Raw genomic sequence first — 57,671 nt, forward strand, 5'->3', positions numbered from 1 at the left:
TCTTACCGTTGTCGAACTCCTTTAAAATTTTTGCAATCTGTGTAGGTGTGAATTTACTGCGTCTCATACTGTTTAAAATTAAGAATTATTATACTTCTAAACAGTTCGGTTTTAGGGGAAGCTTACACAAGAACCTGTTTAAACGGGAATTGTTGGAAGATATAGGGATTTACAATTATCATAAGTTCAAAATAAAAAATACTAAAAATCAATGGTCAAACCGGACCGATTAGCATTACTCTTTTGATAGAAAAAACTTGAAAAAATGATAATTTTTATAGAAAGAAATTAAATTATCTTTTGCTGAGATTACCCGATCTTGGTAAGATCGATATAACCTTATCAAAATAGAAAAACACTTCAATAGCACTCGGAGATTACTTTGAAGAATTTATAAAGTAAATCGTCTTTCAGGCAAGAACAGCATAGGAAACCGCCCCGATTTTACTCAGGACGTGAACGCACAACCCGTATTACCTGGCTAATAGGGTGCACTTCAAAAATCATAAACTGATGCCTATTCCAATGTTTAGGTTGGAGGTATATTCCCGGGTATTCAACGGGGTTTTACTGTCAAAATAGTAATTGTACGCCGTAAAAACTTTAAACCACTCCGCCAGGGGAATGTCCAGCCGAAACTGCTCCAGAATCCGGTAGTCGCCCAGTTCCCGATACAGGGGTTGATAATAGACCGTGTTTGCTACAGAAAATTTAGATGATTTGGTAGCATACGACACCGTGAGGTAGGTGCTGTTCCGGTGATTGTAATTGGTCGTGCCTGCGCGTTCGCTAAACTCAACCTCGTACAGATAACTGTTGCCCGCATAGCCGGTAAAACGATCCCTGTCCATCCATTTAACCCGAAGACCTGCCCCAATCAGGTTGCGCTGTTCGACCACCAGCAGCTGGTTATATTGCCCCTGTATAAAGCTTTCCAATCGTAACCATTGCATTCCCTCAAACTTATAATTAAATCTTCCGTGAAGAAACCAGGCGTTCTGCAGATTTTCCGCTCCAGAATCGATTAGCCGGTAATTTCCGATCAGGAAATAGAGCTTCCGGAGATCTTTAGACTTTAACTGGGTAGTCAGGGCGATATCTATTTGGGTGACCTGTTTGCCATCGTTATTGGTATGGTTTAACGAGAAATCCCCATTAAGTGCAAACCGCAACGAGTCGGTCTGCATACGTTTGGATTCGATATTCACCAATTGGGCAAAGCCTACACCTGAAACCAGGCAAAGGCAGCATAAGAATAGAATTCTAATCATAAATTTTGCTGAACCCCAAAAATAAAAATATCTTTTCCAATACGCCCGAAGGCCTTCCTTATTTTCCTGCCGGGCATCCGGCTTTATAAAGCAATCAGGTTCAGTTTATTGACGCGTCCGTTTTACAACAAAGGACTCCCGTAAACTACCCTAATACAGGCCTCAGCGCATTTAAATCTCGATTACCGAGTAAAAAATAAAACTGCCTTTACATTTTCATTACATTCATTGGCATTGTAATTGATACCTTTGAAAAAGGCTCAACAGGTTGTATTTTTTTGATCCTATTGAGTCCAAAACCGGTAAGCGTAGCTTTACTGTTCTTAACGATTCTGGTCACAAACCAACCTACACTAAACGCTTTTCTATATTTTCTAAAACGCACCTCCTTAGCTTATGAATAATTTCATTTTTCGATCAGTACTTCTTGCAATTACAGTTTTGTTGTTTTCCTGCCAGGAAGATGATAATCTTTCTCAAACCGACTATTCTATTGAGTCTGATGCGTATTTCCAAATAAGCAGCAAGTATCCCAATGGCTGGATCAAAGAGGCCAAGCGTGTAGACAATCTGGAAAATCCCTATGAGCAATTTGAATATTATGAGAACGGGTATCTCAAAGCTGCTAAAATCTATTCGAGCTTTCCACAGCAGCATTTGTATATGGAAGTGAGCCGCAGTGAAGACAATAAGCCCCTTTGGTCTAAATATTACACCCCTGAAGGTGATCTATGGTTTGAGACAACCTATAAGGATGGACTGGCATCAGAGAAAAAGGTGTACACCGGGAAGGGTGTATCAGTTTATCAGTACGAAGATGGCGACCTTACATCTGTAGAATTTACAAGAGCCGATGCTAACGCAACAAGTTCAACGGTATACGATAAAGCCGAAGGAACCCGAACCGTTATTATTAAAAAAGACGGAGCAACCCTTTTAGAAGAAGTGTATCCGTACACCGAAAATATTGGTGCCTCGATACTAACCAACAATCAGGTCCCACTGGCTAACCCCTTTACTAATCCTGAAGGCAATTATAGTAAGCTTATTGAATCGTTCGCTCAAGATGCTATTTGGCAAATCAATGCAGATCCTATAGAAGGCGTACCAGCCTATCGTAACTTTTACGAATTTTATGCTCCTAACACCACTTTTGCCACAAAATTTGCGGTCAACTCAGAACTTTACCAATCGATAATAGAACAGTATCCCGTTACCGAAGATCAGGTTCTTACTTTAAGTTACCAATATATAGAGGGTCGCAACAGCTTCCTCCCGCCCTATCAGGAGCGCTTGTCCCTAACTGAAGAAATGGAACAGGACCCTTCCCTTTTTGAACTGAAATACGGGAATGAATATGTTGAAAAAGTGTCTTACGGTAAAATACTTTATATGGTAGGGGCCTTACGTAATATGCCCACCGATTATAACGCAGCTAGCGAAATTAAAAATGCAGCTCGTAAGCAAATGAACTTTATCCTTTATGGAACGAATGAGTTAACGGCCAAAGAACAGGAGGTTCTCGATAAGGTGTGGTTTGAAGTGAAGTTTTTCTCCACGCTCAAGGCGCATCGCAATGGGATTGTTTTAACTAACAACGACGACTATAATGCGTTTGCTCAGGAGTTTCAAGATTCTGAATCTTCAATCATTCAACTGGAGTATGCGGCGTTTGAACAGCTGATTACCGGCAGTTAAACGAACTCGGGCTCTTAAAGCCTGCAACCTTACATGCACATCAAATTTAACGATACCCTCTTGCAGGTCATTTCTAAGATTAGAACTAAGAATACAATTCTTTAGTCCTCCCTCGGTTCAGAATAGCTGTAGGTAGCTCCGAAGGACAGCAGCGATAGCGACGCGGAGCTGACAAAGTGGTTTTCGCCCGGATGGCGAAAAATTCCTGAGCGAGGTTGTCTTTTCTTTTGGCGAGCCTGCACTGAGCGATAGCCGAAGGGTTTCTTTGGACAAGCAAACCGACGATAGGAGGTTCACGAGCTCCAAAACCTATAAGCGACAGCGAGCTAAAGAAAATGAACAGAACATTTTATAGAGACTATACTTATCAAACCTGAAAGATTAAGGAAATGGTATTTGTTTCCAGAATGATAAAATCGGCATATAGAAAAGATCTCGTAAAATTTGAAATGAGTGCTTCGTAAAATTTTCTGCTGTTTGACCCGCAGGGGAGTTCAGAAAATTTAGAAGCCGAATGATAAATTTAGAGATCGTTTCTTAAGCCTAGACTTTTTTGGTTCTTTTACCTGCCCTGAGCGCAGTCGAAGGGTGGGCGATGCAAAAAAGAACAAAACATAATATAAAAAATACTTATTTCAACCTAAGAGGTCACTTTATAAAACTGAGCATTCATCATTAGAATTCCATCAATTGACCATTTTTGATTGCTAAGACTTTGCTTACTATTCCAGCAAAAATCAGAACACTACATTTAATTTAAAGAAAACTAGTTCTTTCATCTTACCCATCAGGTAAGAACAGGATGCCTTATCCTGCTAAAATCAGGAACTTGATTCGCATACCAGTAGATCCTTGCAATGAAATCAATCGTATCTGTTTTATCCTTTGTTTTTTTAAGTCTAACCGCCTGTAAAAACACCAACTCAGACGGCGATCAGGCCATCGCAGAACCGGCCGCCTTTCAACCCGAATGGATTGACAAAGTAGGTGCCGATACCATCACCTTTAAACCGGATGTATTTTACGTTAACGACTACGATGCCATCGCAGACGGTAGTGCGTTAGCCACCACCGCCATTCAAAAAGCCATTGACGCGGCTGCCGAAAATGGCGGCGGGACGGTAACGTTTAAACCGGGTAAATACCTCAGCGGTTCAATCTTTGTCAAAGAAAACGTACGCCTTAACATTCCCGAAGGGGTGACCCTCCTGGGCAGCGAAGACATCGCAGATTATCCCGAAATCGACACCCGCATAGCCGGGATCGAGATGCAATGGCCCGCAGCACTCATCAATGTACTCGATCAAAAAAATGTAACCATAAACGGCGACGGACTCGTTGACGGTCAGGGAAAGGTTTATTGGGATTACTACTGGAACCTTAGAAAAGAGTACGAACCCAAAGGCCTGCGTTGGATTGTAGATTATGATGCCAAACGCCCGCGTACCCTGCTCATTCAAAATTCGGAAAACACCCTGCTTAAAGACCTCAACATTCAGCGTGCCGGTTTCTGGACGGTGCAGGTGCTGTACTCCAGCCATGTCACCGTTGACGGACTCACCATACAAAATAACATTGGCGGCCACGGCCCCAGTACAGACGGTATTGATATCGATTCGTCAACCTACATTTTGGTTCAAAATTGCGATATCGACTGCAACGACGACAACTTTTGCCTTAAAGCCGGCCGGGACTGGGACGGCCTGCGTGTAAACCGCCCCACCGAGTATGTGGTTATACGCGATTGCATCGCCCGCGCAGGATCTGGTCTGTGTACGCTGGGCAGCGAGACCAGCGGCGGCATCAGGCACGTCTTTGTTTCCAACATCAAAGGTCTGGGTACCAAAAACGGACTCAACATCAAATCGGCTACCAACCGCGGCGGCACCGTTGAAGACATACGTATGCAAAACATCAAAATGGACAGCGTACGTACCTTTATGGAGGTTTCGATGAACTGGAATCCCTCCTACAGCTATTCCAAACTGCCCGAAGGCTACGATTACGACAGCATCCCGCAACGCTGGAAAACCTTATTGATGGAGGTAGATCCTCCTGAAAAAGGCATTCCTACCTTTAAAAACATTTCGCTTTATGATATTGATGTGAAAGGAGCTCAACGCGCCATTAATGTGAGTGGGATGGAACAGTCCCTGGTGGAAAACATCACCCTAAAAGACGTACACATTCAGGCAGCGGAAGCCGGGCAAATCACACACAGCACAAACTGGACTGTTGAAAACGTGAGTCTGGATATCGTTGACGGTTCTACGCTGAAGATCGAAAATTCACCGGGAATTCGCTTTTCAGATTCGCTGTACACCTCCCTAAAACCAAAGAAACTTTGAAACACAGCTACCTGCTTATCCTTCTGATTTCGGTATTAGGCCTGCAAAGCTGCACAGCCCAGCGCCTGATGGAAAACCTGGACCGCGGCTTAGTGGCGATCCCGCTAAAGGAAGGTTCGGTTGCGGTGAGCTGGCGTATTCTGGGTACCGATCCGGAAAACATAGTCTTCAACCTCTACCGGAAAACCGGAGATGCCGCTCCCCTGCTTGTAAAAGAAGGTTCGGCTACAGATCCTTCCTTCTTTACCGATACCACAGCAGATTTGTCTAAAGAAAACACCTGGTATGTCACTTCGGTTAGCGACGGAAACGAACAGCCAGAGCCCGGCTCCTATACCCTAAAAGCAGCAGCAACCGATAAAAACTATATTTCACTTAAACTGCAACCTATTGAAGGCTATACGGCTAACGATGCCTCGGTAGGCGATCTGGATGGCGACGGGGAATATGAGCTTGTTTTGCATATGACCGGCGTGGGGCACGACAATTCGCACCGCGGCCTCACCGATCCTCCCATTTTTCAGGCTTACAAGCTGGATGGCACCTTACTCTGGCAACTGAGTCTGGGTAAAAACATTCGCGAAGGCGCGCATTACACGCAGTTTTTGGTATATGATTTTGACAGTGACGGCAAAGCCGAATTCGTCTGCAAAACCGCAGACGGCACTACCGATGCACAGGGAAACGTTATTGGTGATCGGGATGCCGACTGGCGCGACACCGATGAGCGTTCGCGCACCTACGGTAAGATTTTAGAAGGCCCCGAATACCTCACCGTGTTTGACGGAGAAACCGGGAAAGCCCTCGCCACAACAGACTATATTCCTCCCCGTGGAGATATCGGTGCCTGGGGCGGTGCGGGCGGGAACGGACATAATGATCGTACCGGTAACCGGGCAGATCGTTTTACGGCCTGCGTGGCCTATCTCGACGGTGTAAATCCCAGCATTGTGATGGGTCGCGGCTATTACGGGCGTATCGTTTTGGCTGCTTTCGATTTTAAAAACACGGAATTAAAATCCCGCTGGGTTTTTGATTCGGAGAACGGGAAAAATCCGTATTCGGGAATGGGAAATCACAACCTTTCGGTTGCCGATGTAGATGAGGATGGCAAAGACGAAATTATTTTTGGCGCGATGACCGTAGACGATGATGGCAGCGGCCTCTATACCACCGGTTTCCGGCACGGGGATGCCATTCACGTAAGCGATCTGGATCCTGAGGTTCCGGGTTTAGAGCGTTTTGGCGTACACGAGATCGAAGAAGGCACCAAAGGCCCCGGCGTGGTGCTCTTTTCGGCAGAAGACGGCAAGGTTTTGTTTGAGGCCGAACCCAATCAGGATATCGGGCGCGGGGTGGCAGCACCCATAGATTCTACCCGCTACGGTGCCCAGATGTGGTGGTCGGGCTCCCGGGATTTATACGAAATTAAAGGAACTAAAATAGGTCCGGCTCCGCGTGCAGCCAACTTTTTAATCTGGTGGGACGGCGACAGCACCCGCGAACTGCTAAACCGCAATTACATCGAGAAATACGGCAAAGGCCGAATTTTCAGAGCAGAAGGCGCTCATTCCGTCAACGGTACCAAAGCAACTCCGTCTCTGTCTGCTGATATTCTGGGAGACTGGCGCGAGGAGCTCATTTTACCCAGCGATGACGGTACCGAACTGCGTATCTACAGCACCACGATCCCAACCGATTTAAGGATGTACACGCTGATGCACGATCCGCACTACCGCCTGAGTATTGCCTGGCAAAATGTAGGCTACAACCAGCCGCCACATTTGGGATTCTATTTCGGTTACGGAATGAAAACCATTCCCAGACCGAATATCAAACTGATTCCTGTGCAGTTAGAAACCAACGAATAAAAACAGTCTTATGAAAATGCGCATCCTCAGTCTACTCTTGCTCGCTGTATCGGTTTCAGCTTTCGCCCAAACCCGCGATACGCTTGATCTGGAAGGTACCTGGGATTTTCAGATAGACCGCGAAGATCAGGGAGAAATTGAAGCCTGGTTTTCAAAAAAACTAAAGGATAACATCATCCTGCCCGGCTCGATGCTGACCAACAATAAAGGCAACGACATCACGATCAAAACGCAATGGACGGGCAGTATCTACGACAGTTCGTTTTACTTCAACCCCCGGTTTAAAAAATATCAGCAACCCGGAGATGTAAAATTTCCGTTTTGGCTTACGCCGAAAAAAGAATACGTGGGTGCCGCCTGGTATCAAAAAGAAATCAACATTCCCAAAAACTGGAAAGACCGGCACGTTTTTCTGTTTTTAGAACGCGCGCATACCGAAACCGTCGTCTGGCTTGATGATCAAAAACTGGGGATGCAAAACTCGATGGTGGCTCCGCATCAATACGAACTGCCTCCCGAACTTAAACCCGGCAAACACACGTTAACCATTCGCGTAGACAACCGCATCAAGGCGATCAATGTAGGCCCCGATTCCCACAGCCTTACCGATCATACTCAGGGAAACTGGAATGGTATTATCGGAAAGCTCAAACTCATCGCAACTCCTTCCATTTATATGGGCAACATTCAGGCGTATCCAAATCGCGAGCGGGCTGAAGTCACCTTCAAGATTCCTGTAAACCAACTGGAAGTCCGTAATTCTAAGGTATCGCTAAGCCTTCAGCTTTCAACCTTCAACACGGCTGAAAAACAAAAATTAGCACCGCTAACCCAATCCTTCCGTCTAAACAAGCAAACCGATACCCTGCAAATTACCGCAAACCTAGGTAATAGCGTTCAGCTTTGGGATGAATTCGACCCGGCTTTATACCTGGCTGATTTCCGCCTAAAGTCCAAAAAAGGAACAGATCAACAGCAGGTTGAATTTGGTGTTCGGGACTTCAAAACGGAAGGAAGATTCTTTACGATCAATGACCGACCTGTTTTTCTTAGGGGGACTCTCGATAATGCGATTTTTCCGCTTACCGGCTATCCACCTATGGATGTACCCGCCTGGGAACGTATCTTCAGCATCATTAAAAACCACGGACTCAACCACGTGCGCTACCATTCCTGGTGTCCGCCTGAAGCGGCTTTTAAAGCCGCAGATCTTGTGGGCTTGTACCTGCAGCCCGAAGGTCCCAGCTGGGCCAATCACGGTACTGCGCTGGGTGTGGGCCGCAACATCGATCGCTATATTTATGAGGAGACCAACCGTATGATGCAGCAGTATGGCAATTATGCCTCGTATATGATGATGGCTTACGGCAACGAGCCCCGAGGCAAACAGGTGGAATACCTCACGGCCTTTAACGATTACTGGAAACAAAAGACACGCGCCGCCTGTATACCGGGGCTTCTGTGGGTGGCAGTTGGCCCGTGATTCCCAACAACGAATTTATGGTACGTGGCGGTGCCCGCGATCTAGACTGGAAAAACCGCGCGCCACAGTCGGCGGCTGATTTTAGCGACAACATCAAAAACTTTAGTGTGCCTTTCGTTTCCCACGAGACCGGGCAGTATTGTGTTTTTCCCAATTTTGACGAAATCAAGAAATACACCGGCGCCTACAAGGCCAAAAACTTTGAACTTTTTCAGGAAGATCTGGCCGATCATCATATGCTTGATCAGGCGGATGCCTTTTTTAAGGCTTCGGGAAAATTGCAGGTGCTGGCCTACAAATACAGTATCGAAAAAGCGATGCGTACGCCCGGCTATTCGGGCTATCAATTGCTTTCGCTGAATGATTATTCCGGTCAGGGAACCGCGCTGGTAGGGATTTTAGATGCTTTTTGGGACCCAAAACCGTATGTAAGCGCGGAGCAATGGCGTGAATTCAGCAGCGAGACCGTACCGCTAGCCGAGTTTCCGAAGTTTGTATTTACCAATGCCGAAACACTTACCGCAGATATCCTAATTGCACACTACGGTGTCGAACAATTAAAAAATTCCATCAGCTGGCAGATTACTGACTTTGATGGCGCAGTCCTCGCAACAGAAACTTTCGATGCGGGTGCGATAGATTATGGACTTTCCGCTTTGGGTTCTGTAAAGTTTCCGCTTCGCGAAATAACCGAGGCTCAAAAATTGACCTTGAGGGTTGCTGTTCAGGATAGCCTTTTTAAAAATCATTGGGATTTTTGGGTATTTCCGGAGTCACTCCCGGAGGTAAAAGGCAGCGTATATGAGTGCACGGTTTTAGACGAAAAAGCGTTACAAGTACTCGATGAGGGCGGCAGCGTTTTATTGAATGCAGCCGGTAAAATCGTCAAAGGCGCCGAAGTGGCACAGACCTTCCTCCCGGTTTTTTGGAACACTTCCTGGTTTCAGATGCGGCCGCCGCATACGCTGGGTTTCGTGGTAGATCCCGAGCATCCGCTTTTTAAGGACTTCCCTACCGATTCGCACAGCGACCTGCAGTGGTGGAGCATCGTTAACAAGGAACAGGTGATGCATCTGGAGGACTTTCCACCCGATTTCAAACCGCTGATTCAGCCTATAGACACCTGGTTTATGAACCGCAGACTGGCGATGGCTTTTGAAGCCAAAGTAGGCAACGGCAAGCTGATCATGCTCAGCGTTGATCTCAACAATGCGGATAAGGACGCCGCCGCGCACCAACTGTATTACAGCCTGAAAACCTATATGAATTCGCCGGAGTTCGATCCACAAACCCAACTGGACGCAGCTTTAATACAGGATTTGATAACAACCCCTTCGCGTCAACAGTTTGACAAATACACCAAAGACAGCCCAGATGAATTAAAACCGGAGCATAATGGGAATTAGATTTTAATTACTAAATACCTCCTGAATCTGCTTCAACTCTGCAGGAGAAACTCGTATCGCAGTACCATGTCTAATCCCATCAGGAAAAGAAACCTGATCCGAAATATCGGTCCAGTTCTTAAGGTCTGCAGATTGAACCGCACCGTATTGATGGTCGGTATATTTATCAAAGTAAACGATCCAATTCTCATCCTTTTGAATGATGGTAGGACCTTCAGCCCAATACTTTCCGGTGATGGGTGCGCTGGCTTGAGAATAGGGTCCGGTAAGGTTTTGCGCGGTGGCAACTTTTAAATTTTTACGGGCAGGCTCACGGGTTTCATCCTTAAGAATCATCACATACTGCTCCCCATCCCATTGTATGGTCGCGTCAATCGAATTAAAACCGGGATCGTACAATACCCGGGCTTTAGTAAACGCTTTAAAATCCTTGGTAAGCGTATAATATATGCGATGATTGTACCCGGCATCGAGCTCCGATTGGGTTTCGGGATACAACCCGGGAATGGTTGTCGCCCAGTAGATCATGTATTCGTCCTTTTGCGCATCATAGGTAATCTCGGGTGCCCAGCAGTTGCGGGCGGTTTCTTCATGTTCCATCACCGGAATCAATTGCTGTTCAGACCAGTTAATCAAATCAGCCGAAGAGGCATAGCCAATACCGCGCTCGGTCCATCCGGTCGTCCACACCATATGATACCTGCCATCTCCGCCTTTAATCACAGCGGGATCACGCATCAGCTTTTGCTCGCCTACTTCGGGAGTCAAAACCGGTTCGTCATTGTTCAGCGCCTTCCAGTTTAACGCATCGGTGCTGTAAGCCAGGTGCAGGCCGTCTTCGCCATTGCCTTTAAAATAAGTGAAAATATAGGCGGGCTCCTGGGCTTTACAGGACGTGAATGCAGTTGCAATTAATACGATAAGTACGGGCAGTTTTTTGAGCATAATAAAAATTTTGGCTATGTATTGTATAATCATTCGAAAGGACTGTCCCCTCGAGCGCAGTCGAGAGGTTATTAGTTCGTGTTATTAGGTTGGCGACTCGTCCCGACAACATTCGGGGGCGCTCGAACTGACTATTAAATGCACGAAATGAATACTATGCTTTTTATTCAGCAATCAATCCATGCTTCTTCATCCACAGACTTAAAGCTTCCGGCCAGGCATTGGCAGTAGCCGAAGTGCCCATCCCAAAACCATGACCGCCATCTTCATACAGGTGCAATTCTACCGGCACACCCGCATCTTTTAAAGCCGAATAATACCGAATGCTGTTTTCAACCGGTACTGCACCGTCATCGGTAGCGTGTACTAAAAACGTCATGGGTGTTTCCGGCGTAACCTGATACTCTCCGCTAAACTTATAAACCGCTTCCTGTGTTGGTTTTTTGCCCAACAAATTATCTCGCGAACCCTGGTGCGTGATGCCCTCCTGCATACTGATGACCGGATAAATTAAAATGGAAAAATTTGGCTTTGCCGAAACCCCTTCTGTGTTTTCATAAACCACATCCTCATAATGGGTAGATGCCGTTGCGGCTAAATGCCCTCCGGCTGAAAAACCCATAATGCCCACTTTAGCCGTATCAATACCCAACTGTACAGCGTTTTCCCGAACGTATCGAATGGCCCGCTGCGCATCCTGAAGCGGACCAATACTTTTGTCTTTCATAACACGATCGTGAGGTAAGCGGTATTTCAATACTATTCCGGTTACGCCCTGCCCGGCAAACCAGGCTGCCAGTTTATAGCCTTCCTTGTTGATGGCTAAGTGTCCATAGCCGCCACCCGGACAAATGACTACGGCCGTGCCATTGGCCTTACCGGCTTCCGGCTTAAAAATGCTCAAAGTGGGTACGCTTACTTTATTATAACCGCGTATCGCTTCTCCTTCCAATTGCTGCTCTTCCCGGTAATCTGCATCTGCAATTCGACCGGGTATTTCATCCCAAAGCGCAACTTCCTGCTGTTGTGCGATAAGGGCATTGCTTACAAATAAGCTCATTAAGATTAGGTGTTTTAATTTCATTCTGTAATTTAAATAAAGGCTGGAAAATACGCGGCTTTTAAAAGGCTTATTCGTTGTTCTCGCGCGATTCTATCGCGTGCTTATCAAAAAGCTACTAATCAATACGATACATTTCAGCACCAGCTAAAAGAAAACAACCCAGACCATAATCTTCAAAATCGGGAATCTTCTCGTAAGAAAGCGGCTGACCGTCCTTAGGCTCTTTTCCGGTAGATTGCAACCAGCCCAGGAATCCGTTTTCATGCAGGCTGTCTGAAATCATCGCATTCCAGGCCCTGGTCACGACGGGCAGATATTCCTCACGGTCTAAAAGTCCGTTATTGATGCCGTAGGCGATCCCATAAACAAATAAGGCTGTACCTGAAGTTTCCTTGCCTCCAAAATGGGTAGGATCGTGCAAACTCACATTCCAAAACCCGTCTTTGCGCTGCACTTTGGCAAGGGCTTCGGCCATAGCCTGTAAATCTTCAACATACTGCTCCCGATGCGGTGCATCTTCAGGAATGATGGAAAGCGTTTTGGCCAAAGCGGCAATCACCCAACCGTTCCCACGGCTCCAATACGAATCTTCCCCGTTTGGCTCGGTGTACGGCGGATCAAAATCTGCATCCCGCCACCAGAGTCCGTCTTCCGGATTAAAAAGTCCGTTACCTCCTATTCGGTTTCGGCTTTCCATATACATCTGGTACATTTTTTCGAAATAGCGTTCGTCATCTTCCAGCACACCCATTTTGGCAAAAACCGGCATCCCCATTTGTATGGCGTCAATCCAGTCCCAATCGTCGTTTTGGGGCGTAACCAAAAACTTCTGCATACAGGCACGCGTGTTTTTTAATTTTTCAGGATCGGGCTGCAGCATGTACAAATCGATATAGGTTTGCGCGGCATCGTAGTCATCGGCATTGCGGGTCTCGTTCCCACTGCGGAAGCCCCATTGGTGAAAATTGGCCCAGTCTAAAGCATACCGGTAATATTCGGCTTTGGGATAGATCTCGTGCAGCGCCATCAGCCCTTCGTAGTAAACACCCCGCGTCCAGATGTTGCTGGGGCGTTCTTTATTGGTAATAATGGTCTTGCCCACATCAGGCCATTTCTGCATAAAATAGGCATTGGCCAGTTCCATTTTTTCAAGAATCGCATCGCGTTCTACCGGTTTCTGCGCAGCACAATTAATGCTGAAAAGAGCACCGAAAACGAGGAGTATGTATTTTTTCATCAGTTTGATTTTGAACGTTTATTTGGTTTCCAGGTTAAGCGGAATTAGGGTTACGGGGCCTAAAAGTCCGGAAGGGGTGGGCTCCCAGACCGAAGCATCAAAGGCTTTGTAATCTTTATTCACCATATTGATTTCATAGAAATTCTTCCACTCCTCACCGCGGCGTTCCTTGGCCCGGATGCGGTTTGCCCCCAGATTGGTAACAGCTATTTTAAGAGTGTTGCCTTTAGGTTTTAAATCAGGAAGCCTCAACCGAAACGGTACAGACCAGGCCGTGCCTATATATTCATCATTCAGCCAGACTGCCGCACTTTCGCGCACATCGCCCAGATTGAGCATCCAGGCATCTGCAGGAGTTTCGGGTGTGTCAAAGTTCAAGGTATAGGTAGCAGTACCCGAAAAATTTTCAGCATCTGTTCCGAGTTGAGTCCAGGAAACAAGTGCATCAAGCTGTGCGGCTTCGGGAAGCACGGGGCCACCTGCATCAAAGTTTAGCTTCCATCCTGTATCAAGAACAACTCCGTTACCTGCCGGGATTGCATACTCCCAATCAGCTTCAACGCGCTTCCGGGTTTTGAGGATCAGGGCATCCCCTGAAGCGATCTGCAGACGCACCCGGGTTTTTCCATTTTCAAGACGGGTCTCGGCGTTACCCTGCTTTCGCGTAAGCGGATCGAGGATCACCACATCGGTTGTGGTTTCATTAAGCGGAATAAAATCGTCTATCGCAGCGGCCGTATGATTAACCAGATAGTAGGTTTTAGAATTTCCGTTTGAACGGCGAATGAATTTCAGTCCGCTTTCCACCAAAGTCTCGGGATATACCTCAGCGGCCTGAAGCGCCGGTTCCAGATCGGTCACAACAAGTTTGCTTTGGGTAATCAGTTTGTGGAGCGCTTCGGTTTGCTGCTCGTATTCAAAAAATCCCGGAACGCTTTCCGGCAGACCGGTAAAAATAATAGCGGCACCCTCTTTTTTTAATTCGATCAGCTTTTGCAGGGTTTTTAAAGGCATAAACTGCATTTCGGGAATGACCAAAGCCTTATAGCTTCCACCGGGTAATTCGATTTTACCGTTTACCACTTTGGCTTTTGCCAAAAACGCATCCGACAGAAAATCGACTCCGTAGCCCTTTTTCATTAAGGTAGTTGTGGTTTCGTAAAACGGCGTGTCGAGCAACCACTCGTTAAGCGAATGTATTTTAAACTGAAAAAACAACTGCCCGTCTTTAAAACTGTTATACTGATCGTAAACAGGCCAGTAAAGCAAAGTCTCGTTAGCTGCTTTCCCTTCCTGCAAAACGCTTTGCACATTGGTGAGATAAGAAAACAGGGCCGGAGCGTGATTCCAGATCGTATTTTTAGGGCTAAAGTTAACCGAAGCGTAAAACTTCCAGCCCGGCCAGCCGGCGCTTTCCGGCGAATAGGTAGAGCCGTGTAAAAAGATGTGGTTAACGCCGTTAAGCAGCAATTCTTCGGCTTCGGGCTTGGTTTGGGATAAAGCCGTTTTAAAATGCTCCCGGAGCCAGGTAAAGGTTTCGGAAGAAATCAAAGGTTTACCTGCGATATGTCCTGCCGAAGACGAAAATTTAAGCATCACGGGATCTGCATCTCCGGTACGAATATTTTCAGCCTCGCGTCTAAATCCGGTGATATCATAAGGCATAGAGCCAAAAGTCTCACACTCGGGTATAGCTGCCGAAGCATACAAATCAATCAGATTACCCGGCGAACCATGGGCCTGTAGTTTGGTTTTAAAACCGTGACGGTTTGCCCAATCTGTCCAGGGCTCGTCGAAACGATTCAACAAAAGGTCAGACAAGGTCTCGCGGTAATCGCTTTTAACCCGGTTTCCTAAATCGTTATCGGTATCACTCAATAATAGATTTATATGGGGTTTGAGATCATAGCCGCGATACTTCTGAAAATACTCGAAGAATTTCGGAGTGAAATCGGTGCCATAAACTTCATAACTGTCATTAAAAATCGCCCGGAGATGGCCTTTTAGTTTAGCGAATGCTGTCTCATACGGCTGCACGTAATCTTCAAAAGCTTCCTGTGAATAATGATCAAGGGTAAAACCTGCTCCACCCGGCGCCGAGCGTTTTACCTGCTGCCCGGTTTTTCCGGTAAAGAGGGCATAGAGTGTATAATCCCTATCCTGCGGCGTCCAGTTCAGTTTTCCATCACGTACCTCAGCCGTTAAATCTTTAAAGTTTTCGTCGGAATCATAGGCCAACAAGGCGGTTAGTGTGGCGGGCTGCTTTTCGTTCGCATCAGGCTGTAGTTCAGCATTAAAAGCCTCTCCTTTTTTGAGTTCGTAACGCTGCACAATCAGTTTGGTAGCCGCATACTCCTGTTCTACCTGCGGGCCGCCATAGGGCCAGCCGGTTCCCAGAACCATGTCAACCCCCAGTCCCAGACTGTCTGCAGTAATCAACGTATAATCAAGCATCTCCAGCCACTGGGGCGAAAGATGCGCTAAGAACCGATCTTCTGCTCCTTTAGCCCCATAAATAGGGGTGATTTCCACACCTCCCAGTCCGGCTTTTTGAAAAGCGATGAGGTGTTCTTTGATATTGGGTTTGTCAACAGCACTGCCCATCCACCACCAGCGCGTCCAGGGCTTTGTAGTTTGTTCAACATTGGGCCAAAGATCCGGGGAGCTGGTCACCGGCTCTACCTGTTCCTGAGGTTTGCATGAAAACACACTGCAACAAAAGACTAAAAAAAACAGGTATTTGAACGGAAAAGGCATGGAGTTAATTACGTATAGTTATACCAAAGACGGTTACGAAGTTCGGTTAAAAATAGGCTGAACCTGCAAAAAAGCTATCCTGTGCCGTCCTGTGAAGAGCTCAGTAAACCAAAAAAAAGAAGCAGGACAGTACAGCACGGTAAGTACAGGATACCCTCACAATAGATTTTGTATAATTTTCAAAAATAAATGGCGTTTCCCTACGCGCTCTCAATCCAAAAACCAATTATGATACAACTAAACAAAAAATGGCTTATCATTCTGGGCTGCTTTCTCGTGAGCACCGGGATTTGGGCACAACAAAAGACCATTACCGGTACGGTTACAGACCCTCAGGGTATGCCACTTCCGGGAGTAAATGTATTGGTTCAGGGTACTCAACGCGGTACTCAAACCGATTTTGACGGACAGTACACTATAGCAGCCGACGAGGGTGATGTACTTCTTTTTTCATTTCTGGGAATGAAATCGATTTCGCAAACTATTGGAGAAGCTTCAAGCTACCCGATCACTATGCAGGAGGACAGTGCCGAACTGGATGCGGTTGTAGTGGTGGGTTATGGTACCCAGAAAAAATCGGATCTTACCGGTGCCGTAGCTACTGTAAGCTCAGATGAGTTACTCACTCAGCCTGTGAGTAATGTATTTCAGGCATTACAGGGTAAAGCAGCAGGGGTTGACATAACCAGTAGTGAAAGACCGGGTACAGTAGGCTCCGTACGCATTCGCGGTAATAGATCGCTTACAGCAAGTAATGCTCCGCTTTATGTGGTTGATGGAGTTCCACTTCTTTCCGCCTCGTCTATAGAAACCATAAACCCAAGGGATATTGAATCTATTAACGTGCTTAAAGACGCCTCAGCAACAGCTGTTTACGGTTCTCGAGGTGCTAACGGGGTTATAATTGTTACTACCAAAAAGGGTAAAGTAGGAAGATTCTCATTGAATTATTCTGGTACAGTTACCACATCAAACATAGTAGATAGGGCTCCGGCTATGAGCGCTGCAGACTTTATTGAATTTAGAAGATGGGCGGCTTTTAATTTGGATCCAGATACTTACGCCAATCCCAATTCCCCTACCTTAGAAAATGACACCAATATTTTTGACAGCCCTCTGGATGGTCAGACTTCAAGAGATAATGTGTTACAGGGATGGGAGAATGGATCTTTCGATGCATCACGAGTTCGTAATACAGACTGGACAGATTTTGTTACCCAAACCGGGATTTTAACAGAGCACACATTGAGTGCTAGTGGAGGTACAGAAAAAGTAAGCGCCTACGGTTCTATAGGATACCTAAACAATGAAGGAACCCAAAAGGGCCAGTTTTATGAGCGCTATACTGCAAATTTAAGTGCTACCCTAAAGCCCACAGACTGGTTTAGATTGGATGCAAATTTCAATCTTTCCTGGAGCGAACAGGATTTTGGCTTTTCTACATTGGGCGCGCGCAGCGGCTCATCTCCAAACGCGATTTATGGGGCAGCTAAAAGTATTTACAATATTGCGGTACCCTATGATGAAAACGGAGATATTATTATAAATCCGGGAGGTGAAAACACGATTTTCACCATTATCGATGAATGGAACAGAAGCACCCAACTATCTCAAACGGCACGTGGACTGGGAAGTCTTAGCGCCACATTCGATATTGGTGAGATTTATGAACCGCTAAAAGGGCTCGAGTACTTAATACGCTTTGGACCCGACTTCAGACATTTCCGGGAAGGAGTGTATATTGACGGGAGTTCTTCTCTAAGAATCAATTCAGATGGTTCTCTGGGAACTAATTTTGCCCGCTTAAATAACCGTCGTGACTTATCGTGGACGCTTGATAACCAAATCAATTATGCCACGTCTATTGGTGAAAAGCACAATATTGATCTAACCCTGTTACAAACTGCTTCTTCCTGGAACATCGAAAGTTCGGGAATATCTGCAAACAATATCCCCAAACCTTCTATGCTGTGGAATAATTTTGGAGCTATTGATATAAACAATCCCGAAAATAATGTAAGTATTGGTTCTAATCTTAATGAGCGACAGCTGAGCTCCTATATGGTACGATTAAACTATGGTTTCAACAGTAAATACCTGCTTACTGTTTCAGGACGATGGGATGGTGCCTCTCAATTAGGAGAAGGAAATAAATGGGATTTCTTTTCTTCTGCCGCACTGGCCTGGAGACTTGATCAGGAAGATTTCCTGGCTAATGTAAGCTGGGTAAACAGTCTGAAATTAAGATTGGGTTACGGTACAACTGGTAACTCAGCAGTAGATCCTTACGCTACAAAAGGGGATATCATATCCATATTCCTGCCCTTTAACGGTTTAGCCAATCAAATAGGATATACCACAAACGAACCCTACTATTCACGGTCTCAATTATCACTGGCAAACCCCAATCTGGGCTGGGAGAAAACCACACAATACAATCTGGGTATTGACTTTGGTATTTTAAAAAACAGAATTTCCGGAAGTTTCAACGTTTATAAATCCTACACCTCAGATTTACTAATGTCTGTGAATATTCCAACGCTAACGGGCTTCCCTTCTACTATTGCCAACATAGGGAGAACAAACAACCGGGGTTTTGAAGCTTCTCTTAATTTAATACCCGTAGAAACAGAGCAAGGATTTCAATGGTCTTCAGATCTAAATGCTGCCTGGCAGCGTGATGAAATTGACGAACTGGCTTACGGCGAAAATGACATGGTAGACAACAATTGGTTCATAGGAGAATCTATCGGAGTAATTTACGGCTACGGTAATCGCGGTATTTGGCAGAACACTCCTGAAGATCTTGCCGAAATAGCGCTTTGGAATGAGAACGGCTATGATTTTTCTCCCGGTAATGTGCGCCCCGAAGATCAAAATGGAGATTATGTGATGAATGCAGATGATCGGGTGATTTTAGGCAATACGGTACCGAGATGGACATTAGGTTGGAACAACTCATTCTCCTGGAAAGGATTTGAGTTAAGTACCCTCATTATTTCACGCCTCAATTATAAGGCAAATATTGGTGGGGAAGCGATGACAGCAAGATCCAATCAACGGGAAATAGATTACTGGACACCTGATAATACAGACGCAGAGTTTCAAAAACCCATACTGGGGCAGGCGACATCAGGTTCTCAGGATGAATTTTCGGGTTTGCTGGGAATACGGGACGCAGGTTTCATAAAAATCCGAAACATTTCTCTCGGTTACAATTTTTCGCAGGAACAAAGTGAACAACTCGGATTTAAAAATCTCAGAGTATATGTGCAGGCAGTCAATCCGGGAAGTATTTATCAGGGAGCCGCCTGGTATGATTTTGACACCAACGCTACAATCTTTGACAGAAGTTTTGCAGTAGGATTAGACATTGGGCTTTAATCGAAATTAAAATTTAAAAAATAGAAATGATGAAAATAAATAGCTATTTAATAAAATCTAAGATTCTCGTTTGCACGATTTTAGCACTGGGCCTGGTTTCCTGCAAAGATGATTTTCTTGACGAGGAATTAACAAATCAATACTCCACAGAATATTTTGAAACAGCTCAGGGCCTCGAGGACCTAACAGTTTCTTTATATGGAAATATCCGCTGGCATTTTGGATTTGAATGGGCTTATGCTATGACGCTTTACGGTACCGATGAGTTTACCAATGCAAATGATTTAACCAATGAAATGTGGAATACCTATGACAACCGTTTGGGTCCCGTAGGTGCTACGCGTGAAACGGGTGCGGCAAACGGAAATGCTACTTCTCCTGCAGCCCTGTGGGACCAAATGTATTACGGTATTGCTTCGGCAAACACCATCATTGCAAATGCCGATGTTATTACTGATGAGACCACACGGAACAGATGTTTAGCACACGCCCATTTCTTAAGAGGATATAACTATTACAGACTGGCAGCTCAATACGGAGGAGTGGTATTACAACTCGAACCGGTATCGGGTGTCGTTCGTAATTTTGAGCGTGCAACAGATGAAGAAACCTGGGAACAGGTTATTACAGATTTTAGAGAAGCCTACAATTACTTTGAAGGTGAAATTTACACCTACGGAAAGGGAGCTACCTGGACCAAAGCTACAGCAGCCCATTTCCTGGCTAAGGCGCTGCTCTTCAGAGCATCAGAACGCAATGAGGCTTGGAATGCTTCCTATATCCAGGAAGACCTGCAGGAGGCTATCGATGTTGCCTCATACGCTATTCAGGCACGAGGTGCTTTGACAGATAACTACAGGGATCTTTACGCAAACTGGACAGGTATTGACAGTGAGGCAGAGCAGTTAGATGAAATTTTAATGGCTGCACCACACAACGGAGATGCTTCTACAGTAGGCCGTTTTGGTAACCGCACCTACTCCTATTTCACACCTCAATTTTCAAATTTTTCCGGAGGTTGGGTAAGACGCGGAGTATGGATTGGCAGTATGGACTTCCAACGCCTGCGTCCTACAGAATATACCTACGCCGTTTTTGATCACGTAAATGACTCCCGCATGTGGAAAACCTTTAAAACGGTTTATGGTGTAAACAATGTGATTAATACTAATGTTGATGTAGAAGTGGGAGACCCCGGTATTGTAATGATCTTGAATACCAAAGACGATGATACTTATAATGGATTTACTTTCGGTGCAAATATTCAAAATCCAGACTGGAGGGATGTTAATGGCAGGTTACCCGAATGGCAACTGGGAATGCGTCAGACCGCAACATCAGGTTCTTTAACATCAAACCCCGGTCAATTTGTACCAAACTCACTAGTGCTTTATCAGAACGGCGAATATGTTTCCCCCAACTTTAAGAGCACACCGGTTTCAAACTTTTTTGCCGGTATTAATAAAACCGACGATGGTTCCCGTTTCGCAGAAAGAGGAGATGCGCACCGTGATGTAACCATGGCCCGACTTGCGGAAACCTATCTGGTACGTGCCGAATGCTACGTGCGTTTACAACAATATGGCAATGCCATGAATGACCTAAACACGGTAAGGGCTCGGGCAGCCTGGAAAAATGGGGAAAACCGTTCGTATTATGTAGACGGGTCAGTTGCTTTTGAAAATAACAGTCTCAATACGGGAACTGCAGCAACAAACTATATCAATTCTAACTTAAACATGAATACCTACTATTTGTCTAATCCAGACCTTGAGGTTACCACTGCTGCATCTGATCTGAGTCTAAGCTCCTTTCCCGAAAATCTTCCGGATGAAGACGAGGCTGTACTCACTGCTCTTGGAGTTTCGGGAACGTATGAGCGTGCCTTACATTTTATCTTGAATGAACGCACACGCGAATTATTGGGAGAATGGCAGCGGTGGGAGACGCTTTCACGCACAGGAACACTTATTCAAAGAGCTCGTGCCTTTAACCCGCAGGCAACCAATATAACGGCTAACAAGCACGAATTGCGACCTATACCACAATCCTTTATAGATGGTTTATTAAATGAAGACGGTTCTAATCTCTCTGCTGAAGCAAGAGCCGAATGGCAAAACCCCGGTTACTAAATTCAAATGATTTAGAAATCCATATCTTTTAATAAGAATCCGGTCAGATCTTTTACAGGGTCTGATCGGTTCTGTTTTAATCAAAACCCATAACAATGCGCATTTTACTCGGCTTATTTATCGTCTTTACCGCTTTTAAAACAAACGCCCAAACCGGTCTCGGCAATTTTCAGGAAATTGAAAATCAAAACGAAAGCTACATTCAGATCAAAACAGATAATGCCCATTTGCGTATCGAAATCTGTTCAGATGCCCTGCTCCGCATCAGAAACTCCTGGGATGGAATCTTTGAGGCAGACGAACCCTATATGGTGGTCAACTACGATTGGCCGGCAACCTCCTATACCCTGACTGACTCAGAGGAGCAGCTCATCTTGCAGACCGAAAAACTGAAAGTAGCAATTACAAAACAACCGGTTCAGATCAGTATTTTTGATTCGGAAGGCAGGCTGTTGAATGCCGATGCTTCCGCCGGAAATTATAGAGACAATCAACACGTAGGGGTGCAGAAACAACTTTTCCCCGATGAGCATTTCTTCGGCCTGGGAGAGCGTATGGACTTTTTAGACCGAAGGGGAAAGAAAACCACATTAACGGTTGGCCGCGGTGAAGGTTTACCGCACATCATTGGTGCCTATAATGTTTTGGAAGCCAACTACAGTCCCGTTCCATTTATAATGAGTACACGGGGTTACGGGATATTTTTTCACACCTCTTTTACCTCAACCTGGAATTTAGGACATAGCAGCAACGAAACCTATAGCTTTGAAGCCGAAGGTGGCGAACTCGATTACTACTTCATATATGGGCCTGATTTTGAAGCAATCTTAGACCGCTATACCAGTATAACTGGAAAGGCTCCGCTTCTTCCCAGAGCGGCTTTGGGCCTGCACGTAGGTACTTACAGCGGCGGCACCTGGGGACACGAAGAAAAAACCTCAGACCACTACCCGGTTGATTTGGTTCGTAAATTCAGGGAACTGCATATTCCTATAGACATCCTCCACCTGGATTCTACCTGGCGTATCTTTGGTAAAAATGGCGGCAGCGGTGCCACAACCTTTGAATGGCGGGAAACTTTTGAGAATCCGGAAGCGATGTTCGACAGCCTGTATGCCGAAGGCCTGAGTATGGTGGGGGTGCACGTACGGCCCCGCTTTGATAACGGCAATACGTTAAACCTGCTCGATCAGGCCCGGAAAGCCGGCTTTGTCTATCCGGAGCCCAATAATACGGGAGAATTTGTAAACTTCTTTGATACGAAAGCCGTAGACTGGTGGTGGCAAAACGGGGCAAAACGCCTGGCCGATACCGGAGCCATGTTTTTTAAAACCGATGAAGGCAGTGCCTTTGGCCGAAAGGCTAATGAAAGCAATAAAACCGGTCCGCAAGGGCCCGAAATCAAGCGCCTGCACAACCTCTTTCCTTTGGCCTATGCCAAAGCACCCTATGAAAAGTTTCAGGAATATAATGGTATGCGGGGTATGAATCATACCCGTGAGGGTTATGCCGGTATACAGCGCTATCCCTTTATTTTTGCAGGCGACTGGCCCAGCGAATGGCAGTATTTTGAACCCGTGATTAAGGCAGGCTTAAACATCGGCCTTTCGGGGGTAAGCAATTGGGCGCATTGTATGGGTGGTTTTGAGCACGTGGCAGATCCCGAGTTGTACATCCGCTGGACGCAGTTTGGCCTCCTCAGTCCCATCGCCCACCTCTTTGGGATGGAACACCCCAATTATAAAGAGCCCTGGGCCTATGGTGAGGAAGCTTTGGCCAACTTTAGAAAATACGATGAGCTGCGGTATGAACTTGCCCCCTACCTCTACAGCACCATGTATGAAAACCACCTGACCGGCAAACCCATGATGCGCGCGCTGGTTTTAGACTACCAAAACGATCCTAATGTGTACGACATTACAGATCAATACCTGCTAGGGAATGCTATGATGATTTGCCCTGTGGTGACCAAAGGAGCACAAACCCGAACCCTTTACCTGCCGCAGGGCAACTGGATTAATTACTGGACCGGGGCAAAACATACCGGCAGGCAGTACCTCAATGTGCTTTGTCCGCTTGATCAAATCCCTATTTTCCTAAAAGAAGGCGCTATGATACCCACCCAAAAGCTGGTACAGACCTTAGATGCCAAAACTCCGCAGGAAATCCTATTGAACATCTATCCGGGAACTGAAAGTACGCTCTTGCTTTATGACGACGACGGTAAAAGCCTGGACTATCAGAAAGGCAGACTGAGTACCACTGCGTTCAGCCTTACCGCAGACGAGGAGCACATCCGGTTGACCAAAAAAGAATTAAAACAGGCTTATAAGCTGGAGAACCGAACCTATCGCTACCTCCTTCACCTCGATCATAAACCCCAAAAACTTTGGTTAAACGACAAAGAAGTCAATCTGGAGGGCACTACGTCTGAAGATTTTTCTGTGACTTATAGAGATGGAATTTTAAATATAGGAAGTGGTATTCAAAAAGAACTATTCAGTATTCGTATTAAACCTTAAAAATTTAAGAGAATACGCATTTCCGGCTCCTTATTTTAGGGGATTCTTAAGAGCAACTTCACCTTAGCCTTTTGTAACTTTGAATCCCCAAATAAAATGCTTTGAACCCCAAAGATTTCCGTCGCGTAAAAAAACTGGCCGAATTGGATTTGGACTATCAGGAACTAAAGGAAGAATTGACTCCCCTTAGTAAACTGGCTGCTCAAATTGCCGGCACCGAATTGTCTGAAGTAAATTTCATAGACAACTTCACCCAGTGGACCGTTGCCAGCACTCTGGGTGGTTTTTGCCAGAAACCCCGCGAGGAAGCAATCTGCAACTATACCATCGAAGAAGAAAAGGCTTTGATGATTCAGTTGCCCCGGGATCCCAGATTCGAGAACAGCACCTATGTGGTTGATGAGGGCTATAAACTCTACTACGGTATCCCGCTTAAATTTGATGATAACATCGCGATAGGGGCTCTGTGTGTGGCCGGTAAATCTATAGAAGATCTGGATGACCTTCAGATTAAACATTTGCACCTTATAGCCAGACAAATCGTAAAACAGCTCGAACTCCGCTTTGAATTGAAGCAAGCACAGGATGCGGTATTAAAAGAGCGTAAACTCAAAAGACAGCTCGCACACGATGTACGCAGTCCGCTAAGCGGTATATCTCAGTTAGTGCAGCTTACAGATCTTGAAGATTCTCCCCGTAGAGAATTGGTACAGGTTATCAATCTTATTGCCTCCAGTGCCGAATCGGTTCTTTCCTTAACAGATGAAATTCTGAATGAATTGCTGATTGAGGACGAGTTCAATAAGAGCAAATCGGTATTTACCTTTGAAAGTTTAGGCACCAAATTACGCAATCTGTATAAACCTCAGGCTGAAGCCAAACAGATTGATTTTGAAGTAACGTATGACAGCCTGAAACGTGAATTTACCGGCAAAAACCTTCTGCCTTTAATCGGTAACCTGGTTTCTAACGCTATTAAATTTACCCATAACGGAGGCCGGGTAAGCGTGCATTTAAGTTTGACCGGACTCAAACCTATCGATGAAAAAATCAACATACGCGTGGAAGATACCGGTGTAGGAATGACATCCGCGCAAATAGAAGCAATAAGCATGACCGATTTCCGGGATCGCCTGCAAAGCTCAGATACAAATGGTTTTGGAATGGGCTTACTGTTCGTACGCGAATTGATTGAAGATCTGGGAGGAGATCTTGAAATCAGTTCCCAGCCGAATAAAGGAACTCAAATCACCATCGCTTTACCCTTAATTTAAGGGCACTTCTCCGCTAGAGCTTTCCTGTTCTTTAGCTGTTCTGCTTGCTTGCAATCAACACATTTGCTGTGGCTTCGATAATTTTGAATGCGAATGCAGAATGCTGAATGAAGAGTTATTTTAAATTTTGAATTTTCAACTTTAAACCTTGAACCCGACTCCACACGCTGAACTTTAAACCGATTTCTTACCTCTTAATTCCTACTTCTCACCTCCTACCTGCAACTTGCCTCCTGCCACTGTTCCTGCGCGATTGCATCGCGTACCCTGATTTTACATTTCAAATAGGCCTCTAATTAATCTAAACACCTCCCGCCCATCTGAAGCAAACCTTTTATTGAGGCCTTAAGCCGTAAGCAAATGTATCGAGAACTGTCAGTTCGAGTATTTGATGGAGGCCAAACGCCGAAAGCAAATGTATCGAGAACTGTCAGTTCGAGTGCCGGACGAGGCCTAAGGCCAAGATCGCTTTATCGAGAACTGTCAGTTCGAGTGCCGGACGAGGCCTGAGGCCAAGATCGGTTTATCGAGAACCCTTTTCAGTAACACATATTCTAACCCGGAAGCGCAATAAAACATCCCTCCAAACCTCCCTTCGAAGGGAGGCTTATCCTCATCCCCCCGCCCTTCTCCCGCAGAGAAGGGAGCATAATTTTTAACTAGAATTGTACGTTAATTTGATGATCAGGCTTTTTGAATGCCTATGCCTTTTTTAAACATAAGAATAATCACCCTTCCTCCTGTCGCATCTTATACTCCAGTTTTAAGATAAGTTCTTCCAGGAACTTTGTTCTGCTCCCCTTCCGGGCTTTGATCTTGCCATAGGTCTTATAGACCCCATCCAGTTTGATGTTGAAGAAATCTTCAAAGGAAGCGACCAGCGTACTCAGGTCAGACAAACCATGGTTTAGGTTTTGAGAAGCATACAGGGCATAAATGAGTTCGACCAGCGCAGTCTTAGAACCAGACCACAGCATCACCGGGTGTTTTTGAGGGAGAAAGGCCGCTTCACTCCCCGGGTTGAGCGCACTTAGGGCATCGCGTACATAGTGAATCAGACGGTACATCGCCTGTACCTTGGCCCAAAGCATATCGTGCGAACTGCTAAACTCGGGATAATCGTAATAGTGAATCACCGGGGTAAACGGAAAGTTTTGCTGGGCATTTCGGGTAAAAAACTGATGATCCAGATAGGTATGCCCCTGCTCCATATACTGTACAAAATCCATATTCCGATGAAAGAATTTATTGATCTTACGCAGTTCCTTCTTGTAAAAGCGGGTCTGGAAAGAAGCCCCCGCTTTGGGTTTGCGCACCTCACAGGAGCGCATTTCAGAAAAGTAAATCAGGTAACTCATAGGGCAGGGCTTGAGGTGTTTGAAGAAGTTGATCTCCTGAGGCACATCTTCAAAATCTTCCTGCTCCACCAGCTCCTTTAATCGGGCAAGTGTTTTTGCAGCAACTTCGATCCCCAGTTCTGCTTTTTTAAGGGCTTCGGGCACTACCATAACCCGTGCATTTAAATCATCGTGAAAGTGTTGTATCGCTGCAGTAAACATGGACGCATCTGTAAAACAAGTGAGAACATCGTGAGGCAAATGTAAAGGCAAGGGCGCAGGATATATAGGGATAATCTGGATGCTAAGATAAACTTATCGAGTGGTGCGCATCATTTCGAGTTGCTCCAAAAGAAAATTATCATCGGTTTGCACAAATGCTTGTTTAGGGATTAGGCTTGCTCCCAGTTTTCGCTTTTCAAAATTGGCACTCATACCAAAATCAATACGTTTCATATAGAGTTTCCGTGCCCTTAAAATACTTTGATAGAGGAGCTGCCTGTAGGTTTGAAACCCATTCAGATACCGGTAATCCATTCCGATGAGGCTGGGTATATAGGTGCCGGAATAATTAATATAGCAAAACATTATGCCTAGTAACCGGCCGTCATCAACAGCTTTGAGCACTATAAACTCCCAGTTGGGATGGGTACGCATTGCCTCAAATACCTCAGGCGGATAGGTAAAGGTATTTAGACCGTAATTCTTTGCTTTAACCTGTAAATACAGGTCGTAATAGCGCTTAATGTTCTTACTGCTCACCCTTTTAAGCACTCGGCACGTAACGAGATTCAGATAAGGTTCTATATCTTTTTTAAAATGCTTTTGGGAACGTTTGGAAAGATAATGGAAATAGTCTTCTCCCATTTTGTCGTGCAAGTCCTGTAATACACAGGATTCGGGCATGTCAATCGGTATATAGCCCTGATCTTGAATAATTTTAGACCATTTGTAATTCAGGTCAAAATCACGCAATACGGTCATGGAAACCTTCCAGTCATGAGCAAGGTTTTCGATGTACTCCAGTAATTGCGTTAAAGCCAATTCTACCTGAGGATGTTCTTCATTGAGATAGAGATGGTTTCCTTCGGTAAATAAACTGCCCAGAGAAAGCACCCGGGAGGTCTGTAGATAGGGTTCGGCTTCGCGTTGTTTCTCCAGCTCCCGGGATACCGAAGCCGGAGCCAGCATATCGTTTTTCCATAGGCTTTCGGTTAAAAAGGTCATCAGGACCGGGCAGTTGGCATCATCCACGATTTGTACATATTTAAAGCGCCAGTTATGCTCCCGTTCTTTAACCTGTTTAAAGCTTTCTTCCAGAAAACGGAGCCCCTCCTGATCCAGCATATTTGTTCTTCCTATGTTAGAATTCCAATGATAGTAATCGGTGTCAGCGATGGTTTCAAATTCCTGCAGTTGTAATTCATAATTACTATTGGCAAAAGGCTTTGGATCTTTAAAATCCATTCGGAAGGCTTTACCTACCCTGGATCGGGAATTGTGCGTGGCCATCAGGGCAAAATCATAATGGGTCAATAATTGCACCACCAGATGATCTATATCGTCAAAGGCATTGTGATTTGAGAGGGTAATCCGAAGCCCGGTATTTTTGGCAGGGACTGCGGGAAACAGGCCCAGATTTACATAGATACCCTCCTCCATCAGGCGTTTAACGAGAAAATAGCCGCTGGCCGGCAGGCCGGTACCTATGTAAAATACTGGTGAACTGTTGCGGGCAATGAGCGGTAAATGGGCTTCAGCAAGCTGCTGATTGAAATAATCAATTCGGGATTTAAGCGCATCCTGAAGGCAATAGATCTCGTCTGATAAATGAATTTTTGCCGAAGCGATGGCTGCTCCCACAGCACTGGGCTCTAACTGGGCAGAAAAGGTTAGGGGCCCTCCAAAGTTTTTAATTTGATGATAAAACTTTTTATTGGAACAGACCAGTACAGAGCCCGATGCCCCGAAAGTTTTGCTCAGGGTTCCAAAAACCAAAACGTTTTCGGGCAGGGTCTCCAGCTGGCTCATCACATACCCCATGCCATGCCGGCCTCTCCAGCTCATCCCATGCACATCATCAAAATAGAGGTGCAATTGCGGGTATTTTCTGGAGAGTTCCAGCAGTTCTTTAACCGGGGCATAGTCACCAAACATAGAATAGACCCCATCTGCCATATACCAGATTTTAGATACTTTAGATGAAAGTTTTTGAATTAAGCTTTCCAGGAAATCCAGATTATTGTGACGTATCAGTTGTACCGGGATGCCTCTTACCTTTAGAAGTTGGGCTGCATTTTGCACGCTCCAGTGCACCTGATGATCCAGGATCACCGCATCCTCATCGCGAACCACGGTGGGGATCACTGCCAAATGCCCAAGCGTACTGTTTTTGGTGATGATCACCGGGTTTTCAAAGAGCAGCTCCAGCTTTTCTTCGAGTTCCTCATACAGCGGATGAGAGATGTAGGTTTTCGATAACGGAAATTGGGTCCCATAGCGCAGAATAGCCTGCATAGCTCCTGTTTTGAGCCGGCTGTCCTGCTCAAGACCCAGGTAACCGGTATTACCAAAATGATAACAGGCTTTCCCTTTGACAGTAAGAACCCGGCCTGTAAATCGCTTATCCTCGGCACGTAGATGTACAATACCTTCAGCCTTAGCTTCGGTGATTACTTTGTCAACCGTATCCAGAAAATGGTTGTGTTTTATTTGAGCCATAGCAATAAAGTTTGGTTAATTCATATCGAAACTAATCAATTAATAAAAAGCTCATTACCAGCCCCTAAGCTTCACCCCCAAAATAATCCCTTATACTATACTTTAAATCCCTTATACTATAGTCCTTCAGCTGGCGTGCCCGAATAATCCCTAACACTATACTTTAAATCCCTCAAACCATACTTTACCCCGCATAGAGGTAACCAAACAATCGGTCTTTTTAATACTTTTAGTTCGTCTAAAACTATTCATCATGCCACGGTATCATAAAAACCCGTATGCTGAATATCGGATTGAAGCGGGAATCCTCTTTTTATACTACAAACCCCAAAGCTGCCTATCCCTACAAATAGCTAAAAAGGTTGTACAAGATCGTCTGCGATTTCAAATGAATACCTCGTATCCGGTATACTGCGACGTTAGAGAACTAATAGATTCTACCAAAGAAGCGAGGGACTATCTTATACGGGAGGGTTCTGCTTCAACCCTTGCCATAGCTTTTCACGTCAACAGAGGGCTCACCGAAAGTATGGTCAGATTTTATCTCAAACGCAGGGAAACCCATATTGAAACCCGCCTCTTTTATGAAATGGAACCCGCACTGGAGTTTCTTAAAACCTATCGGAACCCTAAACACCCAAGGAAGAATTAACACGATCAGCTATGGAACATATTGATGCACGAGCCGAAGAAATCAAGAAGATGATACTTAAAATGGGAGCTGGAAATTTCAGCTACCGCATACCGCGCAGCGCTGAAAATACGCAGACTGAATCCATTATTGCCCTGCTCAACATGCTGGCACAGGAGTTTGAGGTAGCCTACAACCCGTTTTTCGGAACTTCTCCGTTTACGACCATAACCCGGGTAAAGCATTATATATTTATGCTCGACCAGCAGTACCGTATTTTACAAACCAACTTTGATGCAGATAATGACCGGGTGCTTGAGAAGCAAAACTTTTTAAACCTCCTCTCTCCTGCTTCTCAGGAGGTATTTCAAAAGCTATTGAAGACTCCTAAAAAAAAGGGTAAAACACTTAACGGTCAATTGGAATTAAAAGCAGGTAAAAAATTACTAATGCCACTTAATTGTAGCGTGTTTCCTTTGCGAGCATTTCATCCTGATTCAGGCCTTTTGGTAGTACTAAGCCGTATTCAAACCTTAAATCCCTTACTTCACGGTAAACAGCAGGAGAAGCAGGAATATCCTGTCCAGCAATTAAAAATACTAAAAAGCTCCGAGGATATCCATAAGTTTAGAGAAATAGCGGTCTATCTTCATAAGCATCTCGACAGACCTCTGGGCTCCTTAAAAGAAATTGCGTCTGCGTTTAACATCAACGAATTTAAACTTAAAAAAGGCTTTAAGGAATTACATCAGACCACGGTATTTAAATACCATCTTCAACTGCGCCTAAGCCTGGCTATGCAACTGGTTTTAGACACCTCAGACCAACTTGCCAGTATCGCCTGGAAAACTGGATTTAAAAACTACGACCATTTTGCTCAGGCTTTTAAACGAGAATTTGGAGTCGCCCCAAGCCATTATCGAAAACAGAAATAATCCCTCAGGCTATTCTTTTAATCCTCAGGACTAGAATAAGATAGATGAACTTTACCCTATAAAGTTTCATCATGATAAAAGTAGGTTTCATAAAACAGGGGTTAAGTAAAGTAGCAGTGAGCTTCTTTATCCTGCTCTGGGTATATGCGGCTACCGCCAAGTTGCTCGAGTTTGAGCAGTTCAGGGTACAGCTGGGCCAGTCTCCTATACTCGCTACCTATGCCGGAATGTTAGTTTGGCTGGTACCATTCTGTGAATATATTTTGACCCTACTTTTGGCTATCCCTAAATATCGTACAGTAGGACTGTTCGGGAGCTTTACGCTTATGAGCGCCTTTACCGCATATATCATCATCATTCTCAATTACGCCGACTATATACCCTGCTCCTGTGGGGGTATTTTAGAATACCTGGGCTGGACGGAGCATTTGATTTTTAACGGGGTTTGTATGCTCTTGGCTGCGACTACTTTCTTTATAGGTTCATATCAGGGCAAGGGTGATAGAACAAATAAATTCTATAGCATTGTAAAAATCGGTTCAGCCCTTTTTGGGAGTACGATTCTGGTCACCCTGTTATTTGTAACCTCAGAACAACAAATACATCGTAATAACGCTTTTGTCCGCCGCTATCCGCAACATGTTGCCAGGCAGCAAACCAAATTTGATCTGGGATTTAACTCTTACTATATTGCCGGCATTACAAAAGACTCTATCTATTTAGGGAATGTTACTGCACCGTTACACCTGCTCGCGATGGATGCCACGCTTCAGGACACGGTGCTCCATCGGTTGGATATTCCTGATATGGAGAAGTATTCCTTCCGCTCCTTAAGAGTACAGGTATTAGATAAACGCTATTACCTGAGTGATGGAAGTGTACCGGTGATATTTACAGATACCCTGGGAGCGTGGAGCCCAGCGATAGTGTTAAAAGACCAATTCACCTTTTACAAAATGGTGCCTATGGGAGTTTCAACTTTTGGAGTACTTACTGCAAACGCAGATACAGGAGAACATGAGTTGGGTCTTCTTCAGTTTAAAGATTCCGCATCATTTAAGATAGCTCCACAATTATTAGAGAAACAGATAGATGGCATTTTTGATGTAGATGGCTTCTTGCAGTATAACCCAGGTCTAAAAAAACTTTTGTATGTCTATCGGTATCGCAATGAGTTTTTGGTAATGGGTGATGAGCTTGAGCTGCTTTATCGAGGTAAAACCATTGATACCTTAACTAAAGCCCAGCTGGATATTGCTACGAGCAGTAATACATTAAAAATCGGTCCTAAATCCATTGCAGTGAATCTTAATGCGGCTACCGCAGGAAAATATCTGTTCATTAGTTCAGACCGCTTAGGACGATATGAACCTGCAGAAATGCTTGATGAAGCAAGTATTATAGATGTTTATGATCTACAGGATAAGAGCTATGTACTTAGTTTTTACCTATATGATCATAATGGACATTCCATAAGGAACTTTATAGTAAAAGATGATAAACTCTACGCCATATACGATAAGTATTTAATAAAATACACCTTAAAAGCCGATGCTTTTAATATTTAAAATATTCCGGCCGGGATCAGGAAACTTTAATGTGCTGAAAACCTGTAAATGAGTAGGCCAATTAATATTAACCTTTAATTTTTGAATTATGAAAAATGTACAAAGAAAACTGATTTTACCAGCTCTGGTAATGGGGTTGGGTGTTTTTGGAGCTTTCGTGAGTACTGCGCATACTGCAGCTACCTTTGCTCCGGAAATTGGTTATGTAGAGAACGATCAACCTTGTGACACGCCAGTAAGTTGTGATACATCAGGGGAGGAATTGTGTACTCTTGTGATCAATGACCAGGAGCAAATTGCAAGAGGGAAATTAACGCCCGTAAGTGATTGTACTGTACCACTTTTTAGACCGGTGCAAAATTAATCATTAAGGAGGGGCCATTCGGCCCCTTTCTTTTTCTCTTAATTAATATTCAGATTCTTAATCCATCCAATCCTGTTTTGGTGTTCCTTTTAAATAATGGTCAAACCATCCCAGATGCCTGTTATACAAGTCCTTTCGAGCAATCGTATTATTAATACCATGTCCTTCATCAGGATATACTAAGAGCACGTGTTCCTTTTCCAATCGTCTTAAAGCCTGATACAATTCCCGGCTTTGCGTCCATTCAATATTGGGGTCTTTAATACCTGTCCACGTCAACAAGGGGGTATTGAGATAAGCTGCCTGATGCACGGTTGAATTAGCCAGATATGCCTCCGGGAACTCATAAAAGCCTTTATCAAACCGCCACTGATGATTTTCGAACCGAGAGTAGGCAGACTCAAGAATGAAATTCAGATAACCCAGATAATGGCTTACTAAATCGGTGACCGGGTTTCCGATTATTGCAGTAGCATATCTATCGGTTTGGGTAAGTATAAAACCGGCTTCAGAGGCTCCATATGATACACCCATCAAACCTACAGCTTCGGGGTTGATTGAAGCCTTTTCCTCGGCTTTATCTACAGCAGCCCCTACACAGTTAACTGCCGAAATCCCGAATGCGTTCAATTCATAGCGAATATCAGGCCGCAGAACAAAATATCCGTTGAGATTTAAATCTACTGGTTCTATTCTGCCGCGTTGAAAGGTTAATGAGGGCAGATGATAATCGTGTAGTTTTTTTGAATTGAGCTCATAAATATCTACGATCATAGGGTAGCTTTTTGAAGGATCATAATTTACTGGATAATGCAATGCCCCTAGAAGTTTGTGCCCTCCCTGCCAATAGGTAATCAGTTCAGACCGGGCCTTATAGTAATCCTGCTCGTGACGATTGCTTTGCTCAACAGTTTTAACTGCTTTCTGATTCAGGTTGCAATACATTAAACGGGTAGGATGGTCTGCAGATTCCTGTTTAAATATACACTGCCTTCCTGACTGGTCCTCTTGTAGATCATAGAGCTTTAAAGAATAATAACTTAAAAAGGTTTCGTCCTGGGCCTCCCTTAAACTGGTAATACCCATTTCATAAGTATCCAGGTTTTTAACCAGCAGTAATGGGTTTGAGTCAAGCTCTGCCAGCTGGGTTTGAAAGTTTAGTTTTTCATATACACTTACCCGTCGTACAGGACTCCTGGGCAAACGAAACTGTAGGTTTCTACGCTGTCCATCTGTAAGTTTAGTGCGTACCCCAGTTTTAATATTCACCTTCCAGATATCCCAGTTGTCGTATAGTAAAATAGCTTCATCGCCTTCTGTGAAATAGGGTACTTCATAAGGAGGCGGTATGCCGCTTCGGTCATAGGTAGTATCATAAGCGGGGATTTCCCATCCTTGGGTAAGGTTAAGATGCTTTTCCGTTTTGATATCATAAATCCACCAGTGTTTATTTTTAAAATAACAGATGTACTTTCCTTCAGGCGAACCACAAAAACTATTTTCTATAAAAGGCAGGCTGTCAACAATTCGCCTGCTTTGACCTGTTTCTAAATCAAGAAGATTGAGGTCCATAATAACTTCCCGGGTCTTGAACTTAGGCAGATATTGAGTACTATTGTAAGTTATGGCATAGCGCTGTTTGGGAATAAGGAGTGAAAAAGGCTGCTCTTTAGATTCCACAGGCAATACTTGCTTTTTTTGAGGCTTCCATACCATTAACCGAACTCCATTTTCGATCCAGTCATAATTGGGGCTTTCAATTTCGGTCCATGGGGCTTTGGCCTTCCATACTTGTACGTTAGCCATTTGAATGGTATCTCTTGCAGCTCCAGTTTCCGTAAGGGGTAATGCTTTAAAGAATACGCGGCGGTTATCTGCTGATATCCCAAAATCAGAACTGCTACCCTTGTAAAAACTAAACCCATCCAGTTGAGCCTCGTTTAAGGTAAACACCTCGGTATCTAAATTTACATAAAGCAGACTGTTTCCGTTTTCCTCTTCCCGTAACACGGTAAAGGATTTTCCGTTTGGGTTCCAATGTATTGCCTTAAATGTTCCCGTAGTCGTAAGCTTCTGTATTATCTGAAAATCCTGTTCCAGATTGAGAACTTGTAATTCGGTACCTTGATCATTCTGTAATACCACAACGGCATGCTCCGTGAGTTCGTTAAAATAGACCTCTTTTAAATGCGTTAGCAGAAGCGGAGTTCCTTTTTCTAAATGAAGGAATTGGCCTTTAAGCTCCTTCTTATTTCTTAAAAGCAAATGGGAGCCACTAGTACTAAAGGATGCTTCACTATAGCCTTCAAAGGTCTTAATCGTATTGTTTTTCAGATTAACCAGGTTCACTTCTTCAGTGGTTTTAAAGCTTGCCCAGTTACTGTTATTGGAGAACTGAAGGCCCTGCCCATTGGGGATTTCGTGCCTGCGTTCGGTTTCGACGTTTACCAGTACCAGCGTGTCGTTACCTTTTTCATAATGCCGCTTATACGTAACCCAACGACCATCCGGTGACAGACCCTCATTTGAGAGCTTATACCACTTGGTTAGATCATCCGCATTCAGATAAGGAGTTTCCTGAGCTATGCCCCGGGATAGACCCAGGAGGATGATTATATATACTCTACAATACTTCATCAGTAACCGGGATTTTGAGGTAGTAAATTCGGGTTGAGTACAAGCTCAGCATCTGGAAGAGGTAATTTGATCTTATAAGGCTCCCATCCGCTTTTATAGGATAAAGTAGCATCAGCCGCATCAAAGCGTTTGAGGTCAAAAAACCGATGGCCGTATTCGGTAAACAATTCATGGCGTCGTTCCTGTAAAATGGCAGCGAGCAATTGCTCCTGAGTAGTGGGCTCCAGATCGGGCAGATCTGCACGCGTGCGTATAGCATTTAAATCGATGGCTGCAGCTTCCAGTTGCCCCAGCCGTGCCTGTGCTTCGGAGCGTATTAAATACTGTTCACCTATACGTAAAAGAATGCTGTACTCAAGGGTACGGGCCGTGTTGCGGTTTTCCTGGTACTTATGGGGAAAGTATCGTGCTGCTTCGCCTTCCCCAACCTTTCCGATCCATTGCTGCAGGCGCTGATCCTGAACTTCAAAACTGCTTATTAGTTTGGAGGTTAGGGCTGTTCTGGGAGGAGGAAGGGATTCAAATACATAGTTTGCAGCTTCGTAGGTGTTGGCACCTTCAGCACCTGGACTGAATTGCAAAAGGACGGCCTGACTATTTTTTAGAAAAACCTCACTCAAAGGGAGATCTACCTTATACAAGGGGTTTTCAATCACCTGGCTTGCCTGGGCGATGGCCTGATCCCAATCTCCTGAATACAGGTATACCCTGGCTAATAATGCAGTAGCAACAGCCTGATTAGGGCGTACCCGTTCTGAGGAAGGGTATGCTTCAGGTAAAAGGTTTTTAGCCATTTTCAAATCTTGTATGAGCTTTTCAAAAACTGCTTCTTCAGAGCTTTTGGCTATGTTGGTATTTTCAACATAGTTAGTGCCGGTCACATATGGGATTTCACCAAAAAGTTGTTGCAGGTACAGATGCAGTAAAGCTCGTAGAAAATAGGCTTCACCCTGGATTTGAATGGCAAACGCCTCAGATAACTTATCGTTATCTGTAGTGTAAGCTATAATATCATTTAAAGCATAAATCTGGCTGTAGCTATGTTCCCAGAGCTGCTCTATAAAAGGGGTTTCGGGTAAGACATTGTTCTCATAAAAAACCAAAACATTAGCACGACTGGTCAAATATAAATCCAGTTCATCGGTATAGTGGGCCATTAAATTTCCTACGCCAGCATCTTTCCCGGTTAGCATACCACCCTCTCTTAAATTTGCGTAAACGTTGAGCAGGGCAGCGTTGGTGGTACCTTCATCTGCAAATACGGTTTCTGCTGTAATCTGCGTGTTGGGCAGATCGGTTTCCATAAAGGCTTCGCAGGCATAAACACTGCATACCAGTAAACAGAGAATGCTTTTATATAATAATGAATGCACTTGTGTAGATTTTAGTATTCGTTTCATAAGAGTGTCAATTAAAAGTTAGCCTGTAACCCAAGGGTTAAAAAACGTAATGGCGGCAGGTTGTCTATACGCTGGGTTTCAGGGTCTGAACCTGCATATCGGGTTAAAGTCACGAGGTTTTGTCCCTGAACATAAATGCGAGCATCCACACCTTGAAGGAGGCTTTCCGGAAGTTTATAGGAAAAAGAAGCATTTTTAAGCCGTATATAGGAAGCATCGGTAACCGAGGCGCTGCTGTTCCGGTAATTGGAAAAAGCACGAACGGCATCGCTATCCCCACCCGCAGTGAGCTTTTGAAAGGGAGCTTCGTCCTGCGGCTGTTGCCAGCGGTTGAGAAGCGCAATGGGTTGATTTGAAAGGATACCGGGTCTTGATCCGGTGGCATAATAATTAGAACCCTGCTGCCTGGCAAACTGCAGCAGGAAGTTTAGTTCGAACGCCCCCCATTGCACCTGATTGCTAAGCCCTCCAAAGAAATCCGGATTCAAATCCACCACCAGTTGGCGGTCATTGGGAAAGCTGATGTTGCCATCCCCATCATAATCCTGAAATTCATAGATTCCGGTTTCTGGGTTAATGCCCGTATAGTGATATACTTTGCGAATGCTCAGGGGTTCACCCACCACATATTGATTGGCATAGGTAGAGCCTTCCAGATCGGGAAACGAAACCAGCTTATTTCTAAGAAACGAAATATTCAAAGAGGTATTCCAATTAAAGCGATTTTTTTGAAAATTCACAGTACTCAGTTCAAACTCCCATCCGGTGTTTTCTACGGTTGCATCTAGATTGGCTAGAATAGAACTAAAGCCCGTGGTTCCTGGCAGCGGTATTCCCACCAGTTGATTCCCGGATCGATTTTTAAAGTATGCCGTGTTTAGTAAAATGCGATTCTTTAAAAAACCAAGTTCAAGAGCTAATTCTAACTTTTTGTTCTCCTCCCAAGCAAAATCTGCATTAAACAGACGCGTAGGGGTGATGCCGGTTAGTCCCTGATACCGGTTTGTAGTAATGCTATAAGTATCAAGAAATTGATAATCGCCTATCGCGTCACTCCCGGTAATCCCATAACTCCCACGTAGTTTACCAAAACTCCACCACGGCAACGCTTTTGAGAACGCCTCTTCCGTAAGAATCCAGGCAGCACCTATGGCACCAAAATTGGCAAACTGTTTACCCGGACCAAAACGACTGCTACCGTCTCTGCGTCCGGTAAGATTTAAAATATAGCGGTCTTTATATTTTAAATTTAATCTTCCAAACCCCGCAGTATACTTATAAGCAGTACTCCCGTTCTCCAATACAAAAATAAATGAGGCTGCACTTAAATTGGAAATCAGGCTGTTGTTGGAATAACCCTGACCGTATAATACGTTGCTACTCGTAGTTTGATTTTGAAAGGTGGCCCCCACTAACGCATCCAGTTTCCAGTTTTGGGTATTCAGGGTATAATTAAGCTGAGGTTCTAATATCCAGGATTGATTACGGGTATCATTCGTAAAACGATACGAACGATCACTTCCATATCCATATGCCGGATTGTAAAAGGTAGAAGGTACTTCTTTAGCCTCTGTCAAAAAACGATCATTAAAACCCAGGCTAGAGCTTACTTTTAAATGGGTTGTTACTTGATATCCTATAACTGCATTTGCGATAAGGGTATGGTTTTTAGCCCGATAATCCTGTTCCAGCTGAGCCAGGGGATTGTCCCAAGTACTATCTGCCCAGTTCAGCGAGCCATCTTCCGTATAAACATCGGGTGCATTGGGAGGCAGCATGCGTGCGTCACGGGTAAAATCATTTCCCGGTTGGTTATTGTCATCAAAAGAGTAGGAAGTCGTCAGGTTGATACTGAATTTCTGATCTTCAGATTTGTGATTGAGATTGCTGTTTACTGTGAGTTTGTGATAGTTAAAATCTCCGGGGAAAACCGAGGTTTCCCTTTGGTAACCGGCTCCCATTATAAAGCGGGTAGTTTCTGATCCTCCCGAAACCGATCCCTGAAGTGCAGAGGTAGTTGCTGTACCACCAATAAGGGTTTTCTGCCAATCGGTATATTTATTCGCATCCCATGTTCCATTAATGTCGTAGGCATTGGCAGGATAATCGGTTACCCCATCATTGGCGTAGGCTTCCCGCCGCATTTCCAGATACTGCTCCGTATTCATCAATTCCAAAGAACGGGTAACCTTGCCGCTACCGGTATAGGCCTGAAGGCTAAAGCGGGTCTTACCGGTTTTGGCCTGTTTGGTGGTGATCAGCACCACCCCGTTAGCCCCGCGCGAACCATAAATTGCTGTAGCATCAGCATCTTTTAAAATTTCAATACTTGAAATGCTGTACGGATTTAAGGTATTCAGGGGAGACATATTTGCTCCCGGCAGGAGAGTGGCAGAAACGTTGGTGTTGCTCAGGCTTTGTGAATTGTAAGGTACTCCATCAATAATATAAAGTGGTTCGTTACCACCAGCCCGTAAACTGTTTTGTCCCCGTATCTGAATATCAAAACCCCCTCCCGGTACTCCGGTGGTTTGGGTAATGTTTACCCCCGCCATCCTACCCTGCAATGCGGCTAGCGGATTGGTCACCGGTTGCCGCTCGATCTCCTCGGCGGTCACCCGGGCGATACTACCCGTTTGTTCCCTGCGCGTGGTATTGTAATACCCGGCATTAATGGTCACCTCGCCCAGATCGGTAATATCCTGCTGCAATTGAATAGTAAAGCTGGTTTGATTTCGTACCGGCAGTAATAGGGTTTTAAACCCGATATAGCTGATACGCAGGGTATCCTGAGGCGAGGCCTCCAGTTCAAAGGCTCCGTCCAGATCGGTCTGGGTACCGGTATTTGTGTTTGTAAGGGAAATACTTACCCCGGGAATGGGGTTGTCATTGGTATCGGTAACCCTTCCGGTTACCTGATTTTGAAGGGGTGAGGCACTGGCCCAAAAGGCACTCAGGCTCATTAAAAGGCATAAAAGCCCCGGCAACGCAGCCCCCGTAAGGCGCGTAGTCTTATTTTTCATAACTTCGTCGTGTATATTAAACAATCAGTTTGTTTAAGCTCACGCCTTCCCCGCCAGACGCCAATCTTTGGGGAAGGCTTTTTTGCTTATGAGACTTACTAAAAAGTTGTTCAGCAATGACTTGTCAGTCTGAGCTTGTCGAATGTCAGTCTGAGCCTGTCGAAGACCATTTTGTTATCAATAGTTTAATCTTACCCAGCTTGACAGCTTAAATTTACTTTTTAGCGCGTCTCTTTTCTCTCTTTCACAGACCGCAGGGTCTGCCAGCTCTTTTTTTTATGGCTAATTGAAACGTTCTATAGCAATGTTCTAAAATTTACTTCTTAAACTTTCTTTTCTCAGTATAGCAGGAAGTTTCCGTTGTACTCGCTTGATTCCTTTCTTTTGTCTTGATACAAAAGAAACAAAAGATCAAGGCTCACAAGACGGTGTCTAAATTTATCGTTCGCTGCACTGCATGCGCTTAACTCACCCGCTCTGGCGGCCTCAAACAGAACCGCCTGCTACGTTACGCTCACTTCAAATTTTACGATACCTTCTTGTAGGCCGTTTCCAAAATTGGAACTAAGAATATCATTCTTTAGTTCGCCCTCGGTTCAGAATAGCCGCAGGAAGCTCCGAGATTCAGGAGCGATAGCGACGCGGAGCTGACAAGGCGGTTTTCGCCCTTAAGGCGAAAAATTCCTAAGCGAGGGGCTCTTTTCTTTTGGTTCGTTTTCTTTGGAGAAGCAAAGAAAATGAACAGAACATCCTTAGAATCTGTAATTACACATATCCGAAGGATTTCCTTAAACAGGCAATTGCAATCAAGGAGAATCGCGAGCTAAAGAAAATGAACAAAACATGCTATAGAACCTAAAAATCTCCTCAGATCAAGCTAATGCTATCGTGAAAAACAAATACAACACCTCGTATATACCATAGGCAAAATCACTTTTAAAAATTAAACACCTCACCCCGTGCGGGATGTTGACCACTTTGGCCTGAATGATGTAGGGGAATTAAAGAGGAACTGACGCAGACAGGTAAAAAAAGTACCTGTTTTTCATAATACTAAAACTTCTACCCGGATAGAAGTTTCGTGCACTGCTTGCTTTTTGTACATCAGGCAGGTATGCAGTGCCTTTATTATGAGGTAAATATAAAATAATTATGAATAACAACAAATACTTATTGAAATATATTTTTTGTTGCCAAACAGATTACTCTATTTGAGCTATGTCAAGATATAAAGACAAGCCAAATCTGGTACAACTGGGAGCTAACCTGACAAAACAACGCGAAGCATTGCAGTTGTCTGTGGAAGATGTTTCAGAAATGACCGGTTTTTCTGCACAAACCATTCGAAATATCGAAGCTGGTGAGGAGAGCTCCTTGTCATATGTCATTGCGATCTGTCAGGCACTCGATTTACACCCTACTAAAGCTTTTGACTTTCCGATTAAATTGGAACCTCGATATAAGTTATCTGCTACACGTGCTGAAAAAACAAGACTTACGCAACGCATTGACGGATTTGTTGCTAGTGATTATTTCAATCAGGGACGAACGGCTAAAGATGTGGTTTCAGAACTGAACGAAGTTTATCAGATACAAACGACTACCTCGGCTGTGTCTGTGATTTTAAAGCGCAAGGTAGACGAACAGGTTTTAAAAATTGCTCAGGACGGACAACAGCGTATCTACAAAAAGAGTTTATAGTTTTACCCTTATTCCGCGCTCAACAAGTTCGCGCGCGATTGTATCGCGCGCACTTGATAGTTTTCTATTCCCTTTCCCTGGCGATGCCTTAATCCAGATAGTCAAACAAATCTTCAGCATTCAGGCCACAATAACTCGCAAACTCATAAACCGTCACAAACTGATGGGGTTCTTTGCGTAAAAACACCTTGATATCCGCCAACAATTGTCGCCCGTAGCGCTCACTCTTACCGGTGATACACTGTACATCTTTAGGAAAAACACACAGGCGTTTGGTTTTCATACTTGACAAGTATCTCTAATGACCTTACAAACCTCCACAGAAAAAACCACAATCCTTCCCTACCTCTTTCGTACTACCGATAAAATTTAACATTAGCAAAAGATAAAATGTGTTGCAAAGTGTCACTTCGAGTGCCGGACGAGGTCTGTGACCGAGTCCGGTATATCGAGAAGTGTTACTGCCAGCTGTCACCCTGAGCCTGTCGAAGGGACAGTCGAGAAGTGTCACTTCGAGTGCCGGACGAGGTCTGCGACCGAGACCGGTGTATCGAGAAGCCTGGAAAACGACGAATATACTAACTACTAATACTTCTCGATACCACGAAGCTGCGCTCCCGCTCTGCTTCATCTACTCGAAGTGACAACCAACTGCTTTCTAAATCTGAATACAGAATGAAGAACGCAGAATTTGCTTTTAAACTTTGAATTAAACTGCAACCTCAATCAGATGTGATTTCTCGTCGCTTTAGGCTCCTTCGAAATGACTGAAACTGCCCACTGAGACTGCCCACTAATTCTCAACGCAGAATGAAGAGTTCGATGGTATTATTCAATTCTGTCTACTCTTTTCTCTCTGTTCTTTACTCTTTGTTCTCTTTTCAAAAACAAAACGCACTCGTGACTCCGAACTCAGAACTTTGAACTGATTTCGTATTTCTAATTTTTCGGAACCCTGAGTGATGAGACCCTGGGAGCATCTAATCGAAGCAAAGGGCTGGGGATGGATGTAATCCAGTCCGGAATGCAGAATGAAGAGTTTTTTTGAATTTTAAACTTGGAACCTTGAACTGAACTCTGAAAACTGCTGACTGAGACTCCTACTAATTCAGAACTCTGCACGGCCAACCTGAGCCTGTCGAAGGTACAGTCGACAAGCGAGCGTAGTCGAGAAGTGTCACTTCGAGTGCCGAACGAGGTCTGCGACCGAGACCGGTTTATCGAGAAGCCTGGAAAACGACGAATATACTAACTACTAAGACTTCTCGATACGCCTGTAGCTCCGCTATCGCTATGCTTCAGCCACTCGAAGTGACAGCCAACTGCTTTCTAAATCTGAATACAGAATGAAGAACGCAGAATTTGTTTTTGAATTTTTAAACTTTGAACATTGAACTAACCTGAACCCTCAATCAGATGTGATTTCTCGTCGCTTTAGGCTCCTTCGAAATGACTGAAACTGCTCACTGAGACTGTTCACTAATTCCTGAATTAGGAATGCAGAATACAGAGTTAGTTTTTGAATTTCAAACTTGGAACCTTGAACTGAACTCTGAAAACTACCTGCTGAGACTCCTACTAATTCAGAGCTCTGTACTGTCACCCTGAGCCTGTCGAAAGTACAGTTGAGAAGCGAGCGTAGTCGAGAAGTGTCACTTCGAGTGCCGGACAAGGGCTGCAACCGAGGCCGGTGTATCGAGAAGCCCGGAAAACGACGAATATACTAACTACTAAGACTTCTCGATACGCCTGTAGCTCCGCTATCGCTATGCTTCAGCCACTCGAAGTGACAGCCAACTGCTTTCTAAATCTGAATACAGAATGAAGAACGCAGAATGTATTTTTGAATTTTAAACTTTGAACATTGAACTAACCTGAACCCTCAATCAGATGTGATTTCTCGTCGCTTTGGGCTCCTTCGAAATGACTGAAAACTGCTCACTGAGACTGCTCACTAATTCTGAATGCACAATGAAGAGTTCGATGGTATTATTCAATTCTCTTTGTTCTCTGTTCTCTGCTCTTTGCTCTCTGTTCTCTTTTCAAAAACAAAACGCACTCTTGACTTCGAACTCAGAACTTTAAACTGATTTCGTATTTCTAATTTTCCTTTGGTACTAGAAAACTTAGGTTTAACCTCAAACATCAATACTAATAACAATAGAAATAATAATAAGGAATAAAAAAAGACGCCTTAGCGTCTCCTTTTATCTAAAATCTGATATCTTAAAGCTAATCGCTATTTAAAAACTTTTCTTAAACCGCTCCCAAAGGGAAGGCTGTTCTGCTCCATAAGCATAGCCGTATTTATTGCCGTATCCAAAATTGGCGGTCTTCACATCGTTAATTACAAAACTGACGTCGTGCAGCTTCCCGTCTTTAACGGCATCGACCGCAAAGTTGAGTAGTTTTTTCTCGGTATAGCCGGCACGGGTAACGTAAAGGATCAGATCGGCATATCTGCTGATTAGGAAGGTATCGGCCACCAGCATGCAAGGTGCTGTATCTACAATCACATAATCATACTGCTCCCGCAATTCGGCAATCATCTGCCCAAATTTCTTCTGTCGTAAAAGTTCCGACGGATTGGGCGGAATACTCCCGGACAGGAATAATTTCAGCTTGGGATGAAACTTGGAATCGTGTACCAGTTTCTCCAGCGTATGATCGTTACTCACCAGGTAATCGCTTACCCCGAGTAAACTCTTCGACTGGTTATCGTAACGCTGCAACTGCGGATTGCGCAGGTCGGCCCCGATAATCACCACTTTTTTCCCGGTATTCGCCAGGGTCATCGCCAGGTTGATCGAGGTAAAGGTTTTCCCCTCCCCTTTAACGGTAGAGGTGGTATAAATACAATAGCCTTTCCCATCGGTCTCGGCATTTACCAGCAGGTATTGCAAATTCGTCACCAAAATCCGAAAGGACTCAGCTAAAACCGAACGGTCATTTTCCACAATCAGATCAGATTCGCCCCGGGCAATACGCGGCAATTCGCCTACGACAGGTATTTGTCGGGTAATTTTTTCGATATCATCCCGGCGTTCGATTTTATTGTTGAGCAGCCGACGGATGTAAATTACCAAAAAGGGAATAGCTAAACCCAATAGCAGTGCCGCAGCCAAAACAATGTTCCGCTTGGGGGAAACCGGATTCCCTAAACTGTAAGCCGGATCTACAATCTTAGCCTTGGGGGCTGTGGCTGCGAGCGAAAGGGAGTTTTCTTCCCGCTTTTGCAGTAAAAAGATATACAGGGCCTCCTTGATGTTTTGCTGCCGCGAAATGTCCCGAAACTGCAATTCCTTAGCCGGTACCTGTGCAATTTCCGAACCGATCAAATTGCTTTGTCTTTTCAAATCGTTTAAAGCTATTCGCAAGTTGCTTTGGGTACGTTGCAGGCCGCTTAAAATGGTTGATCGTAATTGCTCGATCTGACTGTTTAACCGGATTACCGCCGGGTTGCGTTCGGTAGCTCCGCTCAGGATTCGGTTGCGTTCCAATACCAGTTGATTATAATTTTCTATTTGGCCATTTACAGCCTCGCCTTCCAATCCCATATTAGCCGGTAATAAATCGGAATTTTCGGGATTATCCTGTAAATAGGAAATCATCGAATTGGCCAGCTCCAATTGGGTTCCGATCTCCTGCTCCCGCCTTCGGTAATCACTGGCATTTTCAATAATGAGGGAAGACTCTGCTTCTATATTGGTCAACCGGTTATCCTCCTTAAAATCTTTAAGCCCTACTTCGACCGTATCCAGATCCTGACTGATGATTTGCAGGCGCTCGTCGATAAAGCGCGCGGTATTGTTGGCCACTTCATTTTTATCTTCGATGGCTTCCTTGTTGTATTCAAAAATCAACTGATCTAAAACGTCCTGAGCCTTTTCCTTTACGGTGCTTTCCAGATTGAATTCGAGCAGGGTGGCATTATCATCGATTAAGTTGACCTGCACCTTTGATCGCAATCTATCTGCGATTTGCTCTACGGTTTTTAACTTTACAATTTGACTTTTTTTGGAGGTAAGCAAACGACCTGTTGCCTCGTGAAACTTCCGGTTATCTTTTACAACCAGGGTTGCAAAAGGCAGATTTACAATTTCGTCTAATTTAACACGCAATACTTTATCGTTCTCTAAAAAGTGCAATTCCACAACCCCTTCCTCTTGGGCTGGTTTAATTAAAAAATCAGATTCGCCCTCACGGGTTGCATGTTGGAGCAACGCATCATCGACGCTTAAAAGCGTGACCAGATAAGGGGCATCTAAATAGATTTCATCCTCTTTTACTCCTGCTGCATCGTAATATTCAATATTGAGATTTAAGGCCTTAACCGTACTAATCATCAGGCGTCGGGAGTTTAACAGGCCAATTTCATTTTCTATAGAGTTAGTCCCCATTCCTCCCAGCAGGCCCAGTTCACTAAAATTAGCCATTTCGGCGGATCCTCCACCTCCTTGGCTTTCTTCATCTTTGATAATCACACTGGCAACGGTATTGTAGACCGGTACTGTAAGTCGCAGGTAAACAAATGCCCCGATGATAGCGACGAGTACCGTTATTACAAACCAGGGCCAGTATCGCAAATATTTCTCAAGCTCCTCTCGGATGTTTATTTCTTCTTCGGTATGCGATTGTTTAAAATTATTGGAATGAGTCATACTATCGGGAAATAACAACAATTAAAGAAATAAGTACTGAGGCTACAGAAACGTAGAGCGATGCATTCCGGTTATAATTGGCGGCCTGTAAGGCAGGTCTGTTGGGTTCTACCACTACAACATCATTTTGTTTTAAATAAAAATATGGGGAGTTAATCACCTCATTATCGGTAAGATCCAAATAAGCCTTAATCAACCTTCCATCTTCCTCCCGCATTACCAGAACATTTTCCCGACGACCGTATATAGTCATATCCCCGGCCAAGCCTAAGGCCTTTGGTAAACTGATATATTCATCGCTGATTGAAAATGTACCGGGTTTGGCAACCTCTCCCAATACCGAAATTTGAAAATTGACTACCCTTACGTTTACAATGGGTTTTTTAACATATACTCCTATTGCCTCTTCCAGTTTTTGAGCCAATTCCCTTCGCGTAAGCCCGGCTACATCTATTTCTCCAAGTACCGGAAATGAAATAGCACCTTCATTACTTACTAAGTAGGTCTGCAATTGAGGGGTACCCGTAGGGCGAAGACCGCCCTCCAACACATTTCCAACACCCACTACAGGGAGGTTAAAGGGAATTGCAGCTTCTTGTTCTGCTGCTGAAACGCTTATGGTAAGCTGATCATTTGCTTTGATTCGCAATTGGGAGCGCTCAGGCTGCATCAATTCATATACATAGGGTTTTGCCGCGGATGCTTCATTTTCGTAGAAATATACCATGTCTTTTCTCGAAACACAGGAAGTAATCCCCGCAAAAATGAGCAACAGCAATAAAACATTTTTAATATTCATCGATAAAATTTTGTGCAAAAATAGAATTAATTTACAAGTTTTAGAAAGTATTGATAGACTAAATCAATATGCCTTTTCTTCTCCGCGAACAGCGTTAAGTACGGTTTTAAGAATGATTTTTACATCCAGCCATAGCGTCCATTTTTCAACATAAAAGATATCCAAACGGGTACGGTTAACGATATCACTTTGTTCTGCGATTTCCCCCCGGTAACCCCGTATTTGGGCCAGACCGGTAATCCCGGGCTTTACAAAGTGGCGTACCAGGTATTTATCTACCGAAGATTGATACTGCTCGGTATGCAATTCCATATGCGGGCGCGGCCCCACCACACTCATATCCCCTAAAAATACATTAAAAAACTGGGGCAGTTCATCGATACTGGTTCTTCTCAATATCCGCCCCAATTTGGTTACCCGGGTATCGTTTTTCGTCATCATCCGCCTATCGGCATCTGCGGTGGTAATCATCGATCGAAATTTATAACACCAGAATACCCGCTTATTTACCCCATGCCGCTTTTGTTTAAAAAATACCGGTCCGGGTGCACTGCGTTGCATCAGAATGGCGATGATTGGAGTGAGCCAGCTGAGGACAAACAGAATCACCAGTCCCGAAAACACCACATCAAAACCCCGCTTTAAAGCCTGGGCATAGGGCCGGTCTAGAGGTAATTCTCTTAAATTGAGCACCGGGATATTCTCATACAATTCGATGGTCATCGCCCGGGTAAAAATCTCTTTATTGTCGGGTATGATCTTCAGTTTGGTCAAATTGTTATCGGCATAGGCGATCAGGTTAAACAACTGGGGTTGATTGAGCCGCGAAGCCATACAAAAAATTTCGTGCACATCATGCTTCCGCATATAGGCAAAACACTCCTCTACCTTCCCCAGATAGGTAGGGCTGGGCGAATGCGCGTTATCAAAATAGCCCAAATAGCGATAGCCCAAATCAGGCTCATCAAAAACCTTACGTATTTTCTTGAGATTGCGATCCCGTCCGATTACCACCACATTCACCGCGTTACCCCCCTCTTCCCGGTATGTGGAGCGTGCCGTATAAAATACAACCCGATACACCAGGAGCAGCCCAAAAAGCAGGCCAAGAATACCCAGTTGCCGCCCGGTATCCCCTTTGGGAATGTCGGCCAGGCTAAACCATGCAAAATAAGCCAGCCCAAACAGCACATACAATTGCAGGGGCTTGTGAATATTGGTAAAAAACCGCTCCTTTCGGGCGGTGGGATAATAGTTCAGCGCATAGGCCGCCAGAAGCCAGCTGGTATTATAAACGAGCACAGACCCGGGCATCAGATAGGTCTCCGGGGTAAACCAAAACAACACCCCGTTAATCAGGCTAAGGTGTACAAGGATCGATATGGGTACAATAAACAGCGAGCGCTTCATAACGGGTATTCGACTGCAGGCAAAGCTAAAGGCTTTTAACTAAACTTCTTAAATTTTGGAATCAGATATTGCGGGATTTTCCGGCCTATCTTGGAAAATAGCGTAAGATAGCCCGGCAACTCAAACTTTCGAATGATCTGTAAATCTTCAGCCGACTTCCGCTTTTGCAGGCTGGCCGTGGTGCTTTTGCCTCCCAGACGCATCTTAACCAGCCAGGCCTTTAAAAAATAGGTTTTTAAAGCAGGAGCCTTAAACCAGCGCAGCGAAATCTCATAATCACTCGCGATTCGGTAGCCTTCATCATACAGGCCATAGGTCTCAAAAACTTCCCGTTTAACGTAGATCGTGGTATGTAAGGGAATCCATCCCCAGTTTAAATACCGCTTTTTAAAAGGCTTACTGCGATAGACCCGCTTAACCCTATTAATGTCATCCCGGTCAACGTACATCCCATTGCCGTAAACCAGATCAGCCCCGCTCTGCTCAAAGCCCGCTAACACCTGTGCCAGCGTATCGGAAGCATAAAACAAATCATCCGAATGCAAAATGCCGATCACAGCTCCGGTGGCTTTTTGAATCCCTTTATTCAGCGCATTATAAAGTCCCTTGTCCGGTTCAGAGATATAGTATCCCAATCGGTCTGTATAGCGTTCAATCACCTCCTGCGTCCCGTCTGTAGAACCCCCGTCAATAACAAGATGTTCCACATTAGCATAAGTCTGCCCCAATACACTCTCTATACACGAAGCGATATGCTCCCGGTTGTTATAGACTATGGTAATAACGGATATTTTCACGAATTGGGTTATTTGTTATTTATTAATTGTTATCAGGAATGTAGAATGCAGAGTGATGAGTTTTTTTATCCTCATCCCCAACCCTTCTCCCAAGGAAAAGGGAGCCAAACTCTAATACATTTAAAAATCCTACTATATACAAACCCGAAGGGTATAACGAATTCCTTCCCTCGGTTCAGAATAGCCGCAGGAAGCTCCGAAAGTCAGGAGCGATAGCGACGCGGAGCTGACAAGGTGGTTTTCGCCTGCAAGGCGAAAAATTCCTAAGCGAGGGGCTCTTTTCTTTTGGTTCGTTTTCTTTGGAGAAGCAAAGAAAATGAACAAAGACACTGCTTAAACTAATGAAAAATTTGACCTGAGTTCTTAAGAACCTTATCAAAATAAGAAATCGTTTTCTCCAGCCCATCCCTCAGCTTTACGTTCGACTCCCAACCGTTAAGCTTTTCATACGCCAGGGAAGTATCCGGCTTGCGTTGCTTGGGATCATCCTGAGGCAAAGGCATAAACTTCAGCTGGGATTTAGACCCTACCAAATCCAATACATTTTCGGCAAGCTCCAGCATGGTAAACTCTCCCGAATTCCCGAGGTTTACGGGGCCGGTAAAACCGGGCTCTGAGGCCATCATACGGCAAAAGCCTTCAATCAGGTCGTCTACGTACTGAAACGAACGGGTTTGGTTACCATCCCCAAAAATGGTGATATCCTCCCCTTTTAAGGCCTGTACGATAAAGTTTGAAACTACCCGCCCGTCTTCCGGGTTCATTTTGGGCCCGTAGGTATTAAAGATGCGTACGATTTTGATATCTACCCCATTTTGATTGTGATAGTCCATAAACAGGGTTTCCGCACAGCGCTTTCCTTCGTCATAACAGGAGCGCAAACCGATTGGGTTTACATTTCCCCAATAACTTTCGGGCTGCGGGTGTACGGCAGGATCTCCATAAACCTCAGAAGTACTGGCCTGTAAGATTCGGGCTTTTACCCGCTTGGCCAGACCCAGCATATTAATAGCCCCCATAACCGAGGTCTTGATGGTCTTGATGGGATTGTACTGATAATGTACCGGGCTGGCAGGGCAGGCCAGGTTGTAGATCTCATCGACTTCGGCATAATAGGGCTCGGTCACATCATGGCGCACCAGTTCAAAATACGGGTTATCCAAAAACTCCACGATATTCTTCTTGCTTCCGGTAAAGTAATTGTCCAGGCAAATTACTTCATTGCCTTCTTTTAATAAGCGTTCACACAAATGCGAACCCAAAAACCCGGCGCCGCCGGTGACTAATATTTTTTTCATGATTGTAATTCTTTAATTTTCGTTTGTATCTGAAAGAAGTATTGGGCTTTATACTTTGAAAAATAATACCCCGCACGCCCGTCTAAAAAACCGAGTTTCAGAAAATAATTACCAATAAAATAGGCCGAAGGCATAATTCCCCAGCTGATCAGGCGGTACTTCAGACGCTGCCGCGAGTTTAAACCCGCAAAACCCGTCTCCTGAAGCTTGATAAAGCGCCGGGCTTCCCAGCTGCTGTAACTGTTATGCTTGGCGATATAATGCTCCAGACCCTTATAATCATTATGGTCTATATGGGCTTTAAACGTCCCTACATGCCCTTCAAGTATGGGATGCTCGTGCACCTCCATATCCAGATGGCTCCAGCTGTCTTCGGCTATACGTTCGTATTCTCCGGCAGATTTTTTAAACAACGGCAACTTTTTAAAAAGATCGCCGTGTTTCAATTGCTGGCCCATAAAGTGATTGCGGAAGGGAATCCAATACCCTACATATCCCGGCCGGGGGATGGCCTCCCGCAGCTCGTTCAGGAATTCGGGAGTCACATACTCATCAGCATCCAAAAACAAAACCCACTCATGACGCAATTCGAGATTGCGCAGGGCCCAGTTTCGTTTTTTGGGGAATTGCCCATTCCAGTAAAATTGTTCTACCCTGGCCCCATACTGCTCTGCCAGCTTCAGGGAAGCATCGGTGCTTTGCGAATCGAGGAGGATCACCTCATCAAAATCGCTAAGTAAAGGCAGCGATAGCTGCAGATTGCGCTCCTCATTTTTGATGGGGACTAAAACACTAACAGGTATGTTACTCATAGTCTTTGATTACGCGTTTTTTGATTACCTGTGCAGGATTCCCCCCTGCAACGTTCCAGGCAGCTATGCTTTTAAACACCGCTGCTCGGGCTCCTACTACCACCCCATCCCCCAGTTCCACTCCGGGACCTACAAAGGCATCGGCGGCAACCCAGACCGAATCCCCAATTTGGATCGGCTTACAGATTAAAGGAAAATCGGCCTGCTCAAAATCATGAGTCGAGGCACAGAGATAGGATTTTTGAGAGATGATGCTGTGGTCTCCAATGCTTATTCGTCCCTGATTGTAACAATCGACTTTAGGTCCCAGAGTCGAGAAAGCTCCCAGTTTCAGATTACGGGGAGACCAGATTTTAACCGAGGCGTAGATATGTGCACTTGGATGCAATTCAGCCCCAAAAAGACGTAAAACCAGATTGCGCCATGTTTTAAATAGCCTTCCCAGAAAAGGCCGGAACAGCAATAAATAGCTAACATTCCAGACCAGGCGGTAGAGCTTATTCTGCAAACCAAAATCGGAAGTATACTGAGATAAATCGCTTTTATTCATGCTGCTGTAATATCTGTTTTAAATAAGCTGCGGCTTCTGCAACCCGGTATCGGGTTTGATACAATTCCCGTGCGCTATGCGCATACTCCTGTTTCAGGCGTTCTTCCAGAACTAACAGGTGTTCCAGTCCCGAAGTAACCCCCTCCAAATCGTCAGTAAATACCAATCCGGCCCTGGCATCACTAATTTCCCGCCATATATTTACCGGCTTACTGATGGCAACCGGAGTACTACAGGCCAGAGCTTCCACCACGGCAATCCCAAAATTCTCCTGATGGCTGGGTAAGATAAACCAGTCTGCCCCATACAGGGCGCCCCATTTGGCATCGCCCTGCAGCATGCCCATAAAATAAATCGGCAAACCTTCGGCAAGATTTTTTAAATGCGCTCCATAAGGCGTTTCCAGCCCCGGTCCGGCAATGACCAAAATAGGGATGTGCGGGTTCTGCCTATAATGGCTACGATAGGCCTGTATCAAAAGATCTACCCCTTTTTTTTGATGTATCCGGCTTAAAAAAAGCCAGTAGGGCTGCGTCGCAGCTTGAGGACACTGTTCTAAAAAAGCCTGTTGCTGGATTCTGGTTTTTTGGGGCGGCTCCTGAATCCCATACCCCACATTCAATTCGGCTTTGGGATGGTATCCGGGAAAGGTGGTACGCGCCAACAGCAATTCCTGCTCGCAGGTAAATAAAACCCCGTCAACCCCATTGATTACCTGTTTTTCTAACAGCTGCCAAAACAACCGGTTACGCATGGCTTTAAAGCGTCGCTCGGGTGCCTTTTGAAAATAGGGATCCAGCATCCCATGCGGCATAACAAAGAGTTTAGGCACTTGCTTCCCGGCATCTTTCAGCTGCTTCCAGGTGTGATAGGTACCAAAGCTGGTATACAGCCACAACCCATGTATGATTGCACAATCGTAATCCCCCAAATGCTGCTCCAGCCATGGCTTTAATGCAGCAGTGTAGCCATAAGGAGTTTTGCCGGGACCAAGGGCGGTAATTTTAAATTCGTCTTTCCCCAAAAAGGAGGCATCGGTTGCGTCTAAACAAACCACTTCGGTGGTTATCCCCAACTCCTGCAGGGCAGGGATACTGTTACGGATGCCCTGGCAGGGGCCTCCCGAGGCCGGGTCCATCGATGCAATGACTCGAAGATGCTTCTTCATTGGTATTTGGTTCCAAACAAAAACTTGTTTACTGAATCAGGAATAAAATTTAGAAAATGTAAAAAAATAAAATAAACCACCGCATTCAAAATTCCTTTATATCTTTTACGGTAATAAAAATTTATTCTGGGATTTGCACCTAGGGGAGAATATAAATATTTATATCTCTTCACAAAACTTGCATTATTCAACCTCATTCGACTTATGTCGTTTGAAAATCCCTGTCCAATGCCTCGGGTAGTTGTTAACACAGCAAAACCACTCTTTTGAGCCCGTAAACCATAATCAACATCTCCCAAATCGTGATGATAATAAGGATCTAAAATTCCAATCTCTTGATAGACACCTCTTGGCACCAAAACAACATTACCATTGAGATTGGTTATTTTTTGCATTTCTCCATTAGGCTGAATAGGCATTTTATTGGCATCCATACCCCCGTAAATTACGCGATCGCCAGTTTCATTAACAATTAGACCAGAAATAACAGCCTTACAAGATGACCTATTAGCACAATTTAAAAGTTCTTCAATCGAAAAATCAAAAAGATTGACGTCATCATTCAACCACAAAAAATAATCATATTTTACTTTATTAATCAGAGCCATTTTCCAAGCTAAATGCATACCTCTATTCCAATAAAGATTTCCATTACCACGAATGACACTGACTTTAGGGAATGCTTGATTAACTTTTTCAGAGGTTCCATCAGTCGAACCATCATCAACCAAATAAACATCAATTTTACTATCAATACTTTGAAGACGACCAATGCAGTCAATAGTTTTCTCGACGCGATTAAAACATGTGATTAGAGCTGCAATTCTTTTCAATTCAAATTATATTTTTAAGTACTCTCGCCGGATTTCCTGCACATATAGACATTGGTGGAATACTACTACTTACGACAGACCCAGCTCCTATAACCGAACCACTCCCAATGGTAACTCCTTTTAAAATGATAGAACGAGCTCCAATGAAAACATCATCTTCAATGTGGACTGGAGCATTTTTAATTAATTCAGCATTATTTCGATCCTTGGGATGTATAGGGTGTGCATCCGAATCAGTTATTAATACTCCGCTGCCAATAAGCACATTATCCCCTATAGTTATATCTCTTCCTGATATTGTGGCACCAGATATCCCAACATTGTTACCAATTTTAATATTTGAACTTGGATTTAATGCCTTTATTATAACCTTTTGAAAAACCCCTATTGAATTCTTTGCTGGATCACTACATAGAATAAGCTTTTCTCCGATTAAAATTTTTGCCTTCCTATGTTTTTGAATTAATGGAAACCCCCTCAATCTCCAAGTAGGTTTCCAAAAACCTAAATAATAATAACAAAATATAGCGTCAATAACTAAGTGGGGGAAATATAAAAAATCTCTAATTAGACGTTTATTTATCATTTTTTCCAAATTCATTTTTAAAATGCATTAAGTCCAGAAAAAGTGCTCTTTTTGCATAAATAGTATCTTTTGGCCAATCCCACCATTTTAAATTAGATAAAAAAGTTATGTCAGTTTCTGAAAATCTACTTTTAATATGTTTGGCGGGTACCCCACCAACAATACTGTAAGGCATTACATCTTTAGTTACGTATGCTCCTGCAAGAATAATTGCCCCATCGCCGATTTTTATACCTTCAACAATTTTAACTCCAAAACCAACCCAGACATCGTTTCCAATAATACAACTCCATTTATCACGTAATTTAAATTCCTCAAATTTATTTTGATTTACAAAAGAGCTTCCGGTTTGCTTTCTTGTTGAGTAAAAAACAGGACTGGTACTTACAAAATCTATAGGATGAGTACCATAAATAACTTCAACTTTTGGACCGATGGAACTAAAGTTACCAATTTTGACATTAATTAATTTGCAATCCTCCCCTGTATAACTATAAATACCAATTTTGGAATTTGAAACATTACTTCGTGGAAGTATTCTATTATGACCGGCAAAACTAGTATTATAACATTTTACGCTAGCATCCAATCTTACATTTTGCTTTTTGAAATGCCGATACTTAATTATAAAAAAAAAGTACCTCTTAATTAATTTTAGCATAGCCCATATTTTTTAAAAAAAAGATAATGCCTAAAAAATAAATTAAATTGTAAAAGGAAATTGCAGGAACACCATAAATAAATGCATCAATAGTTTTAACAGTAACGATAACACCGAAAAATACATTCAGTTCCATGGCATTTAAATTTGCTCTTTTAAAGAAATTGCGTGCACTTAAAACAGAAATTATCAATACAGAAAACACCCATAATAGACCCCATCTAAATGCATCTTGAGCCCAGCCAATTTCAATGGTACTCCTTCTAACAAATGAATCGTAAGTGGCAAAAACACCCTTCCCAAAAGCCCAGTCTAAAAAGCTGAAATTTTGAAATGCATCAATAAGTATTTGTGATCTTGAATTCCCTTCCCAAAAAAAAAGACTTGCAAAGCTTCCTGTATTCAAAAAATCTGAAAAAGCCTCAATTAATGAATCTAATTGAAACTTATCAAAGACAGAGCTATTTTCTCTGACCAGAGATTCTTGGGTGAATATGGAGCTAAGGCCAAAAAAATATATTGAAACAAATACGCAAAAACTTATTATGATGTTGCTTAAGCTAATAAGCTTATTGTGTTTTGCAGCAAAGAATAACAAAATCAACCCTACTAAACTATAGGAGCGTGACCAGATTTTTGCTGAAATTATAAAAATAAGTAGAATACAACTCCAACCAAGATAATATTGAATTTTTGTTTTTCTATCCTTGGGTAAAAATAAAAAGAGAGTTCCTGGGATCAATAAGTTATTCATAATTGCTTGCCCGAGTAGGATAGCATCAGAAGCATTAGAAACCCTGAAAAGGAAAAAATAAAATACACTCAGGTATAGGGGTATTAAAAATTTGAGGGTGTTTGCAAATACTATTATCAAGTCTATCTTTCCTCTAAGTGCCACTATTGCCAAAGCAATAAAAGGTAATGAATAATAGGAACCGTAAACAAATAAACTATCTGTTATACGTTTGAATGTTAAGGAATCAAGTAAGTCAAAAAAAATTGATAGATATGGAAATAAAAATATTAGCCAAAAAAGCAAAGGGATTCTACCGTACCATCCCTTCATATTGCTGTTTAAAGTGTGAAAGATTAGGCCGAAAACGCCTACCAATGCAATAACCAGTATTATTTTTAGTATTTCAAGTTTAAAGAAAGTTGAATACAATAAGAAAATCGAATAAATGGGAGTAAAAGACATTAAAATAAATGCCGTAAACATTGATTTCGTTTTCCAGAAATTCAACTTGAAAACACCCATTAAAGAATAGGAAGTTTAAAAATCCCTCCGTGTTGCCTTTGCCTAGGATCCTCTAAACAATTCATATAACCCCCTATATCTAGGGCTACTGTTTCTAAAGGCCGTAGTTGTCGAAGTATATTCGCAGACCCAATCCCTGCGGCAACCAGACAAATGTCATATTTAGTATTGTAATTTTTCAGATTTAATTTTTCTGTCAGCGAACTCGTCTTTGATATATTATAGAAATCAACTTTTAGGGCTCCTAATTTTTCTAAAGTTTTCGAAATATTTAATTCCTTTTTAGCGTCAGTACCTGTTACAACAAGTATCTTTCTGCCAACTATAAAATCCTGCCATCCATTTCTGACTAAAATACCTACGACAAAGTGAAAAGGTATGTAATTTTCACAGTGAAACTCTATTTGATTCTTCTCAAAAAATTCAATTAATGAAGAGTTATGTTCTGTAAACGCATTAAGTCCGTTTTCATTAAGATAGCAAGCTAACATTCCTTTATGAGAAATATATTTAATGTGCTCAACAAGCTCAATTCTTAATAATTTCACTTCTTCCTTAGAGTATTGTTCTCCCCAAGATGTTTTCCATTTATTTGGGTTAGTTAATCTGAGCTTTTCTGCGGTCACTGCAAGAATATCACGTACTAGTCTATTTTTCTTTTTTAGATTATACTTCCTCCCGAGCAAAAAACGGTATTCTCCATCCGCCATTCTATAAATAGGTAAATACTCCTTACCCATGGCATTTAGGACTCTTGTTCTGAATTGTTCAATCCACTCCTCTAAAGTGATATCTTGAAAGGAATAAGCATTTAAATAACCACCGTAAGCTTCATCTGCACTGCCATAGGCGATATTATCCATATTTACCAGAAAGGGTAATTTCATTTTTCAAGTAAGTTTATCAATTGGTCTACATATTTTTCCCATTCGAATGAGCTATCACTTTTTCGCAAAGCCGGATTAAAATCACTGCTTTCTTTTTTAAGCATTTTATCGATTTTTAAAGCTAATTCTGTAGCATTACCCTGTTCAAATAAAACATAATTTTCATCATCAATGTCTACCAGGTTTTCAATTCCTGTATTTCTTGTTGCGATAATTGGTAAACCTAAATAATTAGCCTCAGTC

General features: G+C 43.8%; 39 protein-coding genes (1 of these 39 running past the window's edge). 14 read left to right on the forward strand and 25 right to left on the reverse strand.

The window, feature by feature from the left end:
• Positions 1 to 503 precede the first annotated feature (503 nt).
• Complete coding sequence (locus tag LLW17_RS15910; RefSeq protein ID WP_228231281.1) at positions 504 to 1,271, reverse strand: DUF481 domain-containing protein; 768 nt, start codon at positions 1,269 to 1,271, stop codon at positions 504 to 506.
• 396 nt (positions 1,272 to 1,667) lie between these two features.
• Here LLW17_RS15910 and LLW17_RS15915 point away from each other — a divergent pair, with 396 nt between their 5' ends.
• The 5 genes from LLW17_RS15915 (at position 1,668) to LLW17_RS15935 (ending at position 10,077) form a co-directional block, all read left to right on the forward strand.
• Positions 1,668 to 2,969, forward strand: a complete 1,302-nt coding sequence (locus LLW17_RS15915) for a hypothetical protein (protein WP_228231282.1) — start codon at positions 1,668 to 1,670, stop codon at positions 2,967 to 2,969.
• 857 nt (positions 2,970 to 3,826) lie between these two features.
• Positions 3,827 to 5,317: a glycoside hydrolase family 28 protein gene (locus tag LLW17_RS15920; RefSeq protein ID WP_228231283.1), complete on the forward strand. Its 1,491-nt coding sequence runs from the start codon at positions 3,827 to 3,829 to the stop codon at positions 5,315 to 5,317.
• Positions 5,314 to 7,188, forward strand: a complete 1,875-nt coding sequence (locus LLW17_RS15925; protein ID WP_350355218.1) for a rhamnogalacturonan lyase — start codon at positions 5,314 to 5,316, stop codon at positions 7,186 to 7,188. Before LLW17_RS15920 ends, LLW17_RS15925 begins: the two co-directional genes overlap by 4 nt.
• 10 nt (positions 7,189 to 7,198) lie before the next feature.
• The gene (locus tag LLW17_RS15930; RefSeq protein WP_228231284.1) at positions 7,199 to 8,671 is read left to right on the forward strand and encodes a sugar-binding domain-containing protein; all 1,473 of its coding nucleotides are present in this window, start codon (positions 7,199 to 7,201) and stop codon (positions 8,669 to 8,671) included.
• Complete coding sequence (locus tag LLW17_RS15935) at positions 8,650 to 10,077, forward strand: DUF8487 domain-containing protein (RefSeq protein ID WP_228231285.1); 1,428 nt, start codon at positions 8,650 to 8,652, stop codon at positions 10,075 to 10,077. The genes LLW17_RS15930 and LLW17_RS15935 overlap by 22 nt, the downstream gene beginning before the upstream one ends.
• A 3-nt stretch (positions 10,078 to 10,080) precedes the next feature.
• Here the strand turns inward: LLW17_RS15935 and LLW17_RS15940 are convergent, their stop codons facing one another.
• The 4 genes from LLW17_RS15940 to LLW17_RS15955 all read right to left on the reverse strand — a co-directional run bounded on the left by LLW17_RS15940 (position 10,081) and on the right by LLW17_RS15955 (position 16,031).
• Positions 10,081 to 11,022, reverse strand: a complete 942-nt coding sequence (locus LLW17_RS15940) for a glycoside hydrolase family 43 protein (protein ID WP_228231286.1) — start codon at positions 11,020 to 11,022, stop codon at positions 10,081 to 10,083.
• Positions 11,023 to 11,185: 163 nt separating this feature from the next.
• Positions 11,186 to 12,082, reverse strand: coding sequence for an alpha/beta hydrolase (locus LLW17_RS15945; RefSeq protein ID WP_228231287.1), 897 nt, complete (start codon positions 12,080 to 12,082; stop codon positions 11,186 to 11,188).
• 118 nt (positions 12,083 to 12,200) lie between these two features.
• Positions 12,201 to 13,322 carry a glycoside hydrolase family 88/105 protein gene (locus tag LLW17_RS15950; protein ID WP_228231288.1) on the reverse strand — a complete coding sequence of 374 codons (1,122 nt, stop codon included), beginning with the start codon at positions 13,320 to 13,322 and terminating at the stop codon, positions 12,201 to 12,203.
• Positions 13,323 to 13,340: 18 nt separating this feature from the next.
• Complete coding sequence (locus LLW17_RS15955; RefSeq protein ID WP_228231289.1) at positions 13,341 to 16,031, reverse strand: glycosyl hydrolase; 2,691 nt, start codon at positions 16,029 to 16,031, stop codon at positions 13,341 to 13,343.
• Positions 16,032 to 16,307: 276 nt separating this feature from the next.
• On the opposite strand from LLW17_RS15955, the gene LLW17_RS15960 reads away from it, so the two are divergent.
• The 4 genes from LLW17_RS15960 (at position 16,308) to LLW17_RS15975 (ending at position 25,391) form a co-directional block, all read left to right on the forward strand.
• The gene (locus tag LLW17_RS15960; protein WP_228231290.1) at positions 16,308 to 19,463 is read left to right on the forward strand and encodes a SusC/RagA family TonB-linked outer membrane protein; all 3,156 of its coding nucleotides are present in this window, start codon (positions 16,308 to 16,310) and stop codon (positions 19,461 to 19,463) included.
• A 26-nt stretch (positions 19,464 to 19,489) separates the two neighbouring features.
• Positions 19,490 to 21,595 carry a RagB/SusD family nutrient uptake outer membrane protein gene (locus LLW17_RS15965; protein WP_228231291.1) on the forward strand — a complete coding sequence of 702 codons (2,106 nt, stop codon included), beginning with the start codon at positions 19,490 to 19,492 and terminating at the stop codon, positions 21,593 to 21,595.
• Positions 21,596 to 21,690: 95 nt separating this feature from the next.
• Positions 21,691 to 24,117, forward strand: coding sequence for a glycoside hydrolase family 31 protein (locus LLW17_RS15970; RefSeq protein WP_228231292.1), 2,427 nt, complete (start codon positions 21,691 to 21,693; stop codon positions 24,115 to 24,117).
• 101 nt (positions 24,118 to 24,218) lie between these two features.
• A complete protein-coding gene (locus tag LLW17_RS15975; RefSeq protein WP_228231293.1) occupies positions 24,219 to 25,391 on the forward strand; it encodes a sensor histidine kinase in 1,173 nt (390 codons plus the stop codon).
• A gap of 728 nt (positions 25,392 to 26,119) precedes the next feature.
• Here LLW17_RS15975 and LLW17_RS15980 read toward each other — a convergent pair.
• Positions 26,120 to 27,001 (reverse strand): RteC domain-containing protein, encoded by an 882-nt coding sequence (locus LLW17_RS15980; RefSeq protein ID WP_228231294.1) that lies wholly within the window; start codon positions 26,999 to 27,001, stop codon positions 26,120 to 26,122.
• 42 nt (positions 27,002 to 27,043) lie between these two features.
• Positions 27,044 to 29,449, reverse strand: coding sequence for an aminotransferase class I/II-fold pyridoxal phosphate-dependent enzyme (locus LLW17_RS15985; RefSeq protein ID WP_228231295.1), 2,406 nt, complete (start codon positions 29,447 to 29,449; stop codon positions 27,044 to 27,046).
• A 253-nt stretch (positions 29,450 to 29,702) separates the two neighbouring features.
• Here LLW17_RS15985 and LLW17_RS15990 point away from each other — a divergent pair, with 253 nt between their 5' ends.
• From LLW17_RS15990 to LLW17_RS16005, 4 genes are all read left to right on the forward strand, one after another.
• Positions 29,703 to 30,101 (forward strand): DUF7793 family protein, encoded by a 399-nt coding sequence (locus LLW17_RS15990; protein ID WP_228231296.1) that lies wholly within the window; start codon positions 29,703 to 29,705, stop codon positions 30,099 to 30,101.
• An 11-nt stretch (positions 30,102 to 30,112) separates the two neighbouring features.
• Entirely contained in the window at positions 30,113 to 31,015 is a 903-nt protein-coding gene (locus tag LLW17_RS15995) for a helix-turn-helix domain-containing protein (RefSeq protein ID WP_228231297.1), read from the forward strand.
• Positions 31,016 to 31,086: 71 nt separating this feature from the next.
• Positions 31,087 to 32,583, forward strand: coding sequence for a MauE/DoxX family redox-associated membrane protein (locus tag LLW17_RS16000; protein ID WP_228231298.1), 1,497 nt, complete (start codon positions 31,087 to 31,089; stop codon positions 32,581 to 32,583).
• A gap of 88 nt (positions 32,584 to 32,671) precedes the next feature.
• Positions 32,672 to 32,947, forward strand: coding sequence for a DUF6520 family protein (locus LLW17_RS16005; protein ID WP_228231299.1), 276 nt, complete (start codon positions 32,672 to 32,674; stop codon positions 32,945 to 32,947).
• Between the two features lie 57 nt (positions 32,948 to 33,004).
• Here LLW17_RS16005 and LLW17_RS16010 read toward each other — a convergent pair whose 3' ends face one another.
• From LLW17_RS16010 to LLW17_RS16020, 3 genes are read right to left on the reverse strand one after another with little or no spacing between them, the layout of a single operon-like run.
• Positions 33,005 to 35,584 (reverse strand): alpha/beta hydrolase family protein, encoded by a 2,580-nt coding sequence (locus LLW17_RS16010; RefSeq protein WP_228231300.1) that lies wholly within the window; start codon positions 35,582 to 35,584, stop codon positions 33,005 to 33,007.
• The gene (locus LLW17_RS16015; protein WP_228231301.1) at positions 35,584 to 36,957 is read right to left on the reverse strand and encodes a RagB/SusD family nutrient uptake outer membrane protein; all 1,374 of its coding nucleotides are present in this window, start codon (positions 36,955 to 36,957) and stop codon (positions 35,584 to 35,586) included. Before LLW17_RS16015 ends, LLW17_RS16010 begins: the two co-directional genes overlap by 1 nt.
• Positions 36,958 to 36,995: 38 nt before the next feature.
• Positions 36,996 to 40,007 carry a SusC/RagA family TonB-linked outer membrane protein gene (locus LLW17_RS16020; protein WP_228231302.1) on the reverse strand — a complete coding sequence of 1,004 codons (3,012 nt, stop codon included), beginning with the start codon at positions 40,005 to 40,007 and terminating at the stop codon, positions 36,996 to 36,998.
• A gap of 1,218 nt (positions 40,008 to 41,225) precedes the next feature.
• On the opposite strand from LLW17_RS16020, the gene LLW17_RS16025 reads away from it, so the two are divergent.
• Positions 41,226 to 41,708 (forward strand): helix-turn-helix domain-containing protein, encoded by a 483-nt coding sequence (locus tag LLW17_RS16025; RefSeq protein WP_228231303.1) that lies wholly within the window; start codon positions 41,226 to 41,228, stop codon positions 41,706 to 41,708.
• 88 nt (positions 41,709 to 41,796) lie between these two features.
• On the opposite strand, the gene LLW17_RS16030 is transcribed toward LLW17_RS16025, so the two are convergent.
• From LLW17_RS16030 to LLW17_RS16100, 15 genes are all read right to left on the reverse strand, one after another.
• Complete coding sequence (locus LLW17_RS16030) at positions 41,797 to 41,991, reverse strand: hypothetical protein (RefSeq protein WP_228231304.1); 195 nt, start codon at positions 41,989 to 41,991, stop codon at positions 41,797 to 41,799.
• Positions 41,992 to 43,951: 1,960 nt separating this feature from the next.
• Positions 43,952 to 46,369, reverse strand: coding sequence for a GumC family protein (locus tag LLW17_RS16035; RefSeq protein WP_228231305.1), 2,418 nt, complete (start codon positions 46,367 to 46,369; stop codon positions 43,952 to 43,954).
• A gap of 1 nt (position 46,370) precedes the next feature.
• Entirely contained in the window at positions 46,371 to 47,168 is a 798-nt protein-coding gene (locus LLW17_RS16040; RefSeq protein ID WP_228231306.1) for a polysaccharide biosynthesis/export family protein, read from the reverse strand.
• Positions 47,169 to 47,231: 63 nt separating this feature from the next.
• Positions 47,232 to 48,578 (reverse strand): exopolysaccharide biosynthesis polyprenyl glycosylphosphotransferase, encoded by a 1,347-nt coding sequence (locus LLW17_RS16045; protein ID WP_228231307.1) that lies wholly within the window; start codon positions 48,576 to 48,578, stop codon positions 47,232 to 47,234.
• A 35-nt stretch (positions 48,579 to 48,613) separates the two neighbouring features.
• Complete coding sequence (locus tag LLW17_RS16050) at positions 48,614 to 49,375, reverse strand: glycosyltransferase family 2 protein (protein ID WP_228231308.1); 762 nt, start codon at positions 49,373 to 49,375, stop codon at positions 48,614 to 48,616.
• Positions 49,376 to 49,713: 338 nt separating this feature from the next.
• Entirely contained in the window at positions 49,714 to 50,673 is a 960-nt protein-coding gene (locus LLW17_RS16055; RefSeq protein WP_228231309.1) for a UDP-glucuronic acid decarboxylase family protein, read from the reverse strand.
• Complete coding sequence (locus LLW17_RS16060; RefSeq protein WP_228231310.1) at positions 50,670 to 51,485, reverse strand: glycosyltransferase family 2 protein; 816 nt, start codon at positions 51,483 to 51,485, stop codon at positions 50,670 to 50,672. Before LLW17_RS16060 ends, LLW17_RS16055 begins: the two co-directional genes overlap by 4 nt.
• Entirely contained in the window at positions 51,478 to 52,035 is a 558-nt protein-coding gene (locus LLW17_RS16065; RefSeq protein ID WP_228231311.1) for an LbetaH domain-containing protein, read from the reverse strand. The genes LLW17_RS16060 and LLW17_RS16065 overlap by 8 nt, the downstream gene beginning before the upstream one ends.
• The gene (locus LLW17_RS16070; protein WP_228231312.1) at positions 52,028 to 53,203 is read right to left on the reverse strand and encodes a glycosyltransferase; all 1,176 of its coding nucleotides are present in this window, start codon (positions 53,201 to 53,203) and stop codon (positions 52,028 to 52,030) included. The genes LLW17_RS16065 and LLW17_RS16070 overlap by 8 nt, the downstream gene beginning before the upstream one ends.
• On the reverse strand, positions 53,200 to 54,036 hold the full coding sequence (locus LLW17_RS16075; protein WP_228231313.1) for a glycosyltransferase family 2 protein: 837 nt from the start codon (positions 54,034 to 54,036) through the stop codon (positions 53,200 to 53,202). The genes LLW17_RS16070 and LLW17_RS16075 overlap by 4 nt, the downstream gene beginning before the upstream one ends.
• 1 nt (position 54,037) lies before the next feature.
• Entirely contained in the window at positions 54,038 to 54,622 is a 585-nt protein-coding gene (locus LLW17_RS16080; RefSeq protein WP_228231314.1) for an acyltransferase, read from the reverse strand.
• Entirely contained in the window at positions 54,612 to 55,283 is a 672-nt protein-coding gene (locus tag LLW17_RS16085; protein WP_228231315.1) for a CatB-related O-acetyltransferase, read from the reverse strand. Before LLW17_RS16085 ends, LLW17_RS16080 begins: the two co-directional genes overlap by 11 nt.
• Positions 55,267 to 56,349, reverse strand: coding sequence for a hypothetical protein (locus LLW17_RS16090; RefSeq protein WP_228231316.1), 1,083 nt, complete (start codon positions 56,347 to 56,349; stop codon positions 55,267 to 55,269). The genes LLW17_RS16085 and LLW17_RS16090 overlap by 17 nt, the downstream gene beginning before the upstream one ends.
• 191 nt (positions 56,350 to 56,540) lie before the next feature.
• Positions 56,541 to 57,428 carry a GT-D fold domain-containing protein gene (locus LLW17_RS16095; RefSeq protein ID WP_228231317.1) on the reverse strand — a complete coding sequence of 296 codons (888 nt, stop codon included), beginning with the start codon at positions 57,426 to 57,428 and terminating at the stop codon, positions 56,541 to 56,543.
• On the reverse strand, positions 57,425 to 57,671 hold the 3' end of the coding sequence (locus LLW17_RS16100; RefSeq protein ID WP_228231318.1) for a glycosyltransferase family 4 protein. The gene runs 884 nt beyond the window's last position; 247 of the gene's 1,131 nt are visible here — the last part of the coding sequence; its start codon lies beyond the right edge, outside the window; the stop codon is at positions 57,425 to 57,427. Before LLW17_RS16100 ends, LLW17_RS16095 begins: the two co-directional genes overlap by 4 nt.

This window comes from Leeuwenhoekiella parthenopeia, assembly GCF_020782115.1.
GTDB lineage: Bacteria > Bacteroidota > Bacteroidia > Flavobacteriales > Flavobacteriaceae > Leeuwenhoekiella > Leeuwenhoekiella parthenopeia.

Coding starts and splice junctions, on each gene's coding strand:
- LLW17_RS15910 (WP_228231281.1), bottom strand. CDS start 1,271: ATGATTAGAATTCTATTCTTATGCTGCCTTTGCCTGGTTTCAGGTGTA.
- LLW17_RS15915 (WP_228231282.1), top strand. CDS start 1,668: ATGAATAATTTCATTTTTCGATCAGTACTTCTTGCAATTACAGTTTTG.
- LLW17_RS15920 (WP_228231283.1), top strand. CDS start 3,827: ATGAAATCAATCGTATCTGTTTTATCCTTTGTTTTTTTAAGTCTAACC.
- LLW17_RS15930 (WP_228231284.1), top strand. CDS start 7,199: ATGAAAATGCGCATCCTCAGTCTACTCTTGCTCGCTGTATCGGTTTCA.
- LLW17_RS15940 (WP_228231286.1), bottom strand. CDS start 11,022: ATGCTCAAAAAACTGCCCGTACTTATCGTATTAATTGCAACTGCATTC.
- LLW17_RS15945 (WP_228231287.1), bottom strand. CDS start 12,082: ATGAGCTTATTTGTAAGCAATGCCCTTATCGCACAACAGCAGGAAGTT.
- LLW17_RS15950 (WP_228231288.1), bottom strand. CDS start 13,322: ATGAAAAAATACATACTCCTCGTTTTCGGTGCTCTTTTCAGCATTAAT.
- LLW17_RS15960 (WP_228231290.1), top strand. CDS start 16,308: ATGATACAACTAAACAAAAAATGGCTTATCATTCTGGGCTGCTTTCTC.
- LLW17_RS15965 (WP_228231291.1), top strand. CDS start 19,490: ATGATGAAAATAAATAGCTATTTAATAAAATCTAAGATTCTCGTTTGC.
- LLW17_RS15970 (WP_228231292.1), top strand. CDS start 21,691: ATGCGCATTTTACTCGGCTTATTTATCGTCTTTACCGCTTTTAAAACA.
- LLW17_RS15985 (WP_228231295.1), bottom strand. CDS start 29,449: ATGGCTCAAATAAAACACAACCATTTTCTGGATACGGTTGACAAAGTA.
- LLW17_RS15990 (WP_228231296.1), top strand. CDS start 29,703: ATGCCACGGTATCATAAAAACCCGTATGCTGAATATCGGATTGAAGCG.
- LLW17_RS15995 (WP_228231297.1), top strand. CDS start 30,113: ATGGAACATATTGATGCACGAGCCGAAGAAATCAAGAAGATGATACTT.
- LLW17_RS16000 (WP_228231298.1), top strand. CDS start 31,087: ATGATAAAAGTAGGTTTCATAAAACAGGGGTTAAGTAAAGTAGCAGTG.
- LLW17_RS16005 (WP_228231299.1), top strand. CDS start 32,672: ATGAAAAATGTACAAAGAAAACTGATTTTACCAGCTCTGGTAATGGGG.
- LLW17_RS16010 (WP_228231300.1), bottom strand. CDS start 35,584: ATGAAGTATTGTAGAGTATATATAATCATCCTCCTGGGTCTATCCCGG.
- LLW17_RS16020 (WP_228231302.1), bottom strand. CDS start 40,007: ATGAAAAATAAGACTACGCGCCTTACGGGGGCTGCGTTGCCGGGGCTT.
- LLW17_RS16025 (WP_228231303.1), top strand. CDS start 41,226: ATGTCAAGATATAAAGACAAGCCAAATCTGGTACAACTGGGAGCTAAC.
- LLW17_RS16030 (WP_228231304.1), bottom strand. CDS start 41,991: ATGAAAACCAAACGCCTGTGTGTTTTTCCTAAAGATGTACAGTGTATC.
- LLW17_RS16035 (WP_228231305.1), bottom strand. CDS start 46,369: ATGACTCATTCCAATAATTTTAAACAATCGCATACCGAAGAAGAAATA.
- LLW17_RS16040 (WP_228231306.1), bottom strand. CDS start 47,168: ATGAATATTAAAAATGTTTTATTGCTGTTGCTCATTTTTGCGGGGATT.
- LLW17_RS16045 (WP_228231307.1), bottom strand. CDS start 48,578: ATGAAGCGCTCGCTGTTTATTGTACCCATATCGATCCTTGTACACCTT.
- LLW17_RS16055 (WP_228231309.1), bottom strand. CDS start 50,673: ATGAAAAAAATATTAGTCACCGGCGGCGCCGGGTTTTTGGGTTCGCAT.
- LLW17_RS16060 (WP_228231310.1), bottom strand. CDS start 51,485: ATGAGTAACATACCTGTTAGTGTTTTAGTCCCCATCAAAAATGAGGAG.
- LLW17_RS16065 (WP_228231311.1), bottom strand. CDS start 52,035: ATGAATAAAAGCGATTTATCTCAGTATACTTCCGATTTTGGTTTGCAG.
- LLW17_RS16070 (WP_228231312.1), bottom strand. CDS start 53,203: ATGAAGAAGCATCTTCGAGTCATTGCATCGATGGACCCGGCCTCGGGA.
- LLW17_RS16080 (WP_228231314.1), bottom strand. CDS start 54,622: ATGATAAATAAACGTCTAATTAGAGATTTTTTATATTTCCCCCACTTA.
- LLW17_RS16085 (WP_228231315.1), bottom strand. CDS start 55,283: ATGCTAAAATTAATTAAGAGGTACTTTTTTTTTATAATTAAGTATCGG.
- LLW17_RS16090 (WP_228231316.1), bottom strand. CDS start 56,349: ATGAAGGGATGGTACGGTAGAATCCCTTTGCTTTTTTGGCTAATATTT.
- LLW17_RS16095 (WP_228231317.1), bottom strand. CDS start 57,428: ATGAAATTACCCTTTCTGGTAAATATGGATAATATCGCCTATGGCAGT.